Annotated in this window: 44 protein-coding genes and 1 pseudogene (1 of these 45 running past the window's edge); 23 read left to right on the top strand and 22 right to left on the bottom strand. The window is 69.7% G+C overall.

Translation table 11 applies throughout. From position 1 onward, the window contains the following. Window positions 1–201, top strand: partial view of a S8 family serine peptidase gene (locus ACZ6SQ_RS11855; protein ID WP_469559720.1) — the 3' end only. 1572 nt of this gene lie to the left of the window's left edge; 201 of the gene's 1773 nt are visible here — the last part of the coding sequence; its start codon lies beyond the left edge, outside the window; the stop codon is at window positions 199–201. A gap of 166 nt (window positions 202–367) precedes the next feature. On the opposite strand, the gene ACZ6SQ_RS11850 is transcribed toward ACZ6SQ_RS11855, so the two are convergent. From ACZ6SQ_RS11850 to ACZ6SQ_RS11840, 3 genes are read right to left on the bottom strand one after another with little or no spacing between them, the layout of a single operon-like run. Further along, window positions 368–1810 carry an extracellular solute-binding protein gene (locus ACZ6SQ_RS11850; RefSeq protein ID WP_469559717.1) on the bottom strand — a complete coding sequence of 481 codons (1443 nt, stop codon included), beginning with the start codon at window positions 1808–1810 and terminating at the stop codon, window positions 368–370. 38 nt (window positions 1811–1848) lie between these two features. Next, window positions 1849–4407 (bottom strand): substrate-binding domain-containing protein, encoded by a 2559-nt coding sequence (locus ACZ6SQ_RS11845; RefSeq protein ID WP_469559715.1) that lies wholly within the window; start codon window positions 4405–4407, stop codon window positions 1849–1851. Window positions 4408–4414: 7 nt separating this feature from the next. Further along, window positions 4415–4780 carry a hypothetical protein gene (locus ACZ6SQ_RS11840; RefSeq protein ID WP_469559712.1) on the bottom strand — a complete coding sequence of 122 codons (366 nt, stop codon included), beginning with the start codon at window positions 4778–4780 and terminating at the stop codon, window positions 4415–4417. Between the two features lie 657 nt (window positions 4781–5437). Here ACZ6SQ_RS11840 and ACZ6SQ_RS11835 point away from each other — a divergent pair. Further along, window positions 5438–11689 carry a DNRLRE domain-containing protein gene (locus ACZ6SQ_RS11835; protein WP_469559710.1) on the top strand — a complete coding sequence of 2084 codons (6252 nt, stop codon included), beginning with the start codon at window positions 5438–5440 and terminating at the stop codon, window positions 11687–11689. 14 nt (window positions 11690–11703) lie between these two features. Beyond that, window positions 11704–12057 (top strand): hypothetical protein, encoded by a 354-nt coding sequence (locus tag ACZ6SQ_RS11830; RefSeq protein ID WP_469559708.1) that lies wholly within the window; start codon window positions 11704–11706, stop codon window positions 12055–12057. 205 nt (window positions 12058–12262) lie between these two features. On the opposite strand, the gene ACZ6SQ_RS11825 is transcribed toward ACZ6SQ_RS11830, so the two are convergent. Then, the gene (locus tag ACZ6SQ_RS11825) at window positions 12263–12568 is read right to left on the bottom strand and encodes a hypothetical protein (protein ID WP_469560244.1); all 306 of its coding nucleotides are present in this window, start codon (window positions 12566–12568) and stop codon (window positions 12263–12265) included. A gap of 780 nt (window positions 12569–13348) precedes the next feature. On the opposite strand from ACZ6SQ_RS11825, the gene ACZ6SQ_RS11820 reads away from it, so the two are divergent. The 3 genes from ACZ6SQ_RS11820 (at window position 13349) to ACZ6SQ_RS11810 (ending at window position 15969) form a co-directional block, all read left to right on the top strand. Next, window positions 13349–14449, top strand: a complete 1101-nt coding sequence (locus tag ACZ6SQ_RS11820) for a hypothetical protein (protein WP_469559707.1) — start codon at window positions 13349–13351, stop codon at window positions 14447–14449. Window positions 14450–14713: 264 nt separating this feature from the next. Continuing rightward, window positions 14714–14905, top strand: coding sequence for a hypothetical protein (locus tag ACZ6SQ_RS11815; protein ID WP_469559704.1), 192 nt, complete (start codon window positions 14714–14716; stop codon window positions 14903–14905). A 431-nt stretch (window positions 14906–15336) separates the two neighbouring features. Beyond that, window positions 15337–15969, top strand: coding sequence for a hypothetical protein (locus tag ACZ6SQ_RS11810; protein WP_469559701.1), 633 nt, complete (start codon window positions 15337–15339; stop codon window positions 15967–15969). A gap of 342 nt (window positions 15970–16311) precedes the next feature. On the opposite strand, the gene ACZ6SQ_RS11805 is transcribed toward ACZ6SQ_RS11810, so the two are convergent. After that, window positions 16312–17136 carry a maleylpyruvate isomerase family mycothiol-dependent enzyme gene (locus tag ACZ6SQ_RS11805; RefSeq protein WP_469559699.1) on the bottom strand — a complete coding sequence of 275 codons (825 nt, stop codon included), beginning with the start codon at window positions 17134–17136 and terminating at the stop codon, window positions 16312–16314. 180 nt (window positions 17137–17316) lie between these two features. Here ACZ6SQ_RS11805 and ACZ6SQ_RS11800 point away from each other — a divergent pair, with 180 nt between their 5' ends. Both ACZ6SQ_RS11800 and ACZ6SQ_RS11795 read left to right on the top strand, forming a co-directional pair. Beyond that, entirely contained in the window at window positions 17317–18393 is a 1077-nt protein-coding gene (locus ACZ6SQ_RS11800) for a winged helix DNA-binding domain-containing protein (protein ID WP_469559696.1), read from the top strand. Between the two features lie 252 nt (window positions 18394–18645). Further along, entirely contained in the window at window positions 18646–19146 is a 501-nt protein-coding gene (locus ACZ6SQ_RS11795) for a hypothetical protein (RefSeq protein WP_469559694.1), read from the top strand. Between the two features lie 523 nt (window positions 19147–19669). On the opposite strand, the gene ACZ6SQ_RS11790 is transcribed toward ACZ6SQ_RS11795, so the two are convergent. From ACZ6SQ_RS11790 to ACZ6SQ_RS11775, 4 genes are all read right to left on the bottom strand, one after another. Beyond that, window positions 19670–20743 carry a CU044_5270 family protein gene (locus ACZ6SQ_RS11790; protein WP_469559692.1) on the bottom strand — a complete coding sequence of 358 codons (1074 nt, stop codon included), beginning with the start codon at window positions 20741–20743 and terminating at the stop codon, window positions 19670–19672. Further along, window positions 20740–21288 (bottom strand): RNA polymerase sigma factor, encoded by a 549-nt coding sequence (locus tag ACZ6SQ_RS11785; protein ID WP_469559690.1) that lies wholly within the window; start codon window positions 21286–21288, stop codon window positions 20740–20742. The genes ACZ6SQ_RS11790 and ACZ6SQ_RS11785 overlap by 4 nt, the downstream gene beginning before the upstream one ends. Window positions 21289–21609: 321 nt before the next feature. Then, window positions 21610–22209, bottom strand: a complete 600-nt coding sequence (locus tag ACZ6SQ_RS11780) for a GNAT family N-acetyltransferase (protein ID WP_469559687.1) — start codon at window positions 22207–22209, stop codon at window positions 21610–21612. Window positions 22210–22716: 507 nt separating this feature from the next. Further along, complete coding sequence (locus ACZ6SQ_RS11775) at window positions 22717–23403, bottom strand: alpha/beta fold hydrolase (RefSeq protein ID WP_469559685.1); 687 nt, start codon at window positions 23401–23403, stop codon at window positions 22717–22719. 151 nt (window positions 23404–23554) lie between these two features. Between ACZ6SQ_RS11775 and ACZ6SQ_RS11770 the strand changes: the two genes are divergently transcribed. After that, complete coding sequence (locus tag ACZ6SQ_RS11770) at window positions 23555–24538, top strand: helix-turn-helix transcriptional regulator (RefSeq protein ID WP_469559682.1); 984 nt, start codon at window positions 23555–23557, stop codon at window positions 24536–24538. Between the two features lie 350 nt (window positions 24539–24888). Here ACZ6SQ_RS11770 and ACZ6SQ_RS11765 read toward each other — a convergent pair whose 3' ends face one another. Beyond that, window positions 24889–30105: a S1 family peptidase gene (locus ACZ6SQ_RS11765; protein WP_469559679.1), complete on the bottom strand. Its 5217-nt coding sequence runs from the start codon at window positions 30103–30105 to the stop codon at window positions 24889–24891. 31 nt (window positions 30106–30136) lie between these two features. Then, window positions 30137–30472, bottom strand: a complete 336-nt coding sequence (locus tag ACZ6SQ_RS11760) for a trypco2 family protein (protein ID WP_469559675.1) — start codon at window positions 30470–30472, stop codon at window positions 30137–30139. Window positions 30473–31487: 1015 nt separating this feature from the next. Here ACZ6SQ_RS11760 and ACZ6SQ_RS11755 point away from each other — a divergent pair. Beyond that, the gene (locus ACZ6SQ_RS11755; protein ID WP_469559672.1) at window positions 31488–34733 is read left to right on the top strand and encodes an FG-GAP-like repeat-containing protein; all 3246 of its coding nucleotides are present in this window, start codon (window positions 31488–31490) and stop codon (window positions 34731–34733) included. Window positions 34734–34941: 208 nt separating this feature from the next. Here the strand turns inward: ACZ6SQ_RS11755 and ACZ6SQ_RS11750 are convergent, their stop codons facing one another. Continuing rightward, complete coding sequence (locus ACZ6SQ_RS11750) at window positions 34942–35295, bottom strand: VOC family protein (protein WP_469559669.1); 354 nt, start codon at window positions 35293–35295, stop codon at window positions 34942–34944. Between the two features lie 597 nt (window positions 35296–35892). Between ACZ6SQ_RS11750 and ACZ6SQ_RS11745 the strand changes: the two genes are divergently transcribed. Both ACZ6SQ_RS11745 and ACZ6SQ_RS11740 read left to right on the top strand, forming a co-directional pair. Continuing rightward, the gene (locus tag ACZ6SQ_RS11745; protein ID WP_469559667.1) at window positions 35893–36432 is read left to right on the top strand and encodes a DUF6197 family protein; all 540 of its coding nucleotides are present in this window, start codon (window positions 35893–35895) and stop codon (window positions 36430–36432) included. A 128-nt stretch (window positions 36433–36560) separates the two neighbouring features. Then, complete coding sequence (locus tag ACZ6SQ_RS11740) at window positions 36561–36986, top strand: VOC family protein (protein WP_469559664.1); 426 nt, start codon at window positions 36561–36563, stop codon at window positions 36984–36986. A gap of 451 nt (window positions 36987–37437) precedes the next feature. Here the strand turns inward: ACZ6SQ_RS11740 and ACZ6SQ_RS11735 are convergent, their stop codons facing one another. The 5 genes from ACZ6SQ_RS11735 to ACZ6SQ_RS11715 all read right to left on the bottom strand — a co-directional run bounded on the left by ACZ6SQ_RS11735 (window position 37438) and on the right by ACZ6SQ_RS11715 (window position 40065). Beyond that, window positions 37438–37782, bottom strand: coding sequence for a hypothetical protein (locus ACZ6SQ_RS11735; protein WP_469559661.1), 345 nt, complete (start codon window positions 37780–37782; stop codon window positions 37438–37440). Window positions 37783–38020: 238 nt separating this feature from the next. Next, window positions 38021–38242: a helix-turn-helix transcriptional regulator gene (locus ACZ6SQ_RS11730; protein WP_469560243.1), complete on the bottom strand. Its 222-nt coding sequence runs from the start codon at window positions 38240–38242 to the stop codon at window positions 38021–38023. 233 nt (window positions 38243–38475) lie between these two features. Further along, entirely contained in the window at window positions 38476–38958 is a 483-nt protein-coding gene (locus tag ACZ6SQ_RS11725; RefSeq protein ID WP_469559659.1) for an RNA polymerase sigma factor, read from the bottom strand. Window positions 38959–39014: 56 nt separating this feature from the next. Further along, complete coding sequence (locus ACZ6SQ_RS11720) at window positions 39015–39260, bottom strand: hypothetical protein (protein ID WP_469559656.1); 246 nt, start codon at window positions 39258–39260, stop codon at window positions 39015–39017. A gap of 367 nt (window positions 39261–39627) precedes the next feature. Then, window positions 39628–40065 (bottom strand): DUF4259 domain-containing protein, encoded by a 438-nt coding sequence (locus tag ACZ6SQ_RS11715; protein WP_469559655.1) that lies wholly within the window; start codon window positions 40063–40065, stop codon window positions 39628–39630. Between the two features lie 519 nt (window positions 40066–40584). On the opposite strand from ACZ6SQ_RS11715, the gene ACZ6SQ_RS11710 reads away from it, so the two are divergent. Continuing rightward, window positions 40585–41067, top strand: a complete 483-nt coding sequence (locus ACZ6SQ_RS11710; protein ID WP_469559653.1) for a DUF6924 domain-containing protein — start codon at window positions 40585–40587, stop codon at window positions 41065–41067. Between the two features lie 66 nt (window positions 41068–41133). Then, window positions 41134–41196 (top strand): annotated as a pseudogene (locus tag ACZ6SQ_RS11705) (DUF6207 family protein); the annotation flags it as partial. A 209-nt stretch (window positions 41197–41405) separates the two neighbouring features. Here the strand turns inward: ACZ6SQ_RS11705 and ACZ6SQ_RS11700 are convergent. Next, window positions 41406–42041: a hypothetical protein gene (locus ACZ6SQ_RS11700; RefSeq protein WP_469559652.1), complete on the bottom strand. Its 636-nt coding sequence runs from the start codon at window positions 42039–42041 to the stop codon at window positions 41406–41408. A gap of 1 nt (window position 42042) precedes the next feature. Further along, window positions 42043–42606 (bottom strand): RNA polymerase sigma factor, encoded by a 564-nt coding sequence (locus ACZ6SQ_RS11695; protein WP_469559649.1) that lies wholly within the window; start codon window positions 42604–42606, stop codon window positions 42043–42045. Between the two features lie 818 nt (window positions 42607–43424). Between ACZ6SQ_RS11695 and ACZ6SQ_RS11690 the strand changes: the two genes are divergently transcribed. From ACZ6SQ_RS11690 to pntB, 4 genes are all read left to right on the top strand, one after another. Next, entirely contained in the window at window positions 43425–44174 is a 750-nt protein-coding gene (locus ACZ6SQ_RS11690; RefSeq protein WP_469559646.1) for a S1 family peptidase, read from the top strand. A 521-nt stretch (window positions 44175–44695) separates the two neighbouring features. Then, window positions 44696–45904 carry a phospholipase D-like domain-containing protein gene (locus ACZ6SQ_RS11685; RefSeq protein WP_469559643.1) on the top strand — a complete coding sequence of 403 codons (1209 nt, stop codon included), beginning with the start codon at window positions 44696–44698 and terminating at the stop codon, window positions 45902–45904. A 548-nt stretch (window positions 45905–46452) separates the two neighbouring features. Further along, window positions 46453–47976 carry a Re/Si-specific NAD(P)(+) transhydrogenase subunit alpha gene (locus ACZ6SQ_RS11680; protein WP_469559640.1) on the top strand — a complete coding sequence of 508 codons (1524 nt, stop codon included), beginning with the start codon at window positions 46453–46455 and terminating at the stop codon, window positions 47974–47976. Window position 47977: 1 nt separating this feature from the next. Continuing rightward, window positions 47978–49396, top strand: a complete 1419-nt coding sequence (gene pntB / locus ACZ6SQ_RS11675) for a Re/Si-specific NAD(P)(+) transhydrogenase subunit beta (protein ID WP_469559638.1) — start codon at window positions 47978–47980, stop codon at window positions 49394–49396. Window positions 49397–49688: 292 nt separating this feature from the next. Here the strand turns inward: pntB and ACZ6SQ_RS11670 are convergent, their stop codons facing one another. Continuing rightward, window positions 49689–50576 (bottom strand): NAD-dependent protein deacetylase, encoded by an 888-nt coding sequence (locus ACZ6SQ_RS11670; RefSeq protein ID WP_469559636.1) that lies wholly within the window; start codon window positions 50574–50576, stop codon window positions 49689–49691. Window positions 50577–50791: 215 nt separating this feature from the next. Here ACZ6SQ_RS11670 and ACZ6SQ_RS11665 point away from each other — a divergent pair, with 215 nt between their 5' ends. From ACZ6SQ_RS11665 to ACZ6SQ_RS11655, 3 genes are all read left to right on the top strand, one after another. Beyond that, on the top strand, window positions 50792–51469 hold the full coding sequence (locus ACZ6SQ_RS11665) for a GNAT family N-acetyltransferase (protein ID WP_469559634.1): 678 nt from the start codon (window positions 50792–50794) through the stop codon (window positions 51467–51469). A gap of 77 nt (window positions 51470–51546) precedes the next feature. Next, window positions 51547–51957 carry a hypothetical protein gene (locus tag ACZ6SQ_RS11660; RefSeq protein ID WP_469559631.1) on the top strand — a complete coding sequence of 137 codons (411 nt, stop codon included), beginning with the start codon at window positions 51547–51549 and terminating at the stop codon, window positions 51955–51957. A 214-nt stretch (window positions 51958–52171) separates the two neighbouring features. After that, window positions 52172–53779 carry a tetratricopeptide repeat protein gene (locus tag ACZ6SQ_RS11655; RefSeq protein ID WP_469559629.1) on the top strand — a complete coding sequence of 536 codons (1608 nt, stop codon included), beginning with the start codon at window positions 52172–52174 and terminating at the stop codon, window positions 53777–53779. A gap of 105 nt (window positions 53780–53884) precedes the next feature. Here the strand turns inward: ACZ6SQ_RS11655 and ACZ6SQ_RS11650 are convergent, their stop codons facing one another. Further along, window positions 53885–54232 carry a VOC family protein gene (locus tag ACZ6SQ_RS11650; RefSeq protein WP_469559627.1) on the bottom strand — a complete coding sequence of 116 codons (348 nt, stop codon included), beginning with the start codon at window positions 54230–54232 and terminating at the stop codon, window positions 53885–53887. Window positions 54233–54528: 296 nt separating this feature from the next. Here ACZ6SQ_RS11650 and ACZ6SQ_RS11645 point away from each other — a divergent pair, with 296 nt between their 5' ends. Beyond that, window positions 54529–54690: a hypothetical protein gene (locus ACZ6SQ_RS11645; protein WP_469559625.1), complete on the top strand. Its 162-nt coding sequence runs from the start codon at window positions 54529–54531 to the stop codon at window positions 54688–54690. Between the two features lie 84 nt (window positions 54691–54774). Here ACZ6SQ_RS11645 and ACZ6SQ_RS11640 read toward each other — a convergent pair whose 3' ends face one another. Next, on the bottom strand, window positions 54775–55614 hold the full coding sequence (locus ACZ6SQ_RS11640) for an AbfB domain-containing protein (RefSeq protein ID WP_469559623.1): 840 nt from the start codon (window positions 55612–55614) through the stop codon (window positions 54775–54777). Between the two features lie 288 nt (window positions 55615–55902). Here ACZ6SQ_RS11640 and ACZ6SQ_RS11635 point away from each other — a divergent pair, with 288 nt between their 5' ends. Beyond that, window positions 55903–56664, top strand: a complete 762-nt coding sequence (locus tag ACZ6SQ_RS11635) for a hypothetical protein (RefSeq protein WP_469559621.1) — start codon at window positions 55903–55905, stop codon at window positions 56662–56664. Window positions 56665–57671 lie beyond the last annotated feature (1007 nt).

Below are 57671 nucleotides of genomic sequence, written 5' to 3'. Positions count from 1 at the left end.
GACCTGAAGGTCGACCTGATCGCCCCGGACGGCACCGTCTACACGGTCCACAACCGCTCGGGCGGCAGCACCGACAACATCAGCCAGGTCTACACCGTCAACGCCTCCACCGAGGTCGCGAACGGCACGTGGAAGCTCCGCGTGAACGACAACGCCGGCGGCGACACCGGCAGGATCGACTCCTGGAACGTCACCTTCTAAGGGGCGGACACCGGAACATTCCGCGCCGCACACGTCGGCGAGCAGGTCGAAGTCGACGTCGCGGTGCTGCTGAGCGGCCATCGGGGAGCATGCAACTGCGCCCCGATGGCCTTCGTCAGTTTCACGCACTCGCCCCGTGTGAGCAGGAAAGGCCGTGCCGCGAGGTTCAGCCTGACATCGCCTCCCGCAGCTTCGCGTCCAGCCGACTGGCGAGTTCCACGTCGCTGGGCTCCTCTCCGCTCTGCGGCTCGTCCTCGAAGAGGGGTTGCAGTGTGTCGGTGAGGATCTGATTGAAGGGGCCGTAGAGAGGCGTGCGGGGTCGTTCCACCCCGTTCCTGAGCGCGGGCAGCAGGACATCCTGCGCGTACCGGGGGCGGCCGGCCGCGTCGCGCGGCGTGCGATCGGTGCCCTCCCCGCTCGGGGAGGCCGACGGCGGGCCGGCGGACGGCGAGGCCGACGCCGCGGTGTCCCGCGCGTCGACATGCCCGCAGACGAGGCGGTCGTCGCGGTACGCGGAGTCACGGGTCGCCGCGAAGCCGGCGTCCAGCAGGCAGCGTTGGCTGTCGGGGTCGGTGAGGAACCTGATCAGGTCGGCCGCTTCGCGGGCGTGCGGCGAGGACGAGGTCACCGCCAGGTTCTGCCCGCCGAGCACCGCCTTGCCGGGCAGGGCGACCACGCCCAACTGCCTTTCGGAGAAATTCTGGTGGAGGGGCCCGTACGCGGACGGCCAGTGGCGCAGGAACGCGGTCCGGCCGGCCTCGAAGTGGCTCTGGGTGTCCTGCTCCTCGGAGTCGTAGGCGTCGGGAAGGGTGTAGGCCGAGCTGGTGCGCCGCCGCAGTTCGGCCACACCGGTCTCCAAGTCCTGCTCGGAGCCGGTGTAGCGGCCTCGCTCGTCGGTGAGTTCGAGCCCGTCGACGGCCGACGCGAACGCCTCGATCGTGTTGACGGTGCGGCCTTCACCGTCGAGCTGTGTGGTCCAGCCCGCCTCGTACCCCGGCGGCTTGTTCTGGCCGAGATGGGTGATCACGTCGCGCAGGTGCGCCCAGGTGACCTCGCCGGACAGGTCGGTGATCTGTGCCTGCGCGGCGGAGAGGAAGTCGCGCCGGTAGTACAGCAGCCCGACATCGCTGTTGAACGGAACGGCGTAGCGCCTGCCCCGCCACTTGGCCGTGGCGTCCACCGAAGGGATGAGGTCGGCGGGCTCGGCCACCGCGGTGTCGTCCAGCGGCATGATCAACCCGGTCTCGGCGAACTCCGGTACCAAGGTCACGTCCAGGTTCACCACGTCGTACCGGGAGCTGCCGGACTGGAGCGCTCCGAGGATCTGGCTACGCTGCTCGCGGGCGGAGGCGGGCAGTTCCACGATCCGCGCCTTCGGTTCCGCGTCGCCCTGCCGGTCGTTCCAGGCCTCCACGAGCCGTCGGCGGATGTCGTTCTCCCCGGTGGCGTCCAGTCCGCTGGCCACGACGATCTCGTCGTCGGCACCGGGCGCGGACGAGCCGGACCCGTCGTCCGGGCCGCCGGTGCAGGCGGCGAGGAGCATCAGCGCGAGCACCGCCGACGTCGCACCGATCCGCCGGCACGCCCTCACGCGCTGTCCGGTCCGCATGGGTGTCCTTTCCCGTCCGGCGCCGGGTGTCCAGGTCCTCATCCGTCCCCCATACCGGTGCGGGCGACCTCGTCGTGCAGGGCGGTGCCGAGGTCGTCGCCGGCGTCCAGGCAGCGTCCGCCGCTCGCTTCGGCGAGCTGTGCGTCCACGCGGCTCGGGTCGCAGCCTCCGCCGTCCAGCGACACCACCGCGACCGGGATCCGCGAAGTGCCCGCCGTGGCCAGGACGGCCGTGCGGGCAGCACCGGTCAGCCGGTTGTTGTCCTCGTCGTCGGTGATCAGGACGACGAGCCGTGGCCGGTCGTCCGCGCCGTCGCGGTCCGCCAGCTGCCCCAGCGCAGCCAGGAGGGCGCGGCGCGGGTCGGCCTCGGTGTCGTGCACCGTGGTGAGGTCGCCGTCGAGCAGGATCCGCTCGGCGTCGGCCTTCTTGTGCGGTCCGAGTGGTAGCAGCGGGGCGTACCCGTCGCCGGAGGTGCCGTACATCGCCCACACGCCGTACTCGTCCTTGTCGTCGGCGAGTGCGCCGAGAGCCTGCCGGACCAGACCGGGGCCGCCGCTCGACCCCTTCCACCGGGTGGCCATGGACCCGGAGCTGTCCAGCAGGAACAGCACCCGGCCCGGGCCGCTGGCAGTGCGGTACCGCAGCAGCGTCTCGGTCATCGTCTTCCCGACCGCGTCCGGCTGGGGACGCCCAGGGTCGGCGAGCATTCCCTCGGCGGGTTTCGCGGCGAGCAGAAGGTGTCCGGTGCCGGCGGAGCGGAAGCCCGCGGCGCCGAGGACGGCTTGGCCCTCCTCGCCGTACAGCCAGTCGCGGAACGACCGCACCGCCTTGTTCCGCCGGTCCTCGTCCCGGTCGGCGTCCTGCCAGCGCACGCGGACGAACGCCGGTCGGAGGGCCGGCACGTCGAGCGGGTACTCGGCGACCCGGGCCACCTGCCGCACGGTGACGTTGCTGCAGGTGGTGCCGCTCTTGAGCAGGAACTCGGGCACGAGCGCCGCCGTGCGGCGGTCCACGGCGGTGTCCTCCAGCAGGTCGCACAGCAGCTCCGCGGCCGTCAGCGAGGGTGCCGCGGCCTGTGTGAGCCGCTGCTCGGCGTCGCGGGCCCCGGTCCCGGTGGCGTACAGGGCCGTCGTGGCCAACAGCGCGGAGTCCGTACGTTCCGGATCGGGGCGGCGGGTCTCGACCGTCGGGAGGCGCTGTCCGAGGGCGCGGATCAGCTCCGCCAGCGGGCGTCCGGTGCGTCGGGGGGCCTCGGTGGCGTGGCCCTCGGGGACGGCGAGTACGACGGGCGAGTACGCCAGCGGCTCCGGCTCCGGCTCCAGACGGGCGTACGAGCGCCCGGGCCGATTCTCGGTGACACGGCTGACGTCGGCCATGGTTGCGGGAATCCACACGTCCGGTTGCGGGCCGATGTCCCGCTGCGGATTCTCCCCCTCCGTGCGGGGTTCCTGCCACGGGTCCGTGTGCCGGTGCAGCGCGTCCACCGTGTCGGCGGCGCCCGCGCTGTAGGCGGTGATCCCGAGGCGGTGGCAGCCGTCCTCCTTGTTCGCGTCCGAGTCCAGGAAGCGGGTCGCGGCCGCGGTGACCACCGGCTCCAGTTCGGGTTCGGTGAGGACGCGCACCTCCAGCGGCGGCCTGCAGAGACCGTCGTCGCCGAGCAGGCGGCTGATGCCATAGCCACCGCAGCCCGCGACGAGCACGGCCAGTGCCAGCAGCAGGCGGATGCGCGGCCGGATACGCCTTGCCCGTGCGGCGGCGGACCGGAAGGCGGCCAGGCGGCGGCCCCGCCTCCGAGGATGCGGCCCGGCTCGCTCGTCCTGAGGCGCGGGAGGCGCATGCGTGGCGGTGCCGGCGCTCCGCAGGAGTAAGTCCTCACCGGGCTCCCACACACCTTGCGGGTCCTGCCCGTCGTCGACCGCGGTGCGATGTCCTGCGGCGGCCATACGCTCCTTGAGCTGCGTGTACAGCGCGCCGAGCGACAGCTCCGCCTCCTTCTCCAGGATCTGTACCAGCTCCTCGGTGAACGGCGTGGCGCCGCTGCCGTCCCCGGCGTCGATGAGCCGGTTGGACTGCACGCTCATCAGCAGCAGCGTCTTGCGCCGCCTGAGGTGGTCGAACCGGTGCCAGATCGCCGCCGCGTTGCCGGCGTAGCAGCAGTCGAGGACGACGAGGACCCGCTCGGCGCGGCTGGCGACGAGCTGGGCCAGGACCTCGGTGAAGGGCACGGCGTTGGGGAAGGCGTCGTGCTGTCCCGCGACCACGCGCGCGTTGCTCATCTGGAGGAACAGCTCGTCGCCCGCCGCCGGGACGATGCCGTGCCCGGCGAAGTAGAACAGCAGCAGCCCGCCGGTCTCCTGTGCGGCGTGGCGCAGTGCCTCGTTGAACACGTCGTGGGGCGGCGAGGCGCACAGGGTGATGTGGCCCGCCTCGAACAGTCCGGTCCGGCGCAGTGCCTCGCGGAGCCGGAGGCGGTTGTGCAGGACGCCGGGGAGCTGGCCGGGCACGCCCTCTCGGTCGTCCGGCCGGACATGGTCGTACTCGGACACGCCGATCAGGAGCGCCCTGTTCGCCTTTCCGCGCGGGTCATAGCCGCTCATGGAGGGTCTACGTCTCGTCGGAGTCCAGTTCGCTGATCGCGGGGCGGGGCGGATCGCCGCTCTCCACCTGGCGGCGATTGGCCAGCCAGGCCTTCACCGCCCGTTGCACGTGCTCGAGCAGCGCCGTGACCGTCACCGTGGCCGTGGAACCGACGATCACCAGCACGATCTCCGTGCCGAATCCCATGTGCCGACGGCCGTCGGGCTGGTCCGTGCGATGCCGTTCCTCGACCGTCACCTGGTGCGCGCCTATCAGCTCCGCCAGCGGCTGTTCCTGCTCCAGCCACTTCTTCAGAGCGCTGACGTCACCGCCGCCGCCCCCGTCTAACCGAACCCGTACGCCCGCGCCGGCCACTGCTTCCCCCTCAGTCATAGCCTCATCCTGGCATCGGACCCAGGGGCGCGGAAGGGCTCACGCGCGCCTCGTATCGGCGTGTGCCCCGCCGGTCCCACGCCGCTCCGCGCCCCCGTGCGCCTCCCTGTGCCGCGTCTCGGGTGCGGCGGCGGCCCGAAGCGAAGCACGGGAGCGCACGGCCCCGCCGTCATGTCCCGGCCGAGTAGTCGGACGATGCGCTGAGGGAGGGTCGATCCGCCTGGCCAGCGACGCGGATGAGTGATCCGTTCGGAGGGAGGTTTCCAGGCCGTATGACTTACCTGGACCCGCAGATGGTGATGGAGATAACAGCATGTCAGAAACTCAGCAACCAGGCTCAGTTGATGCGCACGGTGCGGATGCCCGCCCCCGCGGTCTCCCCGCTCCGCTCGCGTCGGCTGTCCGCGATCACAAAATGAGAACAAGGCAACGCCTCAGAGAAAAGGGAGTCGTGAAGCTTGCCAGCTCCACGCAGGCGGAGCCGGATGTCCATTTGGCACTTGCAGGCCAAAGCGCCCAGGGTTCACCAACGACCGGTAAAGGGGGGTGACAAGTTGATAACGGGCCCTCTACGAAGCGTCGTTGATCATCAGTGAGAATGGTGTGAAGATCCCCAACAATCCGGAATATTGAACTCCGGTTGTTTGAGGACACCCCATGGTCAATCCCGTCGGCTGGGACCCCACCAAGACCCCGCCGCCCCGCTCCCCGTCCGACCGCAGGCTGAAGCAGGTGGCCTGGACGGTCGCGGCCCTCCTCGTGGCCGAAGCCGCCCTGGTCTCCCAGGCGTCCGGCCTGGCGGTGGCTCTGCCCTCCGCCAACTCCCTGGCCCAGACTCCCGCTGCCCAGAAGGCGAAGCCGGGCCCTGCGGTCGCCGAGGACACCGCGTCGGCCGTGCTGATGGCAAGGATGCAGAACCGGAGGATCGAGGCCCTGTCGGAACGGACGGGGACCTCAACCACCTACGCGCTGCCCAGTGGTGAGCTGCAGACTTCCGTCTACGCCGCGCCGATCCGCGAGAACATCGGCGGAAAGTGGCAGGACGTCGACACCAGCCTGACCGACACGGGCAAGTCCCTGGAGCCCGAGGTCGCGGTCGCGGACATCACGGTGTCCGACGGCGGCGACACAGCGTTGGCCTCGATCGCCACGGGGGACAAGTCCTTCGCCATGGGCTGGGAGAGGAAACTTCCCGCCCCGAAGGTGAAGGGCGACACCGCCTCCTACGCGCTGAGCGACAACGAGACCCTCACGGTGACGGCCCTCTCCCAGGGCTTCACCCAGAACGTGGTCCTGCACGCGGCCCCCGCCGGCGGCGCCCCCGAGTACCGCATCCCCCTGGACCTGGACGGTCTGAAGCTCTCCCTGGCCGACTCGGGCCGCCTGCTGCTCAAGGACGCGAAGGGCAGGCTGGTCGCCGAGGCACCGGCCCCGATGATGTGGGACTCCTCGGTCGACAAGGCCTCGGGCGAGTCGAAGCACCAGGCCCCGGTGAAGACCCGGGTCGAGACCGCCGAGAACGGCACCCAGACACTGGTGCTCAGCCCGGACGCGGCGTACTTCGAGCGTGACCTCGTCTACCCGGTGACGATCGACCCGACCACCACCCTGGCCGCGTCCACCGACACCTGGGTCGCCACGAACTACCCCGACTCGCAGGTGTCGTCCACCGAGCTGAAGAGCGGCACGTACGACGCGGGCACCACCAAGGCCCGCTCCTACCTCCAGTTCGACGTCACGCCCTTCAAGGGCAAGCACATCACCGACACCAACCTGGCGCTGTACTCCGACTACTCCTCCACCTGCGCCACCACCGGCGCGGGCACCCAGGTCCGCCGGATCACCGGTTCCTGGTCCTCGTCGACGGTGACGTGGGGCGCCCAGCCGGCCACCACCGCCACCGGAGAGGTCATCAGCAAGGCGGCGCTCGGCTACAACTCCTCCTGCCCGGCCGGCACCGTCGACTTCGACGTGGACACCATCGTCCAGGCCTGGGCCGACGGCGCGGCCAACTACGGCTTCCGCATAGCCGGAGCCGACGAGGCCGACTCCTACACCTGGCGACGCTGGCGCAGCGCCAACTACGTCTCGGGCGACGGCTCCAGCGAGCCGCACCTGACGGTGACGTACAACTCCTACCCGTCCGGCCCGACCGCCACGGCGATCGCGCCTTCCCAGGCCAACGCCTACAACGGCAAGCGCTACGTCACCTCGCTGAACCCGACGCTCTCGGCCAAGGTCACCGACCCCGACGGCTCCGCCACCAAGGCGCAGTTCGAGGTCACTCCCGACCCGGCCTACGCCGACACCACCTACACCTACACGGGCACCTCGGCCTCGGTGGCCTCCGGTTCCACCGCCAGCCACAAGATCCCCACGGCGAACGCGTTCCCGGTCGGCAGCCACCTGCGCTACCGGGTGCGGGCCCACGACGGCACCGACTACGGCGCCTGGACCGGCTACACCACCTTCGTCCTGAACACCGGACTGCCCGTCGCGCCCACCATCAGCTGCGGCACCTACACCCAGAACGGGTGGACGGCCAAGGCGTCCGGCGCGGTCAACTGCACCCTGGACACCACCTCCGCCGACGGCGCCGGCTACCAGTGGGGCCTGGACAACTCCAGCCTCCCCGACAAGACGCTGGACACCACCAACGGCACCGGCGGCGACGTCCAGACCGTGTCCATCGACCCGGACAACGGCTGGCACACCCTGTACGCCCGGACCATCGACTCCGGCGGCAACCTCTCCACCGCGACCACCGCCTACAGCTTCGGCGTCGGCGCCGACGGCTCCGCGATCCTCGCCCCCACCGACGGCGCGGACACCGCCCGCCGCCTCACCCTGGCCGCATCCGGCCGCACCACCTACACCGGCGCGACCTGGCAGTACCGGCGCGGCGAGACCGACACCTGGCGCAACATCCCGGTCGCCGACGTGACCGCCGCGGGCACGGCCGTCACCGCCTGGCCCGTCGCGGTCAACGGCGGCACCGCCACGCAGCTGGTGTGGAACGCGGTCTCGACCCTCGCCGAGGACGGCACCGTCGAGCTCCGCGCCGTCTTCACCGACGGCACCACCACGGGTTACACCCAGACCGTCGAGGCCACCCTGGACCGCGACGCGGGCAACGCGCCCAGTACCGGTGTCGGCCCCGGCTCGGTGAACCAGCTCACCGGCGACTACACCCTGGCCGCCACCGACGCCTCCGCCTTCGAAGCCTCGGTCGGACGCGCCTACTCCTCGCGCGCCAACAACAGCGACACCGAGGGCCAGGCCGCGATCTTCGGACCCGGCTGGGCCTCCTCGATCGAGGCCGCGGCGAGCGACTACACCCAGATCCGCGCCACCTCCGACACCTCGGTGGAACTGCTGCAGGCCGACGGCACCTCCATAGCGTTCACCGCAAAGACCGGCGGCGGCTGGACCCCTGAGCCCGGGGCCGAGCAGTACACCCTGACCGGAACGCTCACCGGCACGTCCTTCACCCTGAAGGACACCAGTGCCAACACCACGGTCTTCGCCAAGCTCTCCGGAGCCACCACCTGGGCCCTGTCGTCATCGGCCACCGCCATCGACGACACCAAGGTGACCATCGTCTCCGAGACCGTCTCCTCGGGCGGCAAGACCCTGGCCCGCCCGAAGTACGTGATCTCCCCGACCGGGGCCGTCACCGCCTCGGTATGCCAGGCCACCCCGTCCACCGAGGGCTGCCGTGTCCTGGAGCTCGTCTACGCGACCTCCACCACCGCAACCGCCTCCGCCCCCGGCGACTACACCGGCCAGGTCGCCGCGATCAAGCTCTGGGCCACCAGCCCCGGCGCGAGCGCGGCCACCGCCGAGACCATCGCCTCCTACACCTACACCTCCGCCGGCCGCCTCGCCGCCGTCTGGGACCCCCGCATCAGCCCCGCGCTGAAGACCCTCTACTCCTACGACGGCAACGGCCGCGTCACCGCGCTCACGCCGCCCGGCGAACTCGCCTGGACCTTCACCTACGGCAAGGCCGGCGCGGCCGCGACCGCCGGCGAGGGCATGCTCCTGTCCGTCTCCCGCCCCGCCCTCCAGCAGGGCTCGAACTCCGCCACCAGCGGCAACGCGACCACCACCGTGGTCTACGACGTCCCGCTCTCCGGCACCGCCGCCCCGCAGCAGATGACGACCAGCGCCGTCGCCGCCTGGGCACAGGACAACGCACCCACCGACGCCACCGCCGTCTTCCCGCCCGACAGCGTCCCCACCTCCAGCACAGGCAGCGCACTGGCGGCCACCGCCTACAACCGCGCCACCATCACCTACATCGACGCCGACGGCCGGGAGACCAACACCCGCAACGCCGGAGGCGCCCTCACCACCACCGAGTACGACCTGCACGGCAACGTCACCTCCCAGCTGACCGCGGCCAACCGCGCTCTCGCCCTCGCGGTCTCCAGCGACACCCTGGCCGAGTTCGGCCTGAGCGACCTCACCGCGGCCGACCGCGTCCCGCTGCTGTCCACCGTCTCCGAGTACTCGGCGGACGGCGAACGGCTCACGGACGAGTACGGCCCGCTGCACAAGATCACCCTCACCGGGGAACTGAAGGGCTCCACGGCCGAGACCACCCTGGCCGCAGGCGACGTCGTCCCGGCGCGGCAGCACACCTCGTACGCCTACGACGAGGGACGCCCCGCTGACGCCGCCGTATCCGGCATGGTCACCTCCAGGACCACCGGAGCCACCGTCGACGGCTACAGCGCGGACGCCGAGACCAGCACGACCACCACCGCCTACGACTGGGCGACCGGACAGGAGAAAGCCACCACCGGCGCCGACCCCGGCCGCCTGCTCTCCACCTACGACGCCCAGGGACGAGTGACCACCACCCGTACTCCGGGATCCAGCGGCACCGACGCGACCACCCTCAACTACACCTACTACGACGCCGCGGCCACCGGCACCTGCGCCTCCGTCGCCTGGGACGGCATGCTGTGCCGCACCACGCCCGCCGCGAAGATCAGCGGTGGACTCACCAACCCGGACGAGACCGTCACCACCGTCTACACCTACAACCGCTGGGGCCAGGCGGCGACCAAGGTCGAATCGGCCAACGGCACGAACCGCACCACCACCGCCACGGTGGACTCCGCAGGACGCCTGACGAAGACCGCCATCACCGGCGGCATCGGCGAGGCCACACCGGCCAGCACGACGACCTACAACGAGGCCAACGGGCAGACCGCCACACTGACCTCGAACGGCAAGACCATCGCCTACGGATACGACGCCCTCGGACGTCAGACCTCGTACACCGACGGCGCGGGGAACACCAGCACCACGGAGTACGACGCCCTGGACCGTCCGGTGAAGAGCACCGACTCGGCCCCGTCCACCGTCACGTACACCTACGACGCCGCCGACAACCGCAAGACCGTCACCGACTCCGTCGCCGGCACCTTCTCCGGCACGTACAACGCCGACGGCACCCTCCTCACCGAGACCCTGCCCGGCAACCACACCCTGACCGTCACCACCGACCCCGCCGGCCAGCCGACCGGACGGGAGTACACCACCACCGACGGCACCACCGTCGTCTCGGACACCGTCGGCTACACCGTCACCGGTCTCCAGGCCGGTCACACCCAGACCGACGGCTTCACCACCCAGACCGCGTACACCTACGACAGCACCGGGCGTCTCACCCAGGCGTCCGACGCCACCGCCAGCAACTGCACCACCCGTTCCTACGGCTTCGACGCGAGCAGCAACCGAAAGAGCCTGACCACAACGGCCGACGACTGCGACACGAGTACCTCCGACGCCACGACGACCGCCTCCTCGTACACCTACGACTCGGCCGATCGTCTGGTCAACCCGGGGTACACCTACGACGCCTTCGGCCGGACCACCAGCCGCGGTGACACCAGCCTGACCTACTACTCGAACGACCTCGTCGCATCCGAGACAGTGGGCGCCGAGCGAAACACCTGGACCCTGGACGCGGCCGCACGCCTCGCCGTCCAGACCACCCAGACCCAGAACACCGCAGGCACCTGGGACACCTCGGCCACCACCACCAACCACTACAGCTGCAGCTGCGACAGCCCGGCCTGGGCCAAGACCTCGGCCGGAACCGTCACCCGTAACGTCCAGGACCTGACCGGCGGACTCGCCGCGACCACCTCCGCCACCGACGGTACGGTCCTGCAGTTCTCCAACCTCCACGGAGACGTCGCGGTCCAGCTCCCGCCGGACCAGAGCTCGGCGCCGGTGGTGCAGCGCTACGACGAGTACGGCCGGCGCCTCGACGGCACTTCCGCCGCCACCTACGGCTGGCTCGGCACGTACCAGCGCAGCAGCGACACCTCCAGCGGCGTCGTCCTCATGGGCGTTCGCCTCTACGATCCCGCCGCCGGCCGCTTCCTGTCCGTCGACCCGGTCCTGGGCGGAAACGCCAACAGCTACGACTACTGCCGTGGCAACCCGGTCTCCTGCCTCGACCTGAGCGGTGAATACTCCTACGGCTCCTCCTACGATCTCGGCTACTTCTGGAGCTCGGCCAAAACCGTCTTCAAGTGGATGCGCAACCATTTCTGGGTCTTCCCGCTGACAGGCTGCGGGTCCACCCTCAACAACGGCGAGCGCTGCAACCTGGCCTACGGCAAGGGCCCCGTGCGCGTCGTCGACATCTACTCGACGGGCTGGAAGTTCAGGTCCCTGTCCGGGCACATCGAAGGCAAGAACAAGTACATCAAGTTCTGGCTCGGCAAGCGGTACGGAAGACTGCAGCTCAACGTGAAGGCCTGGGGTCCCGACAACACCTGGTGCAACCGGAGCAAGCCGTGCGCCAAGGCGAACAACGTGTTCGCCAAGCTGATGTGGGGCCTGTTCGCCTCCAACATCGGCTGGTACGCACCGCGCTGGTAGGAAAGGAGGACTCCATGCGGACAACGACAACAAACCCACGGCTCTCTACCGTCGGCGCGGTGATGCTGATCGGGCTGGCGTTCCTGCCGGGACTCCTCGCGGCACTGCCACTCGCCTTCAACGGAGCCCAGCACACGCTGGGAGCCCTGGGCCACGCGACGATGCCTGAGGGCATCACGGCCTCACTGGGCTGGGGCCTGACCCTCCTTGCAGCGGCGGTCCTGCCCTTCGTCGCGGCACCGGCAGCCCTGATCGTGGCGCGCGCCAGACGCCTGTCCCGCGAGAGGACAGTGTCCTTCTGCGCAGCATCGGTCCTGATCTGCGGCGTCCTGGCCTGCCTCATGGCCATGGTCTCAGCGGCAGTCTGACCACAGACCGTCCCCAGGGGCGGGGGGGGGGGGGGGGGGTCCCCCCCCCCCCCCCCCCCCCCCCCCCCCCCCCCCGCCCCCCCCCCCCCCCCCCCCCCCCCCCCCCCCCCCCCTGCCCCGTCCCCGCTGACACCGTGGGCGCGGACCTGCTTGCCGCGGGCCACCAGCGTGTGGAGGGTCCGGGAAGGCCGGAGGACCTGGCCGTCTAGGCCCCGTCATCCGGAGCCATCGTCTCGGTGAATCCGATGGCGAACGCTTTCAGCGCGCGGTCGAGCCGTGAGGCGAAGTCGAGCGCGACGTGACCCCATTGCGGCACCTGTTCGTACAGCGCCGCGAGGGTGGGAGTGGGATGCGACACCTGCCAGAAGCCGGAGACCAGTGTGATCGCCACGGCCAGCAGATTGCCGATCTGTTCGAGCGTCATGCTGCTCGCGCGATCCAGCGCGGTGGCGATCTCATCGTGCGCGGCGAAGGCGTTCGTCTCGTACCGGCGGGCCCGTTCGATGTCGATGTGCGCCTCGGATGTTACTGGGCAGCCTCGGAAATCGTCCGCGGTGACCTCCGGCGCGCCTCAACGCTCCTCGAGTGCCGCACGCTCGACGTCGACCTGGACAAGCGGCGGCGACTTCTGCCGGCACGTGCTCCAGAACGGTCGCAGGCAGGTGGCTGATGAGGAGCTTGCACTGCCACAGAGTCAGTCCGGTTCGCCTGTGCAGCAGCTTCACGATCTCGATGCCCTGCGGGCCAGCGTCGGTCAAGACCGCAGTGTGCGGAACTTCGTCGCAGATCACCAGAACCGATTCGCTCACCGCACCGAATCCCTTCCGTCCGTCAGTCCGCAGGTGGCCCGCAGCATACGACGAGCTCGGCGATCCCCTGAAGGCCCGTCCATCTCGCCCTCGCAGAAGACTCGGTGCCGGCGAAGCCGTGCAGCGTCTCTGGCGAAGGGTGTCGACGCCGACGCGACTCCACCGCTGTTGGGCAGACGCCCTTGGCGCGCCCACCCTGTCGGCTCGTGCCGGAGCGGGTACGAATGCACGGCACTTGCGTACGAAACCGACCGCTTCGTGTGCCGAGCGAGATCAGAGTCCTGCCGATGAGGTCACGATGCCGTGATGCTGATGCTGTGACGGCTCGTTCCTGACACTGTCTGCTAGTCAGGACGACGCAGTTGCCCGCAGGGCAATCGACCACCAGCGCGGGCGGGGCAATGGCAGAACAGGCAGGCCGCGATCCGGCGGATCGGGGCGGCAGGGGGCGGTCGACCCAGGTGGAACTCTGGTGCACGCACATGCGGACGCTGGTGATCCAGACCTTCGGCACGCAGAAGAAGGCAGCGGCCCACATGGGCAGGAGCGAGACGTGGCTGTCGCGGAACCTGAACGCCCGGGACGACGAAGGCAACACGCGCATGCCCGGTCGGAAGTTCGTTGACGTTGTCCTGGCAGCGTGCCAGGTCAGCGGCGAACAACGTGACCGGACCCGGCACCTGTACATGGAGGCACTGGCCACCGCCGATGAGGCCCGGCATGCCGGCTACCGAGCCGCCGACCGGGCCGCGGCCGCGGAGAACCGCTGCGAGGAAGCACTCCGAACACTGGAGGGCCTTCGCGCGCGCTTTGCGCTGCAAGCTGAGCAGCATGCGCGCGAGCTGGCCCGTCTGGAGAGCGGGACGGAGCGGCGAGAGGAGGAGAGGGCCGGGAACCTGGCCGCAGCAAGGGAGCACGTGCGGACGAGGGTTGAGGAGCTGGCCGCAGCCCAGGAGCGGGAACGGCAATGGGCTGCGGAGCTGGCCACGGCACAGGCCAGGATCAGCGAGCGAAGCGAACAGCTCGCCGCCGAGCGTCAGGGGCGCCGGGTGGATCGGGCGACGATTGTGGCTCTGCGCGGTGAGCTGGTGAAGGCGCACTCCACGATCGAGGCGCTGCACGGCGAGCCGGCAGAGGCGCGCGCGGCGTCGCTGAGGCAGGAGCCGTGTCGGCATGGGCGGGAAGAGGCTGTCCTGGCCCAGGCGATCGCGGTCACCGAACAGGCTCTGGCCGCGGAGAGGGAGCGCGCCGAGACCGACCAGACGCCTGCACTCGGGGAGGAGGCAGACCTCCGGAAACCTCCGACCGGGCGCCTGCTCATCACCAGCGGCGCGGGCTTCGTCCTCATGGTGCTGAGTGCCCTCGTCGCAGTGGCCACCGACGCGCAGTCCAAGGCTGCTGCCGACCTGGACTGGGCTGTGGTCGATGCGCTCAGAGGCAATGCTGTCGCGGGCGGTGCCGCCACGTTGGCCTTCTTCGTCGGCTGCTCGGTGTGGCTGGGCGGGCTGCTCGCCCTGATCGTCCGCAAGGACATCCACACCGGCGAGACGAGCGTCGACGACGTCCTCTCCACCTGGATCTGACCCGGCCACCGCCTTGTCCCGGCCCCGTCGGCCGGGACAGCCCCGCCGTCCTCGCTGATTGCCTGCCGCCGCAACACCCGCGGCCGCACAGTGAGCGAAGAATTGCGGAACTTGCGTGACCCCGGACCCTCTTCCGGCAATCGGGCACCGGCCCGGAGAGTGGCAACGAGCCGCCGCACTCGCTCCAGCCCAGCGGAGCCAGAACAGCGTGCGGCGTCCACCGCGCCCGGCGCCGCCGCGTGCCCGAAACCCCAGGGGGAACCTGTGACCGCCCTTGCCATGCTCACCGTGTTCACCGCACTGCTCCTGGCCGTCGTCGGCCTCACCCTCGCCGGCGGACTCGGCTACCTCGCCTACCGCCACCCAGGCCTGCGCCAGCCGATCGGAATCGCCCTGACCGCCCTCGGCGTCTTCACCGCGATCGTCATCGGCATCCTCCAGACCCTGAACCCATGATCCGCCGCAAGCCCAACGGGAGCGCGTCCATCAGACCGCCCGCACACCCCGGCACCGCCCGGGCCCGGCGCCAACCCGTTGTGAGAGTCCTTGACGCATGGGGTCTGAGTCCATGGAAGGTCTCCATGTCAGTGGGACTGTGCATGATCGGCGCATTACCTTTCGTCGGGGAAGGGAAGCGCCATGCCGATCACAAACCAGCAGGTTCCCACCGCGGGAAGCTCTCATCCCAGCTCCCTGGGTGCTGTAGGCGCGCGTGACCGCGACCAGGTTCAACGGCTTCGCGTTACACGGCGTCGACACCCTCGCCCCGATCGAATCATGATCAGGACGACAACCCACCCTCACCTTGCGCTGGTTGAGCAAGTACCCCCACGCACTTGAGTACGCGTACTCAAGTGGACGCGGTCGTCGGCTCGGAGACTGGGCACATGAGAGAAACCCCCGCCTCGGCAAGCACCACCACCCGCTCCCCGCGCCGCCCGCGGCCCATGCTCGCCATGACGGTTCTCGCCGCACTGGCGCTCACCGCCTGCGGCACCGAGCAGACAGACGCCGACGGACCGCAGAGCAGCCACGCCGACATCGCCGGGGCCCAGCCCGGCACGGCCTTCGCAGCGATGCTGAGCGAGGTCGCGCAGCAGTGTCCCCCGAGCGCCCCGCCGCAGGCGCCGCCGACCGGTCCGGCGCAGACGCTGCCGTCCGGGCAGACACCGCCGAGCGACGCGATCGAGCCGATCGCCCCCACGGCCGGGCCGGAGGTGGAACTGAACGCGCGCGATTGGTGCGCGAGCAACCTCCATGAAGAGCGCATCGCCCAGGCCCTCTGGGATCTGGCGGACCCCACCCCCGCCAAGGTCAGAACGATCCTCAACGACCTCGGCTACATCGACGAGCGCATCCACGGCCTCAAGCAGTCCGGTACGACCACACACTTCCTTCTCGACCTGCGCGAGAAGGGCGGACGGCTCTGCCTGAACGGCTCGGCAGCCGGCGAGGAGACCGTCGTCGACAAGTGCGTAGCCCCCGCGACCGGCCCCTTCACGCCCGGACAGCGGGCGTGACGACCAGGATGAGGCTCCTGGGGAACCATGCCAGGCGGCGCCGGAGTGTCGCTTCTCGCGAACTCGCAGCAGCAGCAGGACCGGCCTCTGAACCTACGCCTGCATGCTCGCTGTGCCCGGACCCGGGAATCTTTGTCAGCCCGTGACGCTCCGGCGCCACCTCCGGTTCGGTCCGGATGTCTGCGGGGATCTCCCCCGAGCACCCCAACAGCGGCATGAGCGCGACGACCTGATGGCACTTCATGTTGGTGTGCTGCGCGGGTGTACGGCACGATCGGCCCCCCTCACAGCGCACCCGACCCGTCAGGCACAGTCAACCTGCCCTGTCGTGGAACCCCAAGGTCAGGGCGCGTTGAACAGGGTGGGGAAGCGGGGGGCGAGCCAGGGTTTGCTGCCCCAGGCGAGGACTCCTCCGCGTGCCATGGCCTGCCAGGGACCGAGTCGTCCCAGCGCGATGAGGAGGAAGGCGACCGGCTCCGTGAGGATGGTGCAGTCCGAACGCTCCGGCGGGTCGGGAAGTACCTCAACGGCGCCGTCTGTGAAGGTGACGCCGAGGGCCGCGCCGCCCCGGATACGCAGGGTGTAGCGGGCCGTCAGCGTGGAGGCGACGGCGATACGCGGCATCGCCGTCTTCAGGAAGGGCAGGCACAACCCGACCCGCGCCTCATTGATCATGTGCGGCCGACGCAGCCCACGGGCGAGATCGTAGCCATGGCCCAGCATGTGGGTCAGCAGGTAGGCGGCGAGAACGTCCTGGTCCATGGGACCGAGGGGGGTCAGCAGCGTCCGCCCCGCGCCCCCTTCCTGGACGGCTTTGTCCACCGCGTCCAGGAACACGTCGGTCTGCTGCACGAGCATCGCGGCCAGCGGCTCCGCCCCGCGCTCGGGAAACTCCAGGAGACTTTGCGCATTGGCCGCAGCGATACCTTGCGGCGTGCCGTCCCCGTACGGGCGTTCCCTGCCGGCCGCGAGATCGGCCATCAGGCCGTTGGCCATGGCCAGGTGGGCGGCCGTCTCACCGACGGTCCAGTCCAGCCCCGGCACAGGCCGGCTCATGTCCGCCGCGCCGTCCAGGAGCGCGGCGATGGCACCCGCGGTCTCCCGTATCGCCTGACCGAGCCCTTCCGGCAAGGAGTACCCGACGCCCGTCTGTATTCCGCGCTCCACGCCGTCGCTCTCCTCGCGTCCATCCACATGATCACAACCTGTAGCGTGGTACAGAACCAGACTCACCGACCCGGAGCAAGAGCCCCGGAACACTGGCCCGATCGAGTCCGCGCCCGCCGAACTCGTCGGCCTACTCGACGCGGCCGTTTCCTGACCGCGCTGGATGAGAGGTACAGCCCGATGCTCGATCACGAGAGCGTCCGTCGGCTGCGGGCCCAGGCTCAGGCCCTGGGCGACGGAGCACGAGAAGCCTCTGCCGCCGCGGTAGTCAGGCGGGTCTTCGCCGTCCAGGCCCAGGACGCCTCGTCCGCCGACCTGGGCATCCGGGTACGCGGACTGGACATCACCGCCCGCGCCGTCCGCGCGGCGTACGAGGACGAGCGGAGCATCCTCCGGGGCTGGTACATGCGGGGCACCCTGCACACCATCCCCAGCGAAGACGCCCGCTGGGTGTTGGGGTTGCTGTCCCCGCGGATCGTCGCCGCAACCGGCCGCCGCTACCAGCAGCTGGGCCTGGACGACGACCTTCGCCGGCGCGCCGACCGACTCCTCCGGAAGGTTCTTGCCGCGCACGGTCCACTCACCCGGGCCGAGCTGACCGAGCACCTCACCACTCTCGGTATCCCCGCGGACGGGCAGGCACCTTTTCATCTGATTCGCCACGCGGCGCTCACCGGCGTCCTCTGCCACGGCCCACAGCGTGCCGGTGAGGCCACGTATGTACTGCTCGACGACTGGCTGCCCGCCCTCGGGCGCTTGCGTTGGGAGGGCGACGCTGCCCTTGCCGAGCTGGCCCGCCGGTACCTTGCGGCGCACGCCCCCGCGTCCGTGGAGGATTTCGCGACCTGGTCCGGGTTGCCGGTCACCTGGGCCCGTAGGGCCTGGAAACTGCTGGCGGAATCCGGCGTGATCACCGAGTACGGCACGTTGGCCATGCCTGCTGGGCGGGTGCAGGAACTCCCGGGCCTCTCTGACGCTCCAGACGTTCGCATGCTGCCCGCGTACGACAACTACCTGGTCGGCTACCGCACCCGTGAAGTGTCCGTCCCCGCTCCGCACCAGGCACGTGTCTGGCCGGGCGGCGGCCTCATCCGGCCCACCGTCATCGCCGACGGCCTGGCCATCGCCACCTGGAGCCGTGGCTCCGGCGCGCGCTCCATCCAGGTGGATGCGTTCGAGCCTGTCACACCTCAGACCCAGCCGGGAATCGAAAGGGAGAAGGCAGCCGTCGTCCGCTTTTTGCAGGCCTCCTCATAGCCAACGCGCAGCGTGGAGGGGGCGGTCCTGTCGACCATGCGGACCATCGCATCGTGCGGCACCTCATCCCGGTCACTGTTCAAGCGTCGCCGACAGCCCTCGTGCCCACCGTGATGCCCCGCTGACCGAGGCCGGCTGTCTGCGCATGGCCCGCTGTGTCGCCACTTCTGATGCGAAGTCCCTTGCACCGAGCCGTCCTTGGAGACACACCCCGATCTTTCGGCGATGACGGGAAGGGCCCATGATGGCCCCATGGCTTCCGGCGAAGAGTTGCTCTGGGACGCGGACGACAAGGGCGCGCAGATGGTTACGCGGCTGCGGCGCATTGGGGTGACGGTCGGCTGCTTGGGCTTCTTCGGCCTGTTGCTGTGGACAGAGGGGAACGGTGTCTGGGCCGTTTACGCAGGTGCCTTCTACCTGCTCGGAGAGATGGTGTACTGGGTGTGGGACCGACGGCGTCTGGTCGAGGCACGCGTCGTCTCGGACGGAGTCGACGGTCCTGCCAGACTCCGCCTCCGCCGCGTCGGCGGGCAGATCACGGAACACGACCCCCACCATGTAGCCCGCGTCCTCATCATCCGCGACAACGTCCACCGCGACCAGGCAAACCTCCGCCTGAGCCTGCACGGCAGGCGGCTCTTGTTCGGACGCCCGGGCCGCCCCCCGGCCCTCTCGGCTTGGCGCCATACTTGCCCTCAAGCCCACGTGAGAGACAGAGGCGCCCATTGGGGCATGCCTGGAATCCCCGACTAACGCCCACGCTGGCTGGAGCGCCCCGGCCCGCATCAGTCCCCTGCCGGGGTGGATCCGTCCTGCCGCACGCAACCAGCTGCCCGCCACGCGCACGGTGCAGGACCTGATGCCGATCAGCCAAGCGGATGTCGCACAGCCAGGGCTGGTGGTCGTGCAGCCTGCGGGACTGAATCGTCGGGAGCAGCGTGACGCCGGCGGGGTCGCCGGTGCCGTGGTTCTCGTTGATCGAGCTGTCGCAGGCGGTCTTCTTCGGGCTGCCGGTGAAACCGGTGTGGGCGTAGGAAGACGCCTTCCAGACCCCAGTCGCGCACGGCGTGGCCGCGGCGGCGTCGGTGGCGGGCAGCGCGAGGCCGGCGGCAGCGGTGCCGAGCGCGAGCGCCGCAGCACCCGCCCGCTTCTGTATGAACCTATGAACGACCCCCTCCGTTGCGGGGGATCCACGCACGCGGACACACGCTTTCCAAGGCGTGTCCGCGAGAACCCGACACCCCTTCCCGACACGTCTCGGACCTCCGATCCCGCGTCATTCCGAACCCACGCCGGTCGTCGACGCCCGGCCGCGCTCGAGCGTCTCGGTCACCTCGAGGGTGGCGGGGGCGGACACGTTGAGGTGCCGTGCGTGTCCGAGCAGGGCCGATTCGCTGCCGATGGGGTAGCCGGTCTCCGGGTCGAACAACACGGTTTCCCTCTGTGTACTGCCGTCCAGCGTCTCCTTCTGCGACACGGCGACAGCGCGGCGTCCGTTCCAGGTCGTGGTGGTGGCCACGCTGAGGCCGGCGCTGTCCGCGAGGACGACCAGCGCGGCAGCGCGCAGACGCGGATCGACCGGGCTGGACATTCCGGCGTAGCCGACCATGTCACGCACTCCGTAGACGATCGTCCCGCCCTCCCAGTTGACCTTGGCCAGTTGCCGGGCGAGGGTTCTCGGCTCGGTCGAGAAGGGTGCGACGGTCTCCCAGCCGGTGCCGTCCAGGCCGGGGAACTCGCCCGGCCGGAACGTCCGGTCACCGACCCCGGTACCGGCGACCAGTCCCGCGTCCTCGGCGTCCTTGCGCTGCTCGGGGCTCGGGTAGAGAGGTTCGCCGTAGACGCTGCGCCGACGTCCGGAACCGTCCCTGGCCACCCATGACTCGGTCACCCTCGGAACGGCGGCGTTCGCGACACCCCCAGGGACGTCGCCGGCGGTGTTGAGCCACCAGCCCCACGTCTTCGCGTACTGATAGGCACCCTGCGTCGGCTCCGGTTCGAGCCGTTCGACGCGCCGTGCGAAGGCCAGAAGGAGCGCGCGCGCGGACTGCCCTTCGACGGGATGCAGGGTCAGCACGGGCGGCGTGTAGGCGACCGGTGCCGGAGCCACACCGTCCGAGAAGAGGGTCTGGCCGCCCACGACCACAAGTGCGCCGACTGCCGCAAGGCCCGCTCCCGCGAGAAGCTGGCGTCGCCCCAGACGGACCCGCCGCGGGGGCTGGGCCCGGCGCGGAGACCCCAGTGCGAGCGCCGGCGGTTCCAGCACAGTGTCGACACCCTCAGCCGGGTCGCCCGCCGGGTCATTGAGCGGGTTGAGCAGTGCCCGCACCAGCTCCACGTCTCGCTTCACGTCGCTGTCCTTTCCGCCACCGGGCCTTGGTCGGCTGTCGCCGGAGTCTCCTTCGCGAGCTCGCGCTCCAGCCTGCGCCGGGCCCTGTGCAGACGTACGGCGAAGGCGGCCTTGCTGCAGCCGAGCGCCTGGGCCGCCTCGTGCGGACCCAGACCGTCCCACGAGACGAGCATCAGCACCTCACGGTCCCCCTCCGACAGCCGGACCAGCACACGAGCGGCCCCCATCCGCGCCAACACCTCAGTGTCCGCGCCCGGTTCATCGCTGAGGGAGTCCTCGTGGCTCCGCAACCGCCCGGCCAGCCGGTCCGCCCGTCCCTGGGAGCGCCGTGCGTTGGCCGCAACCCGCCGGGCGATGCCGTAAAGCCACGGCAGCGCGGCGCCCTGCCGCGTCGACCAGCGCTCCCACGCGATCGTGAAGACCTCCGAAGCGGCGTCGTCGACCAGTTCCCGGGCCAGCCTGCGCGTCAAGTACCTGACCACGGCCGGGTAGGAGTCGCGGTACACCGCCTCGAACCGAGACCACTCGTCTGCGATCTCACCCACACGGCCTCCCCATCCGTCGATGCTCGCAGACTGACTGTGTCCAGCACCGCCTCCCGATTACAGCAACCCGCGATTCCCCACCGGACGCCCTCTACCGGCCTGGCCCTAGATCGATGATCTAGAGCCGCGTTACAGCACCTCTGCCGCCATCGGCGAACACCCGTACGGGGTCGACCCCAAGGCAGCCGCGTATCCAGTGCACCGGACAGGCCGGAACCTGGCCGCAGGTCGGTGGCGGCTCGACCTCGGCGCGCCGCAGAAGTGAGCCGTACGCGCGGACACGGCGGCTCGTCCCACGCCTCCCGTCGGCGTTCTGAACGCTCAGGAAGCGGACTTATGACGTCCGAGGTGGGCCATGAGCAAGTTCTTCGTGTCGGGCCAGTCAGGGCCGGTGATGCTGTAGAGCGCGGAGTCACGGATCCAGCCGTCGCGCATGACCATGTGCTGGCGCAGGACCCCCTCATGGGTGGCTCCGAGGCGGGTGATGGCGGCCCGCGAGGCGCTGTTTCGGACGTCCGTGAGGAACTCGACGCGATTCATCCCAAGTCTCTCGAACGCGTGGGTGAGCATCAGCAGCTTGGCTTCGGTGTTGACGGCCGTACGCTGCCAGGACCGACCGAGGAAGGTGAAGCCGATCTCCAGCCTGCGATTCGGCAGGTTGACCGCCATGAACCGGGTTGATCCGGCGATGCGCCCCGTGGCCAGGTCGACGGTCGCGAACGCGAGTTGGCTGCCGACGGCATGAGCGGCGAGTGCGTCGTCGATGAACGCCCCCACGTCGCGGGGATGGGGGACGAGCGTTACGTTCAGCGTCCACAACTCACCGTCTCGGACGGCTTCGCACAGGCCACGGTGGTGCCCTGGTGTGAGCGGTTCCAGCCGTACGTGTGTGCCCGCCAGCTCCACGGCTTCCAGATCCATACCCGACCCCCGGTGATCAGTCCGTGCTGCGGACGCTAGCGGTGCGGGCCGACTGCGCGCCGCGTCGACCAGAATGCGGGCACAGTGCGCGGGAAGCATGCCTCGGGCGGCTCACGGTTCGGCTGGTGGCGGCCCAGGCCAGCCCGTTCGGAAGGGAGCCCGGCCGCTCGACCAGCCTCTTTTGCGTGTCACGCAGCGGCGCAGCCACTTGCCGTAGTCCCGTCGGTGCTTGATGTGGGACAGCTCCTCGGGACTGCCGTACGGGCACCAGCCCAGGGCGGCGCCCCCTTCGTCGAGAACGGGTGCGGCGCTGGCCTGGTCCGTGTGGACGCGCCGCTCCTTGACGGTGCGGTGGCCGATCCCCCGGCCGACCGCACTCGGGGTGGTGGCCGATCCACCAACAGCCGCCGAGGATGCCGTTGTTGCGTTCGACGAGCTCGGCGAACGCGTCCCAGGGCGCGGAGTTCAGCAGACGGGCGGTGTAACCCACGTCATGGCGCCGTGCGGTCAGTGCCCGGTTGCCACTGCTCCGAGAAGGTGGGCGAGTTCGGCCGGCTTGGTGAACATCGGCCAGTGGCCGGAGTCGATGTCGACGAACTCGACCTGCTTGGCCCTGGCGAGCTCCGGCGCGTCGCCGGCGGCGATCCATTCGCGGGCCTGCTCCGGGGTGAACTCCGGGCACACCACCACGACCGGAACGTCGTAGCGGCGCTCGTCCGACAGCCGGACCACGCCCCTGGCCACCTGCTCGGGGACGGGGACGGCATCGGCTTCGATGCGCCGGCGCAGTTCCTCGTCGAGGTCGGCGCTGTCCGCGCCCTCGAACGGGCCCCAGCCGGGGAAGTGCATGGCGCCGTCGCGCATCTCGAAGAAGTCGGCGTACGTCCGGCCGTCCGCTTTGGGGAAGCCGCCGATCAGCGCCAGCCCGGCCACCCGGTCCGGGCGCGCGTCGGCGGCCATCCAGCCGAGGGTGCAGGCGGCCGAGTGCGCCACGAGCAGGGGCTTTTCCGCCGTTGCGTCGATGGCGGCGAGGACCGTCGCCAACTGCTCGTCGAGCGTGGCGGAGGAGCGTCCGTCGCCCTGGCCCGGAAGGGTCACCGGTCGCGGGCGGTGACCGAGCTTCTCAAGGGCCGGTGTCACCGCGTCCCATGCGGTGCCGTCCAGCCACAGACCACCGATGAGCAGGATTTCCATAGTGAGGTCAACTTTCCGTCGAGGTTGCAGGCGGAGACAGCAGCCGAGAACGCTCAGTGGACGCGGCGTGCCCGACCGGGCGTTGCCATGCTAGGAGGGGTTCAGGACGATCTGCTTCCTGATTGTCAGGAAGCCGCCTACGCTGTCCGGGGTGGAGACCGGAACGAGCCCCACCGCCCGCGCGCTGCGCACCCTGGAGATCCTGCAGACCCGCCCGGGCACGACGGCCGAGGAGCTCGCGGAGCGGCTGGGGGTCACCGATCGTGCCGCACGTCGCTACGTCGCGATCCTCCGGGAGGCCGGCATCCCCGTGGATTCCGTGCGCGGCCCGCACGGCGGCTACCAGTTGCGGCGCGGGACCAGGCTGCCGCCGGTGAGCTTCACCCAGACCGAAGCGCTGAGTCTGGTCATGGCCGTGCTCGACGGCAGACCCGCCGCCACCGACCCCGGGGACCTCGTCGGCTCCGCCCTCGGCAAGGTCATCCACGCTCTGCCCGAGGGGATCGGGCGTCAGGCGGCCGCGCTGCGCGAGCACGCCGCTGCCGCGCCCGATCCGAGTGCGGCCTACGCCGACCCCGCCGTCACCAGCGCCCTGGTGAACGCGATCGCGTCCAGGCGGCGTGTGGTGATCACCTACCGCAGCGAGGCCGGCAATCAGTGGCAGGCGGAGGTGGACCCGTGGGCGGTCGTCGTGCGCCGGGCGCGCTGGTACCTGCTCTGCCACTCCCATCGCGCGGACGCCGTGCGCACCTACCGGGTCGACCGGGTCCTTGCGGCCGAGGAGAGTGCGGTCGGGTTCCGGATGCCGGAGGACCTCGACCCGGTCACGGTGCTGGAGGAGAACCTCGGCACCGGATGGGCCTATCCCACGCGGGTGCTCTTCGACGCACCGGTGGAGCGGGTCGCCCCGTGGGTCGGGCCACCGATGGGACGGCTCGAACCCGTCGGGGCGGCGGGAGAGCGCTGCGTGCTCGTCGGCACGACCCGCAACCCGGCGATGTACGCATCGGAGTGGCTGGCGGCGGTCCCGTTCGCCTTCCATGTCGAGGGCGGGTCGGAGCTTCGGGGTGCGGTCGCCGACCTGGCGTCCCGCCTCGGCGCGGCCGTGTCCGAACCGGCCCCTGAAGGGGATTGATCGCTCTCCTCAGCTTTGCTGCGGAGCTGCGGCCCGCGCAGCTGGCACTGGTCGAGCCGGACGTGAGGGGTGAGTCGACGTCGCCGCTGCGGCGGGCCCTGAAGTCGACCCGCCCTCTTACGCAGGAGCCGGCCCAGGCCGGGCACCGCGTCGGTCTTCCGGCAACAACAGCACGTCGCCGAAGCCTCTGACGACGAGTCCGGTGTCCACGAAGACGCCCATCGTGCCCGGCCCATATCGGGAGCACCGCCACCCACCAGGCGCCCACCGAGCCCAACTCACAGAAGGAGCAACTCCCGCGTACTGCTGAGCCCTTGTGACGCAGGTCGACGACGCGGACCGCTGGCCAGTCAGCTCGGGGCCCAGCGGAGGTACTCCTGTTCCGCCGCGTCGGCCTCGGCCAGCCGCCCCAGATTCCGGAGCAATACCATGCGGGCGGCCAGGGAGTTGAGGTACGCGGACAAGAAGGTGTCCGGATCGACGCCGGCCAGATTCCGCAGAAGGCCGGTCGCCTCGACGTTGAAGGGCAGCGCCTCGAGATCGCGACCGGCGTCGGCGAGGAAGGCGGCGCGACAGGCCAGCATGTCGACGTAGTGGAGGGTTGCTTCCGTGACCTCGGCGCGCTGGGCGAGCCCCCAGGTCCGGAAGAAGTCGATCCCCTCGGCGGCCACGGTGTCCGCCGCGAGACCGTCGTTCTCCGTGTCATGGCAGACGACCAACTCCCACAGGGCGGCGGTGAACGCGTCCGAGAGGCCGGCCGCACTGTCCTCGTCCACGATGAGCTCTCGGCAACGGTCGGCCGCCTCCGTCATGAGGGTCAGCCCGCCCTGGTCGTTGCCCATCTCCCGATGACAGCGGGCGGCGGAGATCAGCACCCCGGTCAGCAGCGGGGTCTGACCGGGAAGGTCACGGAGGATCCCCGCCGCGGTGAGAAACGCGTGCAGCGCGGCATCGAGCTGACCGAGCTCCGCCCGGCAGTGGCCGAGCCCGAGGTGGACGAGCCCGTACTCGAGCGGAGGAACCTCCTGCGTCTCGGCCGTCACTGCCAGGGCCTCGTCGAACAGGCTCACCGCCTCCGCGAAGCGGCAGAGAACGGCCACGCAGTGACCGTGCACCCGCAGGGCACTCACCAGGCTGGGGGCGGATTGCGCCGCCCGGGCTGCCGTGATGGCCTCCAGGCTGACCCGGTAGGCGTCGTCGACGTCCCCGAGCGCGGTGAGCGCCGTGGCCTGCGCCACGAGGTTCGCGGCAATGCGGGCCTGGACCGTCGGCGAGGGCTCTCTGCCCTGCCACAATCGCGCGGCCAGCCGCGATCGCTGCACCGCAGGCTCCGGCAGGCCCAGTTCCTGTAGGCAGAGCGCCGACATGAAGGCGGCATCGGCCAGAGCGGGCAGGGCGGAAGCGGCCGGCTCGGAAGTCTCGTAGCCCTCGATGACACGGTCGAACGCGGTGAGAGCGGCGTCGTACCGCGCACGGGCCAATTCGCTCTGTCCCTCGATGATGTAGGAGGTCAGAGTCATGGCGATCACGAGGTTCGTCGGCGTCAACCGCTCGAGAGCGGCCCGGGCCGGCGCGATGTGGCGGAGTGCTTCGGCCGGCCGGTCGGCCGCAAGGTACGCGTTGGCCAGGACCGTCTGTGCCTCGGCCTGCATGGCCGCCATGCTCGGCCAGTGGCCGATCGCGTCGTCCTCGCCGAACGAGGCCATCGCCCGGGCCAGTTCGGCCGTCGCGCTCTCCGTGAGAGCGACGACGTCGGCCTTCTGGTCGGCGGCGAGTGAGGCGCGTGCCAGGGCCAGCCCGGCCATGCCACGGACCAGGGGCAGCATCTGGTCGTGGGCGGGCACCGGGGCAATGACGTCCACGGCCTCCCGGGCGCTTTGCATGGCCGCCTCGGGTGTGCCGAGCTGCATTGCGGACAGGTGCGCCAACGCGCTGCCAAGACTCAGCAGTGTCTCGTTGCGCGTTTCAGGATCCGCGTCGTCGTCGATCCGCAGCTCGAATCGCGCAAGCGCGACCGACTGAGAAGCGAAGCCGACGGCGACGTCCATCCGATCGGCGGCGGCAAGCATGCCGGACAGCGCTCCGAGGCCCTCGCCGAGGTCCTCGGCCACCACGAGCATGGCCAGTTGCGGCAACGGCAGCGTGTCGGGATCCAGCTCCGTCAGTTCGGCGTCGCTCATCGAGGTCAGCCATTCGTAGGGCTGTCGGCCGGCCAGCAGTTCCACCAGAACGTGCATCATCCCAAGACCGTCTACGGCTTCCTCGGCCATGCCTTCGTTGCCCGCGAATCGTTCGCGGGCTTCTGTGAAAGCCTCCGCCGCTGCCTCGACTTCGCCGCTCTGCAGCAGATGGAGCCCTTGGACGGCACTGACATCCGCGAGTTTCGCGGCGTTCTCGGGGGTGTCGGGCAGGCTGCGCAGAAGCGCCGCGGCCTCGTCGACCTCGGCGGCGGCCATCTGCCGCTGAGCGGTTGTCAGTCGCAGCGGGTCCATGCCGGCCTGCGTCAGCGCACCGATCTTGACGAGGACCGCTTCCCCGAGATCGGCCTCGTACTGGGCCAAGTACTCAGGACTCAGCCGCTGGAACTCGGCGATCGAGGCGTTCGCGTAGGCGAGGGCGACATCGGCCGCGTCGTCGTCATCGAGTTCTTCGGCGATGGTCGTGAGGAATTTCGCGAACTCGGCCCGCGATCGGTCGTCGGTGACGAACCGCCGGCGAAGCTCGACACTCTCCGCGAGGAGCGTTGCGGTCAGCGCGGGGCCGGACAGGTGGTTCGTGATGCCGTGCAGCGCGTCGGACACTGCGGTCGCGTTCGCAGAGGCCTCTTCGGCGGGTAACGCGCCGATGTGCGGGGCGATGCGCTCGGCGAGGCCGGCGCTCAGTCGTGCGGCCAGCGTGATCAGCGCGAAACTGTGCTCCGCGGTCCACTGGCTGTGCTCCGGTTCGCTCCAGGCGAGCGGACGCAAGGGCCGCGGCTCCCCGAGGTGCCGCTGGGAACCCTGGTCCTGGCGCAGACTCGACGCCAGCTGCGTCAACGGCTCGGCCAGCGGCTGCAGCACATGACCGGCGAAGTCGCGGCCGATCCGTAACTCGATCGCCTCGACACACACCTCCAAGGCGGCTGCCTGATCGTTCAGATCGGCCAGGCAGGAGCCGAGGTTGACCAGTGTCTCGCAGCGCTCGATCAGCCCGCCGGTGTCCGCGCCGGTGCCTTCGCGCGCCAGGGCGGCCGCCTCGGCCAGGGCCTCCCGTGCTGCCGGCCGGTCGCCGCTGTTCGCCTGGCCGGTGCCGGCGTTGTACCACGCGCGCGCCAGGCGGCGCTTGTGGTCCGGGCCGAGCGAACGGGCGACGGACAGCGCCTCGGCCGCCAGGGCCGTGGCCTCGGCGGCGTCGCGGGCGGTGGCAGCCAGATCGGTCAGCGCGTCCACCCGGACCGACGCGGTCCACACGTAGGGCGGCTGGGCCTCGCACCAGGAGATCGCCAGTTTCGCCAGCCGGCTCATCAGCCGACGGTAGCTGTCCTCCTGGCGCGGGACCCGGCTGACGGTCGCGGCCGCGGCCGTCAGCGCGGCTTCCGCCTGCGCGCCGTCCAGGATCCGGTTCAGGGCGATCTCGATCAGGCCGGGCAGCCGGCCGCCGGGCTCCGCCGCGGCCTGGGCCACCAGGCCGCCGAGACATTCGGCGACGAAATGCCGGAGGGCGTCGCGGACGTCCGCACGGTTGCCGGCCGCGAGGGTCAGTGACTCCAGCATGTTCGCGGCGTGCTCGGCGGTGCTCGACTCGTGCCGATGGACCGCCACCAGCAGGCCCGGCAACTCCGGTGTGGTGGCGAGCAGTTGCTCGGCCAGCAGGTCCGGCTCGAGCGGGGCGATCCGGGAGCCGGCTCCGAACAGCTCGGCCAGCCAGTCCCGGACGTTGCGCCGGAACAGTCTGCTTTGGTCCTCCAGGTCCGGGATCGCCGACAACAACCGGGGCACCACGTCGATCTCGGGTCGGGTCAGCGTGGCCACAGCGACGACCTGCCGCGTCAGATCGTCCGAGACCTGATCGATCCTGTGCTCGGTCCGCCGCCGCAGCCAGCGCTCCGTCTCCCGGTCCAGGAACCTTGTCATGACGTCCGCGGCGGTCGGATAGACCTCACCGCGAATCGCCAGCAGCACGGCGACGTGCACCTTCAGCGGATTGCCGTACGCATCGTCGGTGAGGTCGAGCCCGGACAGGTCGGCCCTGGCGCCGCCGAAGGCCTGGCGGGCCGACTCTCGGTGCTGCAGACGGTCGTGGCCGGTCAGCCCGCCGACGCGCAGCCGTACGACGACCTTCGGCCGGGCGATGAAGTCACTGCGCGTGATCCGCTTGGCATTGGCCCACCACGTAAGGCCGGAACGGGCCGCGTCCACCGGCTCGTCGCCGTCGCCGGGCACTCGGTCGAGCAGGAGAAACCGAAGTTTCGGGCCGTACGTACGCGCGCCCAGGGTCTCGATCCAGTCGACGATCCGGTCAGTCAGCCGATCCGGATAGTCGAGTACCAGCAGCGTCGGCCAGACCACATCGACGAACCGACCGGCGTCCAGGAACGCGTGCAGGACCACGTCGTTGGCGAAGCCGGCCGACCAGCCCTGCTCGGTGAGCTCCCGGCACAGCTGGATCCCGAGCCGGGTCTTGCCCGCGCCACCGGCCCCTGCGACCAGCCCGAGACTGACGTGCTCGTCGGCAGCGCACCAGGCGCGAAGATCCCGGCGCTCGTCGTCCCGGCCGAGGAAGCCGACCGCCTGATGCCGTGCCTGGAGCAGCTCGTAGTCGGAAAGGCCGGCAAGTCGCGGGACCGCCGGAACGGTCTGCAGAATGGGCTGGTCACCTCGGGCGTCGAGCGGAACGGCCTCGGTCGCCGTGACCGCCTCCAGCCGACTCGCGTCAGCCCCGACCTGTGCGACGAACTCGGGGTCGGTGAACAGCCTTTCCACCGGCGCCGCCTGCAGACGCTCCCCGCCGTACCGCACCCGATGGGCGATGACGACGCCCAGGATCCGCTTCCGTGCGTCCATCAGGGCCGCTCCGGACATCCCGCTCCAGGGCGAGCTGCCGTCGCCGGGCAGCAGCGGGACGGCCGACCGGACATCGATCTCGTAGCGCATCGTCCTGGCGTCCAGCGCCTCGACCGCACCACGCATCGTCGCCGGTTCCCGGATCTCCCGGCCGCCGCGCGTACCCGCCTGCGCGGCGGGGAAGCCCCGGGCCCGGACCGGGACCGGACCGTCGTCCTCGGCGACGTAGCCCCAGCGGACGGCCCCAGCGTCGGGAGAACCGGTCCAGGGCGCCCCCTCGACCGACAGCAAAGCGGCATCGCCGACGTTGCGGCTGACCCACGTGACCGTCGCGCGGCGGGCCTGCTCCTCCCCCGCGACCCGGACCTGGACCGGCTGTCCCGGTTCCGGCACGCCCCCGTCCACGGCCAGCAGATGGCGGGCGGTCAGCACGATCCGATCGTTGATCGCGTACCCGGAACCGTAGGCCGCCCCGAAGACCTCGACCACGCGATGCTGTCCGGTCCGCTGCTGCTGCTGATCCATCTGCCGCCTCCCCCGGAGCAGAGCGGACTGATCAGTCCTCCGGCTTGGCCGCGGGCGGCAACGCCGACAGCTCGCGGTCACCGATCAGCAGCTTGCCGCCATCGGAGGCGTCCGCGTGCCGCGGGGACAGCTTCAACGTGAGTTTGTGCATGGATTCACGGCTGTGTTCGGCGGAGGTACCGGCCGTCAGCACGCTCCAGAGTCCCACCTTGGCCTCCGCCGAACCCCGGGAGGTCATGGCGACCTGCAACTCCAGGTCGACCGTGTCCAGTTCGAAGCGCAAAGGCTCCCCGGCACCGGCCAGCATCGCCTGCTGCAGCTCCGACCGCAGCGCAGCGATTGCCTGGGCCAACGGGATTTCAGTCACGGCGACGCCTCCCCGGATTGCGTGCAGCCCCGCGATGGTAGTGCCTTTTCGAACCAGGCACCCGTCAAAAGCTCGAAAGACCTCACCGCCCAGGAGCGCCGACCACCATCGGGGCGGGACGCCACCGCCCTCATCCGTGACTGGTGACGCGAGTACACCGGACCCGTCCCTGGCAGGGCCTGTGTCAGCCGAACTCGACGAGCGGCACGGCGTACAGCGTCTGGTTCGCCGGCACGTCGCCAGGGTCGGAGCGACTCCATCCGGTCCGCATGTACGGCGTGGACGGCATCGGCTGTGCGGGTTCGTCTGGAGGGTGACGGGCCGGCCACCGCACCCTCGTGCTGGGCCAGGACGGAGCGGGCACCCTGAGGGCCGCCGTTCCCGCGCAGCCCGGGGGCGGCGGCTGGGTCGAGGGCGTACGCCTGGACATCCCGCAACCACTGGAGGTCTGGATGCCGACCCGCGCGGCGACCGCGTCGGCATCCTGTCCGCCGACCCCCACGGGGCGGGCACCGTCCTCAGCGTGCACGCGCTCGACTCGTTGCTCACGCCGGTCCGGCTCTCGGTGCGCAGATACCAGCGCCGCCCCCGGGATCCCGCGCCGTTGCGCCCGAAGCGTCGGATCACCGTCGCCTCCGGCGCGGCCAGCGGTCTGCGGGCCCTGCCGAACGGCCCGGCTCCCGCGGCGTGGGCGGTGCTCGACGGACCACTGATCCGCGTCCTGGACCACGACGGCACCGAACTGCGGCAGATCGACCTCGGAGCGCTCTGCCACGACGTGTCCACCGCACCCGACGGCGCGCTGCTCGCGAACGGCGTTCCACCTGATCACCCGGCATGCACATGCTGTTACGCTCCCCTTCACCCGCATGGGGGGCGGCCAAGGGGGGCCACGCAGGTCACAGCGCTGCCGTACTCCGCCATGCCATCTCTCGCTCTCGCGCAGGGCGCAACAGGAGGAACGGTGGCCAGAATCGGCCGGCACCGGTACAGACCGGTTCATCATGCACGCACCGTGGGTGTCCTGGTGGGCGCGCTGAGCCTGGGTCTGTCACTCGCCGTGCTGCCGTTCTCCGCGACGGGAGCGCCGGAAGCCGGCGAGAGCGCGGCCGTCGCCGAGGAACTTGTGCTGCCCGCCGCGCCGCGTTCCGTACCCCGGTTCACGCGCATCCTCAACGCGGGGACCAGCGGATTCCTGTGGGCGCAGGAGGGCGACGCCCGGTTCCTCTGGTCCGACTACGCCACCGGCGCCACCACGCCGCTGGAGCAGAGCCTCGACGTTCCGATCAGGTACAGCGTCGACAACGGCACCGTCTTCACCGAGCTGTCCTTCGAGAAGGGGTACTACGGAAAGGGCTCCGACACCGTCGCCTTCTACTCGGAGGAGGACGAACAGGTCACCCTCCTTCAGGGGGCCGGCGCCTCCGGAGCCTCCGGCGTGGTGCCGGTGCCCCTGGGGCACACGTACTCCGGGACGTTCGGCGACACCGTCGTCACCCGCGCCGACGCCGTGCAGGGCGCGGCCGCCCTGCATCTGTGGCGGGCCGGGGACACGGGAGACATCACCAGGACGGCGGTGACCGGGGCACCGGAGGGAGCGAGCGGCTTCGGGGTCAGCGACGGTGACGCGCGGTCGTTGCTCGTCCAGTACCGCCTGGCCGGGGATGCCGAGGGCTGGCGCCGCTGGGGTCTCGTGGACCTCGCCACCGGGGCGTTCAGCGCCATGCCGGGCCTGATCCCGCCGCCGAACGGCTCCAGCGGCACCGCCTTCCAGCTCGGCGCGGAATCGGTCCTGCGCCTGCGATGGGGCAGCGGCGAAGCCGACCTGTACGACCGCGACGACCCGTCCGCCGCGCCGCTCACCTTCGACACGACCTCCCTGAACGCCAGGGCCGCGTACGGGATCGTCGGCGACAAGCTCCTCGGCGTCGACCCGATGTCGGCGGACGACATGAATCTGGACGACGTCGCCTACCGGGGCAGGCCCCTGTGGGCACTCGCGGCCGAGGGCACCGGGACGGCTCCCGCCAAGGTCATGGACCCGGCCGCCCAGCAGCTCGTCCAGGCCCCCGACGGCTCCGTCCTGGTCTCCGGAGCCGCCCGTCACCTCGACCGGGGCGACCTCGACTGGGCGGTGTACCGGGTGGGCCGGGCCGCCGACGGCTCGGTCACCCGCAGCCGTCTGACGACCGTCGAACCGATGCCCGCCCAGATCCACGGCCTCTCCCTCGGCAGCGGCATCCTCACCACGGCCGACAACAGCACCCTGTACGACCCGAAGCGCGACGTCGTCGGCGGCTATCGCAGCACCTGGCTCACCGTGAACGCGGACGGCACCACGAGCGTGGCGAGAACCAGCGCGGACGGGCTGATCAGCCCATGGGACGACGGCTCCTGCTCCACCACCGCACCCCGCTGCATCCCCATGTTCGCCGACGGCACCGGACGCCACGGCCGCCGGGGCGCGACCGAAGCGGATCTGACCGCGCTGCGCGCCAACGGCGCCACCGGCTGGGGCCCGAGCCTCGACACGGACGACGGCAACCCCGTGCTCACGGACCTCAGCGGCCGGTACGCGGTCGTCGACGGCCGCTCCTCGGGCACGCAGTACATCGGGGAGTTCGCCGACTCCGGCGCGGGCAAGGTCGTGCTGAAGCGGGCCCGGGTCGCCGCCGCCGTCTGGGGCAACACCCTGTGGAGCGGCGCCGCGTCCGGCGGCAAGGTCACCGCCACCCGGCTGCCCGCCGGCACCGTCGTGGAGTCCTTCACGACGCGCGACGGCTGCACGCCGTCCGAGCTTCAGGCGGTGGGCCGCTGGGTGTACTGGCTGTGCCAGGACTCCTCCGGCAGCATCCTCGGCTCCGGCGTCTACGACCGTACGACCCGGCGCACCGCCACGGCACCCGTCGGCCGTGTCCTGCTCGGTGACGGCTACCTCGTCCAGCACATCGGCGGCATCCAGTCGGTCAGCGGTCTCACGCTCGTCGACCTGCACGGCGGCCTGCCGGTGAGCGGTGACCACACCGAACTGCCGAGCCGCAAGCTGGCCGGCTGGACCGACCTGGGAAGCGAGAACACCGGGGCGCGCACGAGCTGGACCGTGGACCGCTTCGGCGGTGCGGTCGCCTACGCCGACCGGGACCAGCGCGTCCATATCGTGCCGACGGGGGTTCCGGCATCGGCACTGACGGCCGTCGACTCGGCCGTAGTGCCCAACTCGACCGGCTGGTCCGGTCGTTGGTGGCTCTCCAAACCCGCCGGGTCCTGGCAGATCGCTCTCCGCCACAAGGCGTCGGGCGCCACGGTCCGCACCCTCACCGGCTCCACCGCCCGCGGCCTGCTGACGGCCTCCTGGGACGGCAAGGACGCCACGGGCCGGCTCGTCACCAACGGCCTGTACACCTGGACCCTGACCGCCAAGCCCGCCGACGAGCAGGGCGTGCCCCTGACCCTGTCCGGCACGACCACGGTGACGGCGGGCGCCGCGGCTCCGCGCGACCACGCCGGCAACGACGGGGTCGGCGACCTCCTCGCCCTCACCTCCTCGGGCACCCTCACCGTCCAGCGCGGCACGGGCACCGGCACGCTCGGCGCCAAGGTCTCCGGCAGCGGCTGGGCGACGAGTTCGCTCTTCGTGCCGTACGGCGACCTCGACGGCGACCGCTGCAACGACGTGCTGGTCCGGCTGAGCAGCGGCGCCCTGCGCGCCCACCGGCCGGGCTGCGGCAAGGCGGTGACGCCCTCCACGCCGTACACCTCGCTCGGCACCGGCTGGAACCAGTACGACGTGCTCACCTCGCCGGGGGACGTCAACGGCGACCGGCGACCGGACCTGATCGCCCGGCAGGCCTCGACAGGTGACGTCTATCTCTACAAGGGCACCAGCACCGGCAAGCTCGCGGCACGCCTGAAGATCGGCTCCCGCTGGACCGGCTACAAGAAGCTCGTCGGCGTCGGCGACCTCAACGGCGACGGCCGCGGCGACCTCCTCGCCCAGGACCGGTCCAACGAGCTGTGGCGCCTCGACGCCGCCGCCACGAGCACCGGCGGGTTCAAGGCCAGGGTGACGGTCTTCACCGACTGGGGCGCCTCCTACAACGCGGTCGTCGGCGCGGGCGACTTCACCGGCGACGGCCGTACGGACCTGGTGGTCCGGGACACCTCCGGCAGCCTGTGGCGCCTCAACGGCAACGGCAAGGGCTCCTTCGGCACCCGCGTCAGGATCGCGACGGGCTGGCAGGTGTACCGGGCGGTCGTTTAGGGCGCGCCCCCGGCCGGGTGGTCCACCGCGCGACGGACCACCCGGCGGCACGCCCGCGGGACACCGCGGAGAGGCATCACGTACCTGCCGGGCCGGTGAGTCGATTCCAGGTGGGCCGATGCTGGTGCGTCGATGCTGGTGGCGACGCGGCCACCGCGGGCGAGACAGCGGTCTTCCTGCGCTTTCCTGCCCTGAACGGGGGCCTCTGTCAGGCGGGCTGCCACAGTTCGACGCGGTTGCCCTCGGGGTCGGTGACCCAGCCGAATCGGCCGACGCCCTCCATATCCTGCGTCCCCGCGGCCACGTCCGCTCCCTTGTCACGCAACTGCGCGAGCATCGCGTCCAGATCGCGGACCCGGAAGTTGAGCATCGTCCGCTGGTCGCGGGAGCCGAAGTAGTCCGTGTCGGACTCGAACGCCGCGAACACGGTCGGCCCGGCTTCCTGGCGCCACAGGCCGTTCTCGTCGGCGTCCAGCCCCAGGCAGTCGCGGTACCACGCGCTCAGCGCCACCGGGTCGGCCGCGCGCAGGAAGTACCCACCGATTCCCAGCACTCGCTCCATGCCGCCATCCTGCCAGGACGGCGGCCGGCAGAACCTGAACCCTGCCGCGCGCCTGACCCACGGGGCGCGAGGCGTCGGCTCCTTCGGCCGTCAAGGGTGGACGCCCCGAGCGGGAGCGGGCCGTGCCCGACGCGCCGGGACCCGCAGCGCTCCAATAGCCGGGCGCAGCGGCCCGCGGTGCGCTCACGTCCACCGGTGCACATCATGTGCGGGTCCAGCGCGGGCACCCGTCGGCGCCCTGCGTCGTGGCGCTCCCCCGATCCGGACTCGGACGCCGAAGGCCCCGGCGCCGCCTGTTCGACCACCCGGAGGAATCCCGCGCGGATCAACCCCGCGACACCCCGCACGTCCAACGCGAGCGGCCGGCTCCACGCGATACTCAACGGCCTCGAAGCGGAGCAGCAGGCAGAGCGCTTCGGCATCGACACGGCGCCGAACGCCGTCCTCCTCTGCACCGCCGAGTGGCCGTCAGTACTCCCGCCGTCCGCAAAGCAATCAACACCATCTTCGTCTCGGCCTACCCCCGCCGACAGACGCCCCGACGCTCGGCGTCGAAGGCTGCCCGCCCCACCTCTTCGCCGCCGCAGGGAGCCCCTCATGTGCCCCTCTCCCGCAACGACAGCCACCGCCCCGGCCACCGCAGGGAACCCACCGTGGGCGGACCTGACCCTCGACGCCCGCCTCGCTCTCATCGACGCGGCGATGACCGTACGGCTCGACGCAGCGAAGGTCGCCTACGAGGTCAACACCGCCCACATCGAGACCGAACCCACCAACCTGGCAGACGTCATCACCGGCCCCCTCGACACCGGACCCGCCCCCGTCCCGCAGCTGTACCCGACACCGGTAGCGGCCCTGCTGCAGCGCGCCCACCACCGGCTGCTCACCGACGGCTGGTGCTCCGGCACACTCGTCGACGAGAACGGCGCCGTCTGCATGCTCGGAGCCATCCGCGCCGAGGCAGGCGGCGACCGCGGACTGGAGGCCGACGCGGCCGCCGTGCTCCTGGACGCGATCCGCAGACGCTTCTCCAACGTCGACACGGTGCCGTCGTTCAACGACGCGCACGGATCGGGCCGCGTCCCGATCCGCATGGTCGACCAGGCCGCCCGCCTCGCCGACGCCTATGGCATGTGACGTCTCCAGAAGCCTCAGCCGAACATGAGGCGCGCTCGCAGCCATCGTGCCTGGGACCCGACAGGAGAAGAGCGCTCCGCATCCGCCGGAGACCGCACATGCGTTTGATCTTGTGGCAAGATCACGGGATGCTACGACTCACCGACTTCATCATCGACTGCCCGGACACGATGAAGCTGGCGGCCTTCTACTCCGAAGTGCTGGGCCTCCCGGTCAAGGAGGGCAGCAACGAGAACTGGGCCGGTATCCAGTTCGGCGAGATCGAACTGGCCTTCATCCAGGTGGAGGACTACCGCGCCCCGCGGTGGCCCGACAGCGAGCATCCCAAGCAGTTCCACCTCGACTTCGAAGTCGACGACATCGAGGCCGAACAGCGCCGCGTCCTGGCCCTCGGCGCGACCCTGCAGCGGGACTGCGTGGGCCCCGACGGCTACGGCTTCCGCGTCTACACCGACCCCATCGGCCACCCCTTCTGCCTCTGCCGCAACAAGGGTGTCACCTGGACCGACCAGGGCCTCATCTGGCCCAAGCGCGGCCAGGCCCTGTCTCTTTGACTTCACCTTGATCGGGCCACGTGCGAGGGCGGTGGTCGTGCCGCGGTTTGGTCACCGCCTCCGATCCTTGATCCGGCACGCGGCCCTCCATGCCTGGGCCAACTCGGCTTCGGCGTCTTCCGGCTGGACGGGGCGGCAGCTGTCCGGCGCCACATGTCCCTCCGGCCACCCGAAACTCCCCGGCCGGTCCGTCCTCGAGATCCTCCTCGACTTGGTCAGGCCTGCCGAATCGCGGGCGGCGTAGCGGACGCCGCGGTCAGTGCCGCGTCGGTCGGGTGTGCGGTGGGCACAGCTCGTTCACGAGCCCGGCGTGCTGTCGGCACGGCCACGGAGGGGTGTCAGTCGTCCGCTCGTCGCCAGGCTGTCCACCGACAGCCCCCGACCCGCGCGCTTCTCGCGGGGCAGGGGCCTTTTGGTGCGACCGGGGCGGCTCTGACTGGGGGCATCCCAGTTATTGGGTGCCGGTTTCGGCCGTGCTGAGCGCCTGGGCCAGCAGCAGGGCGCCTGTGGCCACGGCCCCCACCGCTCCCGCGGCCAGGAGACTGCGAGAGGAGCGCCAGGAGAGCACCGACCACCGGGACTGCGCGGAAAGCAGGGATCCTGTGCTCAGCCAGGACCCGACGGAGATCAGCGACTGGGAGGAACCGATCGAGCCGACCGACAGGACGGAGCCGACGGACCCCACGGACAGCACCGATCCCACGGAGCCGATCGACAGCACGGAGTCCTGCGACCACAGCGACAGTACTGATCCCGTGGAGTCACGACGGACCGACCGTGCGGAAAGTTTTGTCATGAGGCCATCCTGCCCGCTGGTCGCGCGGTGTCGCGAGATGACGAAAGGCCCCTGGCCAATAATTGCCCGGCCTGGCCCTGTTCGTCATCGACGGTCAGCCGGACGGTGCCGTCCAGGCGCTCGCCGAGCGGATCGGGTTGACGGCCGAAGGAGTTGCGGCCGTTCCGGCGAGCGGACTCGACCGGGCTGATCGGCCACCGGCCCGGTGCCGTCTGAGACGCCTGTCCACGTCGGCTCGTCAGTCGTGAGCACCGCCTCTCGGGTCGTTGGCACGACGAGCCAACCAGGCCCGGAGCGTCTCGGCCAGCCAGTACGGCTTGCCGTTCTCCACCAGATCGGGAGGGGGCAACAGGCCGTGCCTACGGTAGGAACGTACGGTGTCGGTCCGCACGCCCAGGAATGCCGCGATCTCCCTGTACGACCACAGCCGCCCGCCCGTCGGCGGAGGCTGGGCGGGGATGTCTACGCAGTCGGCGCCGGTCTGCGCTTCAAGGACGTGGCGGAGCCCGGCCTCGCAGTCCAGCAGGGTGGTGAGGTCTTCGACGGCTGCGTCGTGACGGGCGCGCACAAGGATGTCCCCCAGGCCGGCGTCGGTGTCGAGGACGGCGCCGAGCCCTTCGACAGAATCGCGCTGATGCCGCATCAACTGCTGGTGCACGGCGTCCTCGCTCGGAGAGGGCTCCGGCTGAGGGGTCACGGCCGGGCCTCCCTCTGCGTGAGGTGGGCCGCGGCCGCGCGCCGGGCTTTGAGCAGGCTGGCGCGGACGGTCTGTGAGGGCAGCCCCAGTTCGGCGGCGATGTCTGCAGGTGTGTAGCCGGCGAGGGTCCAGGCGAGGACCTGGCGCTGGCGGAAAGGCAGACTCTGCAGGACTGGCAGCAGATCGTGTCGACTCTCCCATTCCGCTACGGCGTCCGGGCGCGGCAGCAGGGGTGTGGGCTCCGGTACGCGTTCTACCGGGTCCTCATCGACCGTGGCCATCGCCCGCACCAGAGCACGCGAGGCAACCGTGTGCACCCAGGCGCGAGGCCGGTGCAGCTGCGTCCAGCGCTGGAAGGCCTTCAGCATCGTGTCCTGGGCGATGTCCGCGGCGACGTGCAACGCAGCGCCCTGATGGACCAGGAAGACGATGAGCGGACGGACAGTCTCCCGGTAGAAGGCGGAGAACTCCTCGTCCACCTGCGAAACCGCATCCCGGCGGGTTCCCACAGGAGGGCCAGACTCCTGACGATGGCTCACGAGACCGATTCCCCGTGCAGATCTGCAGCCCTGGTGACCCTCAGCCGGACACGGCCCCCGTCGGGGTGGCGATCGTCGAGTTCCACCGCACCGCCCGCCGGCACTGCCCCGGCAAGTCCCAGCAGGTAGTCACGCTGCGCCTGGTCCCGCCGCACGCACCGCCACAGCCGTAACCACAGTGCCACCACCGCGCAGGCCTTCACCACGACAACCGGGACAACAACCATCACCATCACATCCATGCCGACTCCTCCAGACCGGGACGCGAATGAGCGCCCTCGCCAGATAAGAGCCGCAGGAGGCCACGACCGTGAACTCCCCCGCCTGACCTGTCACCACACGCCCACAACTGACCACCAGCAACCGGGATCAGTCGTGGAATTGACACACCCGATCACCGGAACTCACAGGCAGGTTCACACCACGCGACGCCAGCAGCATAACCGCGCGATCAGGTCCAGCCCTCATCACCGAGGCGTACCGCCCCTGAACTCGCAAGGCTCGGTCACCGCTGCACGGAGGCCGAGCCAGAACCCGGATGGCGACAGCGGTTCGACATGAGTCTGGGCCTGAGCTCAACCTGTGCGGTCCGTGACCGTGGGTGACCGGTCAGCTCTCGAAGAGGGCTTCCCCTTGTGGCGGAAGCGGAGGGTCAAGGACGTTGCGAAGGCGGGTGATGTCCAGGCGCCACTTCGGGCCGTTCGTAGCTTCGGCCCACAGCTCGGCGAGTTCAGAGAGCTCGGAGACCACTTGATCCAGAGCGTCGACGGCGAGCGTTCGAAGGTCAGCGGGCAGTTCCGGTAGCGGCTCTGACGGGCCGTAGTTCGAACACGCCGGCTCGCCGTCAGGGTGCTGGGCAACAACCAGGGCTGCCGCTGCTACTGCCCGCACGCCGTCGGAGGCATCCAGGCAGCCGGCAGGGTCGGCGGCGCGTCTGAGTAGGCCACGGATCATAGATTCGCGTTCTTCCATCGGTGCCTCGTCCAGATCACCCCCGAAGTCTGCGGCGGTGTCGTTGTCGAAGGGGCCGATGTCCCAGGTGCCCATGCCTCTCCTCGCGTGGCTGTCCGGGGAGCTTCGCACTGGCCACTGACAGCGGGGTCAGGAGGCAAGCAGTACCCACTTGCGCAGGAGCATGAGGCCAGCGCGTCCGTACCTGCCGCTTGATGCCCGGCACATCGGCTTGCACGCCGTGGCTGTCCTGCGGGACGAAACCGGGTGCCGCCAAAGACATCTTTCCGGGAGTAGAGGAAAGGCCCTGAGAAGCCGCGCAGGATGATAGTTGACACTAAATCAGATGCCTCGCGTCCGTTTTATTCGCTCACTGGAAATCACAGCGCGGAGTGAGGTATAAACCGCCCGTGAATGCGTGACCGCTCATAGGCGGCCGTCCCGTCGTACCGGCCGACCGGCTTCCTTTGCCGATTGTGCGGTTCAGGAGCCCTCCTTGTGAGCAGGGACGTGAGGTGGGTGGGTCAACGATGAAGGTCAACCGGCGCACAACGGCGCCCTCGGCGGCTCAAGAGGCAGCCCGGGACCCAAGCCGGGCACTGCGGGAGGGGATGTATGAAGGCTTTGCCTGAGTTTGCAGGACGTGACGAATTCGATGCCCTGGTCGTCCGGACCGACTATGGGGACGAGGCTGCATGGCAGGCGGTGGTCGCAGATCTCGCTCAGCCGTGGGGAGACGACAGCAGCTTTCAACCCTCAGTCCTCCTCGTCGACGACCCAGCTTGGGCCGATCTCACGCCCGAACAGGTCCTCGACGAGGCGAGGCAGGACGGGAACCTGAGCGTGGTGTTCGTCGCCGACCGGGTCACGATGCAGTCTCCCCATCGCGCGCTGCTCGCCATCGACATCACCGAGGACGAAGACCTCGACCCGATGTACTACCAGGAGCTCATCGACTCCCCACCACCTCGAGAGTTCCGGACCGTCCCAGCCGGCGTCCGCGACGTGCACGGCAATCTGGCGATCGCCAACATGGACTTTGCGGAGTTCGCCGAGGCGGCGTTCACCGATCCCGATCGCATCTACCGGTCATTCTGAACCAACCACCGGTTCTCGTACCCGAGCATCTGCCGCGGTCCGGTGCGATGTGCGTAAGCCTTCGCCATTCAGGGCCAGCTGGCCGCCCGCTGGGCCACCGCACCGGCAGAACGCACCACCCGCAATCCCGGCGAGCCCGGCGCCGGCTGCCCACGTACGCCGTGCTGCAATCAGCAGCGGACGAACGGGCCGGACGTCTGGAGCCTCCCTCAAGAGGAGGCGGAGGACGCGTCGACAACCAGCCAGTCGGCCTCTGCAGGCCTGGCGGACGGCACGGTCCGAGGGGGCGTCGGGTCGTTGGAGCAGTTGCGGTCCTGGCTTCTGGCGGTCTCGCCTGGCTACCCCCGCGCGTCCCTCCAGAAGGGCGGACACTCGGCCGTCGCCGCCTCGGGAAGGCCCTGCTCGATCCTGCCGCCATACCAGGTCAGCTGCTCACCGCGGAAGGTGTCGGTCTCCTGGTCCCGCCGCTGCGGAACAACGATCAACAGGTGCTGCCCCTCCTGCCAGGGCTCCCGGACTGCTGCTTTCGCGGGGTCCACCACGTCCAGGGTGATCCGCTTCGTGCCCTGGGATGGCTTGATCCATTCCTGCACCTCGAAGGAGACGATGACCCGGCCGGCCGTCGGTGACTGACGTACCGTCACGACATCGCCCTCGGCGATGGTCCGGGCGCAGGCGATCCATTCGACGAGGGTCTGGCCCTTGCCGGAAGCCCCGCTGCGATCGGCCGCCCCGGGCTCGGCGCCTCGGCCGTCGATCAGCACGGCTCCGAGAACTCCCGCGCACAGCGCCGCCGCGGAGGCGAAGGCGGTCAGCACGACACCACGCCGTCGCCACCAGACGGTGCGGGCCCGGACAGGGACCAGCGGGATGGGTCCGGGCTCGAGCCCGGGCTCGGGACGGCCGGCCTCCTCTCCGATCAATGCGAAGGCCCGGCGCAGCGCGTCCTCGTCGGACCGGGGCGGATGCGTCACCTCAGATCACCTCCATCTCGCGCAGCCGTGCCCCGAGGGCAGCGACGGCAGTGTGCAGCCGGCTCTTGACCGTGCCCTCCGGGATGTCCAGAAGCCGGGCGATGTCCCGTACCGGCAGGTCCGTGTAGAAGCGCAGGGTGAGGATCTGCCGCTGAAGGGCAGGAAGCTCTTCCAGGCCGTTCGCCACCGCCAGCGCCAGCAGTCTGTCGTCCTCGGAGTGCTCCACCGGGGGCCGCTGCTGCCACCGCTCGGCCAGACGGTCGCGCAGCCCTGCGTCCCGGGCCCGCGCCCTGTGCCAGTCGGCCGCGACCCGCGAGGCCACGACGGACAGCCAGGCCTGCCGTCTGCGGATCACGTTCCCGGTTCGCCTGGCGCGCGTCTCCAGCAGTTTCAGCCGAACCTGCTGCACACCGTCGTCGAGTTCGTCCCAGGGCACTCCGCCGATGAGCAGCACTGCGCGCACCAGTCCGATGTCCTCGGCCTCCGACAGCGGAGCCGTCTCTGATGTCGTGGAAACCTCCTTGCCTCCCTCGTAGGCGGAGTCTGCTCCACGTACGCCGGCCATCCAGTGTTGCCTCCTTTCTCATACGACGGAGGAAGAGGCTGAAACGTTCGCCGACGTGGATCAAGGAGAGCCGTGTGTCAGCCAGGACTGTTCGGGTCTCTGCATACCGCGTGATCAGCCACACCGGTTCGCCGTCGGGGTTGGTCGTTCGGTGAACGGGCGCGGCTTCCCGAAGTCTGGCGTACACGTCGTGAGGGTCGGCGAGGAGGGCTTCACCGAACAGGGACGAGGTGCTTTCCTCGCTTGCGCCGCTCATACGTCTGCCGTTGCCGACCGGGGCCGTTTCCGGACAACGGGCACCGCAGGGGTGGTGAACGCTTCGGCCACCATGCTCAGTCGTGCGCCTTCCTTGTTGAGGTCGCCATTGGCGGTGGCGCCGAGGACAGTCGGCCGCCGGGCCCGGCACATCCTGGCCAGCAGCGTGGGCCGCAGAGCTGCCGCGACCGCTTGTTCAGCCGTTGCTCCAGCCCACTCTGCCCAGTGAGCTGCAGCCCTTCCCGACCCATGCCCGCTCCAACAGCATCGCGGCCAGTTGATCGCCGGACGCGGGGCCAGACCGACCGGCCCTGCGAGCTCTCCACGAGCTCGGCGGTCCTCAACTCTACTGAGATTATGGTCACTTGATGTTCTCCCCATGTCCTCCGGATCCACCGTTAGATTTACGATCCCGCGACAGACGCGGCCGTCGGAGAGTGCCGGAGCTAGTACTTCTGCGGGCAGTGTCAGCAGCTCATTGGGATTCGAGGGGGCCTTGAGGCCCCTGAAATGGGGGGACTATGAGAAGCCAGAGATCTCGATTCGCGGTACTGCTCTGCGCAGTGCTTGCCCTGCTGGCCGGCGGCCCCGGTCAGGCGGCAGCGGACGATGGTGCATCGGGCGTCGCGCCCCTGGTCAGCAGCGAACCCTCGCCCGAGATCGGGCCGATGATAATCGGCGGTGAGACGGCGAGCAGCAGCCGCGGGCTCGCCGCGGTATTGATCGAGCTGGGCGGGAGTGAGGGCTATCAACTCCAGTGTTCCGGCTCGATCATCGACAACTACTGGGTTCTCACGGCCAAGCACTGCCTCTACGGCCCGCACGGGAGGTACTCGGACAGTCAGGTATCGGTTCGAGTGAAGTCGACCCAGTGGAGCACTGGTGGCGGCGTCGTGGCGGTGAACCTCACCAAGGTGCGCGACGTTCATGACATCGCTCTGCTCAGGCTGGCCCGCTCGGCCGACGCGGAGCCCGTCAGTCTCGCCACCAAGCACCCTGAACCGGGCGTGACCACATACGTCTTCGGATGGGGTACCGGCAGCGTCGACTCGAAACTGCGCCGCGGGACGGAGAAGTACCAGAACTCCACTCAGTACGACGACGCATACGGTGGAACTGGCCTCTTCACCACGGAGATCGACGGAGCGCCGTGCAACGGGGACTCAGGCGGCCCGCTGTTCAAGCTGGTCGACGGGAGCCGGTACCAGGTAGGAGTGGTCTCCTGGGGTCCGCGCGACTGTTCGGGCTCCGCGGTGTACGCAAGCACGCCGGTGAGCCTGGACTGGATCAACGACGTCATGCGTACGTACTGAGTCTTCGTCTCTGTGACCTTGCCTGGCCGCATCGGGTCCGAGCTGCAGAACGGCGAAGCTCCTGGTGAACGGGTTCTCAGCCGAGATTGCCCGCGGCCACCACGAGCTTCGCGCGCTGAGCCGTCCGTCGCAGATCGGTCGCCCCCCTCTGCCGTGAGGGTCGAACACGGCAGAGGGCTTTACAGGTGTGACAGCGCCACAAGGCTGCGACAACCAGAGTGAACTGATGACAGTCGCACCGTCCACGGAGGGCCTGACACGTCCCACGGCCGCCATCGGCACCCGCGGCAGGCAACCCGACCCGGCGCCGTACGCAGGAGCAGTCAGGGCCTGAAGCCGAGCTGAAGGGCTGGCCCTGTCGCCCTCGGCACACTCGACTCCACCACGTGCCTACGGGGCCAACTGCGCGCGCCTCTCCCGCCGTTCACCGGAATGAGGCACGTGTGTACGACCACCGCCACCGTCGTCGGAACGTTCTCCATTACGACACGTCACAACAAACGGAAAGGGGTCGGAAAGCCATGCGGAAGACCGTCATGAGGCTGGTGCTCGTCGGGGCATTCATCGGGGGACTCTACGGACAGATGCTCGCCAACGCGCCCACCGCAGAGGCTGCCCCGCCGCTGCCCACCACCGGAGCGGTGTTCAACGACCCGACCGGTACCCCCGAGCAGCAGAACGCCGTCAAGCAGCGCATCATCGACGCCATCGACCAGACCGAGGGCGGCCGGACGCTCCGCGCGTCGATGTTCGCCCTCACGGACACCGACTATTCCGAGGCACTGCGGCGCGCATACGCGAAGAATGTCCAGGTGCGAGTCGTCCTCGACCACTCCGAGTCGGACTCCCCTGCCGCCGTGGCGCTGATCAACACCCTGGGCCGGGACATGACCAAGCCCTCCTGGGTCCATGTATGTCCCGCCGGACGCGCCTGCATCGCCGACACCGACGCGACGTGGAACGACAACACACCGCCGCTCAATCCCATCAACCACAACAAGTTCTTCACCTTCTCCCGCGTCGGTGCCGAAGGCCTCGCCGAAGACGTCGTCATCCAGACCTCGGCCAACCAGACTCCGGGAAACACCAGCCGGTTCTGGAACAACGCGTACACCTCCGTGGGCAACACCGAGCTGTACACGGCCTACGTGAACTACTTCAACGACCTGGCCGCCGAGCGCCGGGACACGAACTACTTCCGGCAGGGCAACACGGCGGGCGCGGAGAAGTACTACTTCTTCCCCCAGTCCTCCGGTGACGTCGTCGTCGACATCCTGGGCAACGTCACCTGCACGGGGAACACGACGGTGGGCTCCGACTCCCACAAGACGGTCGTGCGTATCGCCGCCTGGTCGCTCCACCGCTCCGCCGTCGCCCAGAAGCTGCGAGCCCTGGCCGACGAAGGCTGCTGGATCGAGATCGTCTACCGTGAGAGCTCTCAGCTCGCCACGCTCGATCACCCTCGCATCCGTCCGTACAAGCTGCTCCTCGACAAGGGCACCTCGACCGCGGGCGACGACATGTTCGTTCACTCCAAGTACCTTCTTGTGGAAGGGAACTACGCGGGCCAGCCGGACACCAAGTGGACCTTCACCGGCTCCCACAACCTCGACCTGTCCTCGCTGCGTGAGAACGACGAGGCGCTGCTGCGCATAGCCGGCAACAACGTCCACGACGCGTACCGCGCCAACTACTACGCCATGCGGACGCACGCCACGCTGTCGTCCTGAGCCTGTCGGCCCTGTCCGCCGCGGCGAACGGCGAAGACGCCGCGGCGGCAGGGCGTACGGGAGGCGCAGCCTCGACGCCCGCAGACTTCGGCCAGGCCGGATCGGGTCTACTTCACCACGCTGCAAGGAACGTTCCAACAGCGCACCAGGTCGGGCGAAATAGGCAGATCGCCCACCCTCTCGACGTCAGCGAAGAGACGGTCCACGTCAGGCGCCGTCAGCACCTCGGAGACTTCGGGCGGCGGAGCAAAAGGGGGCATGACGGACGCTGCCGCCTTGGAGCCCACCGGCGGAGGACCGGGTCCTGGCGGCCCTCGCGTCCTGGCGGGGCGGGTGGCCGGTCGGGTCGCGCACCGCACTTTGCGCCATCCGGTGCCGGATTTCCACTCGTTTCACGTCGGTTGCGACCGGTGGTGTGGCATTGATCACGGCTGACATGCTTCCGATTGAGGTGCCGGCAGATCGATTCTGACCGGACGAGAACTCGCTTCAGAGTCGAGCCCTTCTGCACGCCGTTGACGGCCAGAGCAGCGAACGGAGAAACATTCGTGATTGTCGGAGCCCTCAAGGAAGCGCGGGCGGGTGAGAGTCGCGTTTCGGCCACCCCTGCCACGATCGAACAGATCCGCAAACTGGGGTACGAGGTCGTCGTCGACCCGGGCGCGGGTGTCGCGGCCGGCTTCACCGATGACGCCTACGAGGCCGCCGGCGCGACCGTCGGCGACGCGGCGGCCGCAGACGTGGTGCTGGGGGTCAATGCCCCCAGTCCGTCCCAGTTGGACCGGATGCGGCCGGAGGCGACAGCCATCGCCCTGTTCGCACCGGCCTTCGACCCGGACATGGTCGAGGAGCTGGGCCGGCGCCCCTTCACCGCGCTCTCGATGGACGCCGTGCCCCGCATCAGCCGCGCGCAGTCGATGGACGTGCTGTCGTCCATGGCCAACATCGCCGGGTACCGGGCCGTCATCGAGGCCGCGCACGAGTTCGGGCGGTTCTTCACCGGGCAGGTGACCGCCGCGGGCAAGGTTGCCCCGGCGAAGGTGCTCGTCGCGGGCGCCGGCGTCGCCGGCCTGGCGGCGATCGGCGCTTCGGGCTCGCTCGGCGCGGTCGTACGGGCGACCGACCCGCGACCGGAGGTGGCCGACCAGGTCCGCTCGCTCGGCGGCGAGTACCTGTCGATCGCGTCCCCGGAGGTCGAGGTCTCGAAGACCGGCTACGCCAAGGAGATGGGCGACGACTACAAGGCGCGCGAGGCCGAGCTCTACGCCGCGCAGTGCCGCGACGTCGACATCGTCATCACGACCGCGCTGATCCCGGGGCGCCCCGCTCCGACGCTGATCACGGCGGAGATGGTCGCGAGCATGAAGCCGGGTTCGGTGATCGTCGACATGGCGGCCGCCAACGGCGGCAACGTCGTGGGCACCGTGAAGGGTGAGAAGGTCGTCACCCAGAACGGCGTGACGATCATCGGCTACACCGATCTGGCGGGCAGGCTGCCGGCACAGGCGTCGCAGCTGTACGGCACGAACCTGGTGAACCTGCTCAAGCTGATGACGCCGGACAAGGACGGCCGCCTGGTCCTGGACTGGGACGACCCGGTGCAGCGCTCGATCACCGTCGTGCGCAAGGGCGAGTCGGCGTGGCCGCCTCCCCCGGTCCAGGTCTCCGCGGCCCCGGCCGCGCCCACGGCTCCCGTGACGGAGCCGGCGCCGAAGAAGCCGCCGATGACGGCGCAGCAGAAGTTCGGCGGCGTGGCGCTGGGCGCGCTGGCGCTGTTCCTCACCGCCGGGTTCGCGCCGGCGGCGCTGCTGCCGCACGTGACCGTCTTCGTCCTCGCGATCGTGATCGGCTACTACGTGATCGGGCATGTGCACCACGCGCTGCACACGCCGCTGATGTCGGTGACGAACGCGATCTCCGGGATCATCGTCGTAGGAGCGCTCCTGCAGATCGGCCACTCGAACGCGGCGGTCACCGTGCTGTCGTCCGTGGCGATCCTTCTCGCCAGTATCAACATCTTCGGCGGCTTCGCGGTGACGCGTCGCATGCTCGCCATGTTCAACCGGAGCTGACATGTCTGCGACCCTCGCCGCACAAGCGGCCTACCTTGTTGCCGCGCTGCTGTTCATCCTGGCGCTGGCAGGTCTTTCCAAGCACGAGTCGGCACGGCTCGGCAACGCGTTCGGCATGCTCGGCATGGGCGTCGCGCTCGTCGCGACGGTGGTGCTCGCGGTGGACGGCGACATCAGCACCGCCGGTCTCGCCCTGATGGCGATCGCGATGGTCGTCGGGGCGCTGATCGGTCTGCAGCGGGCCCGCGGCGTCGAGATGACCGGCATGCCCGAACTCATCGCGCTGCTGCACTCCTTCGTCGGCCTGGCGGCCGTACTGGTCAGCTGGAACGGCTACCTGAACGTCGAGCACGACCCCGACGGCCACGAGGCCAGAGCCCTGGACGCACTCGGCACGCTGGGCATTCACCACGCCGAGGTGTTCATCGGCCTGTTCATCGGCGCGGTGACGTTCACCGGCTCGATCGTGGCGTACCTGAAGCTCGCGGCGAAGATCGACTCCAAGCCGCTGGTGCTGCCGGGCAAGAACGCCCTGAATCTCGGCCTGCTGGTCCTGTTCGTCGCGCTGACCGTGTGGTTCGTGATCACCCCTGAACTGTGGCTTCTGATCACCGTGACCGTCCTGGCGCTCGCCCTCGGCTGGCACCTGGTCGCCTCCATCGGCGGCGGCGACATGCCGGTCGTGGTCTCCATGCTCAACAGCTACTCCGGCTGGGCCGCGGCCGCCTCCGGCTTCCTGCTCGGCAACGACCTGCTGATCATCACCGGCGCGCTGGTCGGCTCCTCCGGTGCCTACCTCTCGTACATCATGTGCAAGGCGATGAACCGCTCGTTCCTCTCCGTGATCGCCGGCGGCTTCGGCCTCGAGGCACCCTCGGGATCGGACGTCGACTACGGCGAGCACACCGAGATCACCGCCCAGAGCGCCGCCGAACTCCTGGGCTCGGCCCGGTCGGTGGTCATCACGCCCGGCTACGGCATGGCGGTCGCGCAGGCCCAGTACCCGGTCGCGGAACTCACGTCGAAGCTGCGCGCCAAGGGCATCGACGTACGGTTCGGCATCCACCCGGTGGCCGGCCGCCTGCCCGGCCACATGAACGTCCTGCTGGCCGAGGCCAAGGTGCCGTACGACATCGTGCTCGAAATGGACGAGATCAACGAGGACTTCACCAAGACCGACGTCGTCCTCGTGATCGGCGCCAACGACACCGTCAACCCGGCCGGAGCCGAGGACCCCAGCAGCCCGCTCGCCGGCATGCCCGTCCTCACCGTGTGGGAGGCGGAGAAGGTCATCGTGTTCAAGCGCTCGATGGCCTCCGGATACGCGGGCGTCCAGAACCCGCTGTTCTTCAAGGAGAACACCTCGATGCTCTTCGGCGACGCGAAGGCTCGCGTCGAGGACATCGTCGGCGCGCTGTGACGCGCCGGTAGCTCCTGGGACCAGAGTCCGCCTTCAGCCGGGCTTTGCCCCGGGCAGGATGGAACTACTGGACCGCCGCCCCGCGAGAGGCGGCGGTCCAGTCATTTGAACTGAACTGGCGCAGCACGCCAGAAGAAGAGCAAGTGCCATGCAGGCAGGATGCCTGCATATCCACCGGAGTCGGCGGGATGATCGAGTGTCGTCCAGGCGCCCGCCTCTGGGGCCCCGACGACGAGGACTCCGTGTGGCAGGCCGCCATCGACCTTGTCCTGCTCAAAGGGAGAAGAGAACGTCAATCGTCGATGAACACGCCGAGGTGGTCGGCGACGGTGGTCAGGGCCGTTCCGAGCGGGAGCTCGACGCGCGTCAGGGCGTGCTGATCGCCCCGGGTCGGGTCCCTGTTGACGATGAGCACCGGTGTGCCGGCCTGGGCGGCCTGCCGGACGAATCGGAGTCCTGACATCACAGTCAGCGACGACCCCAGCACCAGCAGCGACGTCGCTTCACGGACCTTCTGACGGCACTGCTCCACCCGCCGTGCGGGCACGGATTCACCGAAGAACACCACGTCCGGCTTGAGGATGCCGTCACAGACCACGCACGCCATCACACGGAAGTCCCCGACCTGCTCGTCGCTCAGATCGGCGTCGCCGTCGGGGTTGATCCCCGCAGCCACCGGCTCGAAGCCCGCGTTGGCCTCCTCCAGGCGTTCAGCGAGTTCACGGCGCGAGCTGACAGCGCCGCAGGACAGGCATACCACCCGGGCCAGGCTTCCATGAAGCTCGACGACGTCCTCGCTGGCTGCCGACTGATGCAAGCCGTCGACGTTCTGGGTGATCACGCCCGAGAGCAGCCCTTCCCGCTCGAACGCGGCCACGGCCCGGTGCCCGGCGTTGGGGCGGGCACGGCCGAAGGTGCGCCAGCCGAGGTGGCTGCGCGCCCAGTACCGGCGCCTGGCCCGGGCACTCGCGGTGAAGTCCTGGTACGTCATCGGGGTGTGACGCCCGAGGCTCCCGCCCTCGCCCCGGTAGTCAGGGATGCCTGATTCCGTGGAGATGCCCGCTCCGCTGAGCACCAGTACACCGCCGGCGCTCAGGGCATCGGTGACGGGGGCCAGATCCGTGGTGCCCGGCGGCAGGTCCTCGGTCGGAGTCCAGCTCAGGGTGGGCCGCATACGCATGGAGCCAGGGTACGGAATCAGGGGGCGTCGCGGCCGTCCCCAAGGGGGAAGCGGGGCATCACATCACGTAGACGTCCCGTGACACTGCGGTTCGCTCATCCTGACCGTGATCGTCGCGCGTCCCGCCGGGCCCGGGGGTTCTGTCTGTCCCGTGGGTCCCGCCCAGGCCGAATATGTGATGCACGCCGCATCCGCTCACCGCTAGGGTCGCGCCCGTGACGACGACCTCCTCGGCCCTGTCCGCCTATCCCCCGTTGAACGTGCAGGTGCACACACCGCGCCTGTCCCTGCTGGGGGCGACGGACGAACTCCTGGAACGCCTGGTCCCGACGGTGCGCAAGGGGGTGGCCACGGGCCCTCCGTGGCCTTTCGACGATCCGATGTCCCTCTATGAGGACAGCCCTGAGCGCGAGTGGCGCTGGCTTCGGGGGGTGTGGTCCGGACGAGGCCGGGTCAGTGCCGGCTCCTGGCGCCTGTACTTCGTCGTGGTCGTCGACGGGCAGCCGGTGGGGATGCAGGACCTGATCGGCGTCGACTTCGACAGGTTCAGAACCGTCACCACGTTCTCCTGGCTGAGCCCCGATGTGCGCGGCGGCGGGTTCGGGAAGGAGATGCGCCAGGCGGTGCTGCACCTGGCCTTCCAGGGGCTGGGGGCCAGTGAGGCCAGCAGCGACGCGTTCGTCGACAACCACGCCTCGAACCGTGTCTCCGAGGCCCTGGGGTATGTGCCGAACGGTGTCTCCTGGGACACCCGGCGGGGCGAGCAGGCACAGATCAAATGCTGGCGGCTGACCCGCGAGGAGTGGACCAAGCGGCAGCGTGACGACATCCGACTTGTCGGTGTTGCGGAATGTCTCCCTGTGCTCGGGATCGGTCCGCCAGCCGTGAGCTGATCAACAAGTCTGTTGCGCGCGGCTCGTTGGGGGACGGGCCTTCCCCCGTGGTGGGTTCCGCGTGAGATCCTCCGCCGGTGGCTACGGAGACCGAGGTGGGAGAGCTGTTGCACCAGCGTGGCTGGCGCACGGCATTCACGGTCGTTGAACGGGTGAATGCCTGGGCCGAGTTGGTGAGCGTCATCGAGCGTGGCTACGGCGACGACATCTACGAGTACACCAACGATCTGTACTGCCGAAACTGGCTGCACGAGGCCTGGCTCCTGCTGGACGAGCACGTCGTCCAGCTCTGGACCCCGCAGATCAAAGCGCTGGACGACCGCTACCGGGCCGCGACCGTCGACGACGGCCAAGCACTCGAGCAGTTCCACAGGCTGCCCGGCCCGGACCTGTGGTGGTGGCGGCGACATCCCCGCCTCCTCACTGGAGACCTCGGGCGGTCGCTCCGCTCGGCCGGCGCCATCGGCACCGACGCCGGCACAGCATGACCTCAGCCTCGGGTCTCACGGGACGTTGACGCACGAGGCCCTGACCTCGCCCAAGGTGTTCAGAGGCCTTCCGCGGAGGCCGAGGCTCCGGGCCTGTCGACCGCCGGGCCCTGATGACGTAGAGATTCCGATTGACGGCCTTCGTTCGACCGGTGATAGTTACGCGGCCGGGAAGGGGCCCGGCCGCAGGACACAGGGGCGGAACAGCACATCCATGCACGTCACGAACGAGGACCGGGGCAACGAGAACCCGGCGGGCACGGCCAACCCGGAAGGTGCGGTGCCGAAGGACACGAGTGCTGACGCTACGACGGTCATCGACGCAGCGCCGAACAGCCCGGCCTCGGAGGGCATGCCACCGCATCCGCCGACGCCGGACGGTACGGGCAGCGAACCGGAAGACCGGGAAGCCGCCCTCAACCGGGCGCGCCTGCTGATCGCCGAAGGCCGGTCGGACGAAGCCCGCCGGACGGTCCGTACGGCGCTGACGGCGGCCGGGCCGGACGCGGAGCTGTTCCAGGTCCTCGCGCTGGCGCACATCGCGGAGGACGACGACGAGCACGACGACCGCGCCGAAGAGGTCTACCGGGACGCCCTCGATGCCTTCCCGGACCACTTGGCACTGCTCGCCGGATACGCCGAGCTCTGCATAGGCAGCGACTTCAACGACCGCCCGGCCCGCAGCAACCGGGGCCCCGCCCTCGCTGCGCGCGTTGCCGAACTCGCGCCCGACTCGCCCGAGGCCCGCCGACTGACCGAGTTGACCACCGCGCCTTGGCGGACCAAGGCCGCCGGGCGGAGCCGATCGCCCCGCCCGGCCCGCGCCCAGCTGTACGACCTGGAGCAGGCACTGGCCGGCCGCGGCGTGCACGAAGCAGCAGAACAGACCCGAGCCCAGGCCGTTCAGCGCCCGGACGACGCCCGACGCGCCATGCTCGCCGAAGCCCTCGAAGCACTGGCACACCCCCGGCGGGCACTGCTCGTGCCGCTCGCCCGCAAGCCGTACGAGGCCGCGTTCGTCCGGGCAGTTCTGCTCACGGTGTTCCTCTGTGCCGCGGTCGGCCTGCGCCTACCGCAATGGCTCTGGTGGGGTGGATTCATCGCTCAGTCAGCGCTGCCCTACTGGCTGGGGAGACTGCTGCGCGGCGCCCGGCGCCGGGGTGAGCGGGCCGCCGCGTACGCCGTCCCGTCAGACCGGGCCCAGGAACCGGCGCTGCCGGACCTGCCGCCGGTATCGTCGCCCACGCGGCGCCAACTGGCTCTCAGCCTGACAGGGGCCGCGCTGGTGCTGGCCGGCGTCGTGGGCTCGACAGTGTGGGCGTACGAGCTGCGCACCGCGTACCCGCGGTACGACGTCGTCGTCCCGGACACCTTCCACGGCATGCGACTCCTGTCAGGTTCCCCGCTCAACGTCCAGGTCGAGTGGGCCGTGGCACAGGCGCCCGAGGGCCTCACGGCCTTCGGCCACGTGTACGGCGACCCCGCCACCTACACCGGCCGGGTGGGCGTCTACGGCTGGACGGGCGACATGCACGAGATGTCGCCCGACATGCTGAGCTCCTTCGCAGACTCCCTGCGGGCAGGCGTGGAGCGGTTCGGGGTGACGGTGGACGATTCCTGGCAGCCGGACGCGGGCCCGGGCGGCGGCTGGATGGAATGCATGGACTACACCGCCTTCGACGGCTCGCACCAGGCCACGTGCCTGTGGGGCGACAAGGGCAGCATGGGCACGGTCCTCTTCACCGACCCGAACCTGGTCGGCGATGCGGACAGACTGACCCGGGAGCTGCGCACGGCGCTGGTCCACCCATCACACAGCTGAGGGCACGTGGGCGAGTGACTCCACACCGGAGCTGGCCGCCTGCCCTTGACCCACGTCACCCCGGAAAGCCCGGTCAGCCTTCGCCGGACTCACGTGGGGACGGTGTCAGCGGTGGCTCAGCACGTTGACCACTCGGCCGTTGGGATCGCGGACGAAGAACCGCCGTACGCCCCACTCCTCGTCCTGCAGGGGGTGAACGATCTCCGCGCCGCTGTCCCGCAGGACTGCATAGGCCGCGTCCACGTCGTCCACCTCGATGCTCATGTCGGGGGTGACCGGGGCGGTCCTGTCACTGATCATCACGCTCACCTGCGCCGCCGGAGCGGACGGGGAGGCGAGGGTCATGATCCAGCCATGGTTCATGACCTCCTCCAAGCCCAACAGGCCGTAGAACTCACGGCTCTCCTGTACCGCCTCTGACTGGATGTTGGGCACGACACGACGAACGGCCATCGACGACTCCAAGCGAGAACAGGCCTGACTCTGAGACTCTCCAGGAGTACTACGGCACGTCCGTCACCGCACACACTGTGGCGGCATGCCCGAGGGGCGGGGTGTCCGCGCTGCCCGAACAGCCGTAGAGGCCGCCCTCGCTGTCGACTTCGGCTCTGCTCTGCCCGGCTGAAGTCCGTTCCCGGACAGGGACGGACCTCAGCGTGTCCGGGACAGCTGGACTCGGCATAGGCCCTCTCCACGCCGTGGCCCACGAGCGGCCGTTGGAAACGGGTGGGGCCGAGGCGGTAGCGGTCATGCGCAAGCATCTCGATCCGCCGCGCCCAGCCGGGTCACCTGCCGCTGTCGAGCCCGGTCAGGTGGGGTGCCGCCGCCTCGGTGCGGCCCGTCAGGAGCAGCAGCGCGCTGATCGGGAGGCGCTGACACTGCTGCGGGAGATCACCGATCCGTGGGCGTGATCGCCGCCGGGTCGGACCCCTCGACCGACCCTGACCTCCACGTCCGCGTCCGCATCCGCGTCCGCATCCGCGTCCGCGTCCGCGTCAATCGTGAAGGGGCGCGACCAACCGGAACGCGGAGTCCGCCCGATAAAGCTCGGAATCCTCAAAAGGATGCAACTTGAGCTGGAAGTTCTGGTGGCGCAGGAAACGGCCCGGATAATTGACCGACTCCAGCATGGCGGCTTGCGGGTGGATGGACGGACGTATACAGAATGTGGCGTCCTGCCGGAAAAGGAGCGTGTTGTCGTTCCGTTCGGAGCGGAGAAGGAAATCACGGTGGCGCAGGTAGACTCCGTCGCCGGTAGTGAAGGAAAGACACTCGTGATCAGCCAGTCCAGGGACCACGGCGAAGCTGAGGTCGGCCTGTGGCTTCGGCCCGTCGGGGGCTTCCAGCTTTACGAGGCCGTCAGAAATTCGCCAGTAGCGATCCGGGTAATTGACCGACCGGATCGAGCGGTACTCAGCGGCAGGAGCGGGCGGCGGCGTCGCGGGAGCGGACCGAGACGGCCGCCCGGACACGGAGGCGGAAGCAGACCTCGTAGGACGTGGAGAAGCGTGGAGCGCCTTGCGGTTTCTGCTGTCCGGTGCGCCAGGTGCCCTCACCGGGTCCCACCTCCCTGCTCCCGTCTTTACATCGGCGGTCGGGGACGGCGCGTCGGGAACATCCAGATCGGGGCTGCTCTCCCTCACCGTCGCCGATGAGACCGGCTGACCCGAAATCCCGTCATCTGCGGCGATGCTCACCGCCATCGCGAATACGATCACCACGATCATCGCGCTCGCAAGCCACAGTCTGCGCGTTCCAGGAACTCTGCCGTCCGCCTCCACGTACCAGGCTTGATCCCAGCCCTCCTCGGATGACCGCGGCTCTTTGTCCGCCATGAAAACTCCCCCAAAAGTATCGCAGTGTCAGTCTTAAATCTGAAATGCAAGCACTGAAATGCCCATGACCTGGAAAGAGCACCAGAGAGTTCACCTGTCTTCACGCCAGACACGCCGGACGCGCCAGACAGGTGCATGACAGACAGCAGGGCAGTGTCGCGGGGCGTTCTGCCGTGGAGGCTACGCCGAGGCCCGCAGGCCGAGAACCACGCTGACGGCGAGCGCCACGACCAGGACGGCCAGGGCGACGTGTAAAGCCGGGGCTCGTCGGCTCGAGGCGGAGTGCCTGTGAGCAGGATCCTGCCCGCCTGCCGGAGGGCGTACGGGTACAACCCGTTCGGCGTATCTCAGACCGGCGTAGCCAATCAGGGCCGGGACGAGAGCGACGCGGGGAGCTGTGTACAGGGTGCTCAACTCGATCAGAGCGTGCTCGCATCGCACACAGGCGCTGAGGTGAGTGTCGAGCTCAGGACTCACCCCTTCCGGCAGGGCACTGCGCGCCTGCGCGTCCAGTATCCGCAGGTAACCCCGGCATTCCGGCTCGTCGCAGCTGGCCCCGTACGTCTGCAGATAGCTGCGGAGCAGAGCGCGCAGTGCGTGATCGCGTTCGTAGGCGAGATCGGGTTCCGCGATGCCCGCGTAGACCGCCGCGAGTTCTGTACCGCCTGGTTCGACCTCCGTGTACCAGAGGATCTCCTGCTCGTGCTGAGGCAGGTGCCAGAACGCCCGGAGCAGATGCTTGCCGAAGGCTGCGTGCCCTGCGCCACCGTGACCGGTCTCGAAGAGCCAGCGGATGAACGCCGGTTCCAGGCGCTGCCGGCGTTCATCGTCCGCCCATTCCACTGCGTGCTGTTGGAGCAGAAGCACCAAGCTGTGCCGGACGCCTCCCGGTCGGACGCGTCCGGCCGCGGCGGTCCGGACAGCCGTGGACAGCGTCTGATGACAGAGCTGAGCCGCGAAACGTTCCTCCGAAACACACAGTCGGGCGTAGTCGAGAAGGGCAGGCATGTGACGTCCCCGGAGAACCTGCAGCGACTCGAGGGCGACTGAACCACCCACGGCGAGTCCGGCCACCAACTCTGCCTCCGAGGCCGTGGACAGGCGAGGTGTCCAGCGGTGGGTCTCATGGTGCTGGGTCATGTGCACTCCCGCGATGACTGAAGGTGCGTATGAGGCATCGTCAGAATGATCACGCCGCTTCACGCTGCGGTGCCGGGACACTATGGCATCAAGTCAGCCGCGACAGCCCCCTGTTGACGTGCACTTTTGCCGCCACAGGGCGGCCGGTAGAGCTCGTCCGAACATGTCGGCCGACTGCGCCCCCGCATTTGCTCTGAACGGGTGCGCCTACGCTCGCTGAGCCGACAGGACGACACGGCATGAGTCCTGAACAGCGTGAGGTTGGCCGGCGCGAGTCAGGCTTGAGTCAGTCACTACTGCGAACGGCGATGGCCCGACAAGGCAAGTCCGGCTCGGCCTCGCATGGATCCGCTCGGTACGACACCTACTGCCGCTCTACCACCGCTCTCCTCAGCACTCGCAGGCTGACCAGCATCAGAGGCCCTCGGTGGTACTTCAAGCGGGCGGCCAGCAGGCCGGTCGGCGCAGGGCGCGATGCCCCATCGCCCGCCCGACGGCTCCGAACGTCTCTCAGGGCATCTTCGTTGCCAGACGTTCGCATCGTCTGTCACGAGCACTCAACTGCGCTGGGTGAAGCGTCGAGCGGGCCATGCACGGCAGGTCTAGTTCGCACTCCTCCGGCCCCGGTCCTCAGCCGTCATGACTCTGAACATCCATACTGTGCCCGGTGAGCACACCCATCAGCGGCGACAGCGACCGGCCACTCGATCCCACTCTGGCTGACATGGCCAACAACGTCTGTGGCATCGTCGAAGGAGGTGTCGATCCCGCGCTGCTTGCATCTCGCTTGGAGTCGCTAGGCTGGCTGACGCGGTCTGCCTCCTAGGCGCTGTTTCTCGGATCTCTCTACCTGAGTGGGGTGTTGGGGGCAGGCTGGCTGTATGGGACGTGGTGATCTGACGAACGCGGAGTGGGAT

This window comes from Streptomyces sp. NPDC048600, assembly GCF_055587025.1.
Note: the sequence above shows the minus strand (reverse complement) of the source record. Positions and strands in the feature narration are given on the sequence as shown.

Excerpts from the sequence above, each read along its gene's own strand:
- ACZ6SQ_RS11780 (WP_469559687.1), bottom strand. The coding sequence starts at position 22,209 with ATGGATCTGGAAGCCGTGGAGCTGGCGGGCACACACGTACGGCTGGAA.
- ACZ6SQ_RS11650 (WP_469559627.1), bottom strand. The coding sequence starts at position 54,232 with ATGGCCGTTCGTCGTGTCGTGCCCAACATCCAGTCAGAGGCGGTACAG.
- ACZ6SQ_RS11670 (WP_469559636.1), bottom strand. The coding sequence starts at position 50,576 with ATGCGTATGCGGCCCACCCTGAGCTGGACTCCGACCGAGGACCTGCCG.
- ACZ6SQ_RS11840 (WP_469559712.1), bottom strand. The coding sequence starts at position 4,780 with ATGACTGAGGGGGAAGCAGTGGCCGGCGCGGGCGTACGGGTTCGGTTA.
- ACZ6SQ_RS11750 (WP_469559669.1), bottom strand. The coding sequence starts at position 35,295 with ATGGAGCGAGTGCTGGGAATCGGTGGGTACTTCCTGCGCGCGGCCGAC.
- ACZ6SQ_RS11850 (WP_469559717.1), bottom strand. The coding sequence starts at position 1,810 with ATGCGGACCGGACAGCGCGTGAGGGCGTGCCGGCGGATCGGTGCGACG.
- ACZ6SQ_RS11810 (WP_469559701.1), top strand. The coding sequence starts at position 15,337 with ATGAGAGAAACCCCCGCCTCGGCAAGCACCACCACCCGCTCCCCGCGC.
- ACZ6SQ_RS11685 (WP_469559643.1), top strand. The coding sequence starts at position 44,696 with ATGCGGAAGACCGTCATGAGGCTGGTGCTCGTCGGGGCATTCATCGGG.
- ACZ6SQ_RS11795 (WP_469559694.1), top strand. The coding sequence starts at position 18,646 with ATGGCTTCCGGCGAAGAGTTGCTCTGGGACGCGGACGACAAGGGCGCG.
- ACZ6SQ_RS11735 (WP_469559661.1), bottom strand. The coding sequence starts at position 37,782 with ATGACAAAACTTTCCGCACGGTCGGTCCGTCGTGACTCCACGGGATCA.
- ACZ6SQ_RS11720 (WP_469559656.1), bottom strand. The coding sequence starts at position 39,260 with ATGGATGTGATGGTGATGGTTGTTGTCCCGGTTGTCGTGGTGAAGGCC.
- ACZ6SQ_RS11655 (WP_469559629.1), top strand. The coding sequence starts at position 52,172 with ATGCACGTCACGAACGAGGACCGGGGCAACGAGAACCCGGCGGGCACG.
- ACZ6SQ_RS11715 (WP_469559655.1), bottom strand. The coding sequence starts at position 40,065 with ATGGGCACCTGGGACATCGGCCCCTTCGACAACGACACCGCCGCAGAC.
- ACZ6SQ_RS11800 (WP_469559696.1), top strand. The coding sequence starts at position 17,317 with ATGCTCGATCACGAGAGCGTCCGTCGGCTGCGGGCCCAGGCTCAGGCC.
- ACZ6SQ_RS11835 (WP_469559710.1), top strand. The coding sequence starts at position 5,438 with ATGGTCAATCCCGTCGGCTGGGACCCCACCAAGACCCCGCCGCCCCGC.
- ACZ6SQ_RS11845 (WP_469559715.1), bottom strand. The coding sequence starts at position 4,407 with ATGAGCGGCTATGACCCGCGCGGAAAGGCGAACAGGGCGCTCCTGATC.
- ACZ6SQ_RS11745 (WP_469559667.1), top strand. The coding sequence starts at position 35,893 with ATGTGCCCCTCTCCCGCAACGACAGCCACCGCCCCGGCCACCGCAGGG.
- ACZ6SQ_RS11820 (WP_469559707.1), top strand. The coding sequence starts at position 13,349 with ATGCGGACGCTGGTGATCCAGACCTTCGGCACGCAGAAGAAGGCAGCG.
- ACZ6SQ_RS11645 (WP_469559625.1), top strand. The coding sequence starts at position 54,529 with ATGCGCAAGCATCTCGATCCGCCGCGCCCAGCCGGGTCACCTGCCGCT.
- ACZ6SQ_RS11765 (WP_469559679.1), bottom strand. The coding sequence starts at position 30,105 with ATGGATCAGCAGCAGCAGCGGACCGGACAGCATCGCGTGGTCGAGGTC.
- ACZ6SQ_RS11775 (WP_469559685.1), bottom strand. The coding sequence starts at position 23,403 with ATGGAAATCCTGCTCATCGGTGGTCTGTGGCTGGACGGCACCGCATGG.
- ACZ6SQ_RS11695 (WP_469559649.1), bottom strand. The coding sequence starts at position 42,606 with ATGGCCGGCGTACGTGGAGCAGACTCCGCCTACGAGGGAGGCAAGGAG.
- ACZ6SQ_RS11740 (WP_469559664.1), top strand. The coding sequence starts at position 36,561 with ATGCTACGACTCACCGACTTCATCATCGACTGCCCGGACACGATGAAG.
- pntB (WP_469559638.1), top strand. The coding sequence starts at position 47,978 with ATGTCTGCGACCCTCGCCGCACAAGCGGCCTACCTTGTTGCCGCGCTG.
- ACZ6SQ_RS11830 (WP_469559708.1), top strand. The coding sequence starts at position 11,704 with ATGCGGACAACGACAACAAACCCACGGCTCTCTACCGTCGGCGCGGTG.
- ACZ6SQ_RS11640 (WP_469559623.1), bottom strand. The coding sequence starts at position 55,614 with ATGGCGGACAAAGAGCCGCGGTCATCCGAGGAGGGCTGGGATCAAGCC.
- ACZ6SQ_RS11710 (WP_469559653.1), top strand. The coding sequence starts at position 40,585 with ATGAAGGCTTTGCCTGAGTTTGCAGGACGTGACGAATTCGATGCCCTG.